The following is a 55668-nucleotide window of genomic DNA, read 5'->3' on the forward strand; positions in this document are numbered from 1 at the left end:
GCGCCTTATCGCGGGGCCTATTGCGCCTCGAAATTCGCCATCGAGGCGCTCGGCGATACGATGCGCATTGAGTTGGCCGGCACCGGAATTCACGTCTGCCTGATCGAGCCGGGGCCGATCGCCACGCGCTTCATCGAGCACGCGCTCGAGGCCTACCGGCGCAACGTGGATATCGAGAATACGCCGTACCGGGAAGTCTATCGGGCGCGGATGGCGCAAATGGAGAAGGGCGGGCAGCACACCCGCAAGCTCCCGCCGGAAGCCGTGGCCAAAAAGCTGGTCCACGCCTTGGAAGCGGCCCGGCCGAAGGCACATTATTACGTGACGTTTCCGACATATGCGGCGGCCTTTCTGCGGCGTATTCTGCCGGCGCGCGCGCTCGACGTGGTGGCGGCAAGGAACTAAAGTCTTGTCGCGCCTCCTAAATTGGCGCCAAGGAGATTTGAATTGGAAGACGTACTCCGTTGGGTACTGCCGTTCGCGCTGGCCGCGGTGGCCGTGGTGCTGGTGCTGGGCCTGCTGAACATGCTGCGCGGGGGAAATCCCAATCTCAGCCAAAAACTGATGCGCGCACGCGTGCTCCTTCAGCTCGTTGCGTTGCTGATCGTCATGGCAGTGGTCTATTTGGCCGGACAACGCTAGGCGCTGATAACGAAGGCTTGACCGGCCTCAAGGCCCCGCTACGCTAGATTAACGACCGGGTTTGCGTTCTGCGGGCCTGAGAGCAGGGCGGGTCCCATGGTTGTCCTCAATAAAATCTACACACGCACCGGCGACGACGGCACCACGGCGCTGGGCACCGGCGAGCGTGTGGCGAAATACGACCTGCGCGTGGAGGCCTATGGCACGATCGACGAGACCAATGCCGTCATCGGGCTGGCCCGGACGCAGACCCGCAACGCCGACCCCAAACTCGACGTCATGCTGGCACGCATCCAGAACGATCTGTTCGATCTGGGCGCGGATCTGTGTTTTCCCGAGGAGACGAAGGACGGCAAGCCGAGCTTACGCGTGAGCGATGCGCAGGTGGCGCGGTTGGAGGCGGAGATTGATGAGATGAACGCGTCTTTGGAGCCACTGCGGTCCTTTGTGCTGCCGGGTGGGACGGCGGCCGCCAGTTTCATGCATCTGGCCCGCACCGTGTCGCGCCGGGCGGAGCGGCTGGTGGTCGCGCTGGCCTCGCGCCCGGACGAGCCGGTGAGTGAGCAGGCCATCCGCTACGTCAATCGGCTTTCGGATTTCCTGTTCGTTGCCGCGCGCTACGCCAACGACAAAGGCGCCTCCGATGTAACTTGGGTGCCAGGCAAGAACCAGTGACGGATTGGCGGTGCAACCGTGTTCGTCCCTCTTCATGACACCAACCCACTCAAGAAGATCCGCTTCCAATATGTGACGGTGGGGCTGATCGCCCTCAACGTCGCCGTCTTCGCGATCTTCCAGACGGGGTGGTTCATTCCGCTCGCCGAGGAGGATGTCACCGCGTTTGCCGTGGTGCCCGCGCAGCTCTTGGCAAATGCTGGCGGTGAGACAGCCTTCTTCGCCACCGGCGCGGTGATGGTGCCGGAGCGCCTGACGCTCATCACCTACATGTTCCTGCATGGCGGATGGATCCACCTGATCGGTAACATGCTGTTCTTGTGGGTGTTCGGCGACAATATAGAAGACGCCATGGGGCATGTGCGCTTCATCATGTTCTATCTGATGTGCGGGATATTCGCCGCCTCCGCCCACATCCTCATGATGCCCCATTCGGACCTGCCGTTGATCGGCGCCTCCGGGGCCGTGGCCGGGGTCATCGCTGCCTATCTGATCCTGCATCCCAAGGTGAAGGTCTGGGTGCTGGCGCTTTGGCGCATTCCCATCAGGATTACCGCCGCCTGGGCGCTGGGAATCTGGATTTTGATCCAGTTCGCCAGCCTCTTGTTTCAGAGTGAGGATGCCGTCGCCTGGTGGGCCCATGTGGGCGGCTTGGTGGCCGGCGCGGTGCTGATCCTGTTCATGCGGCGGCGCGGCGTGATCCTGTTCGATCGCACGCGAGGCGGGGCCTGAGCCGCCTCTGGAAAACCCCTGGAACCATTGACTTCAACCGGTCCGGGCAGTACGGTCGCCGCCATTTCGCAGTTGCGAGATGGTGGCATTTTTGGGGGTTTTCCAACCCTTGCGGGGGACATTTAAAGCCGGATGAAAATTCTTGTACCCGTCAAACGGGTCATCGATTCCAATGTCAAGGTCCGCGTTAAATCCGATGGCAGCGGCGTCGACTTGGCCAATGTCAAAATGTCGATGAACCCATTCTGCGAGATCGCAGTCGAGGAAGCCGTTCGCATCAAGGAGCGGGGTGAGGCGAGCGAAGTCGTGGCCGTGTCTGTCGGCGGCGCCAAGGCGCAGGATACGTTGCGCACGGCGCTGGCCATGGGGGCGGACCGCGCCATCCTGGTCAAGACCGACGAGACCGTCGAGCCGCTCGCCGTGGCCAAGGTTCTGAAGGCGGTGGTCGGCAAAGAGACGCCAGATCTCGTTATTCTCGGTAAGCAAGCCATCGACGATGACTGCAATCAGACAGGGCAGATGCTGGCCGGGCTGCTTGGTGTGCCGCAGGGCACGTTCGCCTCGAAGGTCGAGTTTGACGGCGACAAGGTGAAGGTCACCCGCGAAGTCGACGGCGGCCTGGAGACTGTCGCGCTGTCCAAGCCGGCGGTCATCACCACGGATTTGCGCCTCAACGAACCGCGCTACGCCTCGCTACCCAACATCATGAAGGCGAAGAAGAAGCCGATCGACGAGACCTCGCCGGAAGAGCTTGGCGTTGACGTCGCGCCCCGGCTGAAGGTCATTTCCGTCGCCGAACCCAAGGCGCGCGAGGCCGGCATCACGGTCGATGACGTCGCCACGCTTGTCGACAAGCTCAAGAACGAAGCGGGGGCGCTCTAATGGCGGTGCTGCTTTTCGCCGAGCACGACAATGCGACGCTGGCGCCGGCCACGGCGAAGGCGCTGACCGCCGCCCGCGAGTTCGGCGGCGATGTCGATATTTTGGTTGCGGGCGAGGGCTGCAAGGCAGTCGCCGACGAGGCCGCCAAGCTCGAAGGCGTGCGGAAGGTGCTGCTGGCGGATTCGTCGCAGCTTGCCCATCGCCTGGCCGAGGAAACCGCGGCCACGATCCTGCCGCTGATGGAAAACTACACGGTGCTGCTCGCGCCGGCCTCGACCACGGGCAAGAACGTGCTGCCGCGCGTTGCTGCGCTTTTGGACGTTGGCCAAATTTCCGACATCATCGAAGTCAAGTCGCCGGACACATTTGTGCGGCCGATCTATGCGGGCAACGCTTTGGAGACGGTGCAGACCTCCGACAAGATTGTGGTCGGCACGGTGCGCACGACGGCGTTCTCTGCGACGGGCGAGGGCGGTTCGGCCGAGGTGGAGACGACTGCGGCTGCCGATGCCGACGATACATCGAGCTTTGTCGGCGCCGACATCACCGAGAGCGAGCGCCCGGAGCTTACATCGGCACGCGTGGTGATTTCAGGCGGCCGGGGCATGGCCTCGGGCGAGAATTTCGAAAAGCTCATCGCCCCGATCGCGGATCGCCTTGGCGCGGCCATAGGCGCCTCGCGCGCCGCCGTCGATTCCGGCTACATGCCCAACGACTATCAGGTGGGGCAAACCGGCAAGGTCGTGGCGCCGGAGCTTTACATCGCTGTTGGCATTTCAGGCGCCATTCAGCATCTGGCGGGCATGAAGGACTCCAAGGTGATCGTCGCCATCAACAAAGATGCCGAGGCGCCGATCTTCCAAGTGGCCGATTACGGGCTGGTCGGGGATCTATTCACCGTCTTGCCGGAGCTTGACGCGGAGCTGAAGAAGGCCGGGTATGGAGAGTAGCCGGCTTCAGGAAGAGCGCCATGGACGACATAGTGCAAGGTTCGGAGCTCTACCCCGAGCCGACCGCGAAGCAGGAGCCTAAAGTGGAGCCCATCAAGAAAGTCGGCATTGTTGGCGCAGGCCAGATGGGTCGTGGAATCGCTCACGTTGTGGCGCTAGGCGGCTACGACGTGGCGATCAACGATCTTGAGAAGGAGCGCTTCGACGCCGCGGTTGCGACCATCGAGAAGAACCTGTCGCGCCAAGTGGCTTCGGGAAAGATCACCGAGGCAGAACGCGATAAGGCGCTCGGCCGCATTACCTTCGCCGAGAAGTATGAGGGGCTTGCCGAGGCAGACTTGGTCGTCGAGGCCGCGACCGAAGACGAGACCGTAAAGCGCAAGATCTTCGTCGCGCTGTGTCCGTTCCTCAAACCGGACGCCGTACTCGCCACCAACACGTCGTCAATTTCGATCACGCGTCTCGCCGCGACCACGGATCGGCCTGAGCGCTTTATCGGCATGCACTTTATGAATCCGGTGCCGGTCATGGAGCTGGTGGAGATGATCCGCGGCATCGCCACGGACGACGTCACGTTCAGCCGGGCCAAGGACTTTGTGGAGACGCTGCATAAGACCACGGCCGTGTCGGAGGATTTCCCGGCGTTCATGGTCAACCGCATTTTGCTGCCGATGATCAACGAGGCGGTCTACACGCTTTACGAAGGCGTGGGCTCGGTCGATGCCATCGACACGGCGATGCGGCTTGGCGCGCATCATCCCATGGGTCCGCTGCAACTCGCCGACTTCATCGGGCTCGATACCTGCCTGTCGATTATGCAGGTGCTGTACGAAGGCCTGGCGGATTCCAAATACCGGCCGTGCCCGCTCCTGGTGAAGTATGTGGAAGCCGGGTGGCTTGGCCGGAAGAGCCAGCGGGGCTTCTATGACTATCGCGGCGAGGAGCCGATGCCCACGCGCTAGTGGGCACGTATTTTCTCACGACTTGTCAGGTTCGGCGGTTCGGCCGGCGGTGCGCAAAGCCGTCGCGTGGGGCCGGCTACGCCATATTTGGCTGTTTTTCATAGGTTTTCCGCTGAACGGCAGATGAATAGCGCCCTCAGCTTCGGTTCAGCGCGGATTTGAGAAAACAGCATCCTGACGAGCGGGGGGATCGCTTCCGCTCCTGATTGAACCCGGCGCCTTTGTGAGGAAGGCGCATCAGAGTTGGAGGATGATCCGATGCTGAAGACCACTCTTATCACCGCAGCGACTGTCGCAACGCTCGCCCTTGGCGCCGTTTCCGCCAATGCCGGGACCACGCTTTCGGGCGATGAACTCCGCAACGCCATCAGCGGCAAGACCGTGTTCCTGAAGATTTCCGGTTTCGAACTGCCGATCCAGTATTCCTCGCGCGGCACCATGAAAGGCTCCATGGGCCTGGTTGCCGCCGCGATCTCCCGCGGCGATGGCTCCACGGACCGCGGCAAGTGGTGGGTCGATGGCGATCAGCTCTGCCAGAAGTGGAACGTTTGGATGAATAGCGAGACCTATTGCTACAAGCTCAGCAACAGCGGCAGCAACGTGCGCTGGGTGCGCAATGACGGCCGCACCGGCACCGCCCGCATCGGCGGTTGACGTTTACGCTCGCGGCTTCTCCCTGCCGAAACGAGCCGGACGCCGCTTCTCTCCACGCGAGAGGGGCGGCGTTTGCTATCGCAACTGCGCGACAGCGACCTCACCATCCGTCACGTAGTGGTTGACCTTCTCGGCCGTCAGCCCATCGCCCGCCTCGAACACTGTCTCGTCGCGGATCGCTCCTGCATCGCGAAGGGAGGCAATAATAAAGTCCCGTTCGGCATTGGTGTCGGAATCCGTGGCGTGCGTCATCTGGAAGGTGAGACGGGTGAGCGAGAGCCCGGTGTCCTTGGTGCCGGCCCCGACCCATAGGGCGCGCTCGCCGTCCGCCGGCCGGTCGGCGCGGCGCCAGAACCCGGCATCCACCGTTTCGGCAGTACTGAGGCACTTGGCCCAGAAGCGCACATGGTGTCGCTTGCGCGGGCTATCGCCAATGGGGAGCTGGAAGCCGATGTCCTGGCCGCGTCCGAATAGAAAGAGCGTCGAGAACGGCGCGGTCGGGTAGGGGCGGTTGAGCACGAAGGATTGGACCATGAGCCACGAGCTCTTGAGGTTCAAAGGGTCCGCCTCCGGCCAGCCAATTTCTGCGAACGCGGCACGCAGCCCATCGAAGGTTCCGATCAACACGAGATTGACCGGATCGCCCGGCAGCCCGTCACCCGTGATGGTGTAGCGGGGCACGTGCTCGTGCCGGAGGACTTTCAGCCCCATGCGCACCGCGTAGGGCAGGATGACATAGGCCGCCAGACCATAGGTGAGGCTGAGCGCCAGGATGGAGGGCACGCCCCGGTCGACCCAGCCGAACACATAGATGATCAGCCAGACACTGAGCGCGCCGATGCCAAAAATCGCCAGGCGCTGGATTGTCAGAATGATAAATCTCACGTCAGTTTGGGCACCGCTGTCGTCACAGCCAAGGAATGACGTAGTTCATGTAGGACTCCATGCGGATCATGACTTTGCGGATGATGTGCGTCATGGCCGCGCTGTTAGTATAGATCGCTGCGGTGCCGACGGTGCCGGCCGGCAAGTTTGTATCGGGATCGTCCAGGTGAATGCGCACAAAGAACGGCTCCGCTTGGATGATTTCGGCAGCAGGGACCGTCCCGCCGGTTACCGCTTGGCTTTCGTGGGTGACCTGAAAGACGGCCTCGACCTTGCCGCTATAGATCCGGCCAGGCCGGGTCTTGAATGCTATTTCGACTTTCTGGCCTCGCTCAAGGTGGCGCTGGTAGATCTGCTGGATGTGCACGCCGACGATCTTGTTTGAGGTGTCGATAAAGGTCATTGCCGGCTGAAGCGGAAACGTCACCACGCGCTGCCCTGGGCGCAGCGCCACATACGTCACGTAGCCGTCAGCAGGCGCGCGCACCGTCGTCTCCTTGAGATTCCACTCCGCCCCCTCGAGCTCCGCGGTGAGTTGCTTGACCCGGGCGGCAGTCTCCTCGACCTGGAACTTTGTTCCGGCCGCCGTGCTGGCAAGCTGCTCGTATTGCTTCAGGCGCGTCTCTTGGAAATTGAGCTGGGCTTGCGCAGCCTCTACCGCGGCCTCGTAGGTTGTGGGATCTATGGTGAAAAGAACGTCGCCCTTACTTATGGGCCGGTTCGGTTCGACGGGCACCTCAAGGACAGGTCCGGCGACGTTGGGAATGATCTGCACCGTGTAAGTCATAATTCGCGCGGGTCCTGCTGGTGCGCCCCATTGCATCGGGATGAACAACACGATGAACAGAAGCACCATCCAGGCGAGGGTGGAGAGCCAAGTCCACAACGTGTTGGGTAAGACTTTGAGCCAGACGAGCACGGCCAGAAGGCCGAAATAACAGAGCGTCAGGAAGGCAATCATTTGCGGCCTCCCTGGCGTGCTTTCGCATCTCCGGCTGACGTGACGCGGATGGGTTTTGTAAAGGCCCAAACCAAGAAGATGGGCCAGAACACACCGCCCAGGATCGCGCCGAGCCAGCCGCCGATGTTGATTGCTTCAGCCTGCGGATGGTTGCGCTTGGCGGCAATCTTGCCGGGCAGCATCGCCAGCACGACCCAGATGGCGATCGCTGCAACAATCAAAATCAGCAAGACGATGATGGCAAAGATGTCCAAGCCAGACATTCGAACACCCTCTAGTCGAAGACCACAACGAAGCACAACTGATACGGGCCGCCAAGTTCGCGAGACTCGGACGGCGATGGTTGCTAGAGTATCAGAACAATCGGGATGACTTAGCAGTTTTGCTGCCACAGACGGCTGTGCCGCCCGAACCCGAACTGTCGCTGGGAGAAGCGCTGTCACGTCTCGGAGAAAAAGCGTGAAGATCAAGGGAGAACATGTCATGATGACGCAACGTATGCGCGTGGCACTTGCCGCAGCTTCGGTTCTACTGTTCGGTTCGTCGGCTACATTGGCGCAGGTGCCGCCGCCACCCGACGGCGAGGAGGTTCTCTACGGCGCTTATAAGGGCAAGACCTATTCGCCGTACGCGCAGCGCGGCTTCCCCTCGCGGCCTCTATGGGGCGACACGCATCTTCACACCGCAATGTCCATGGATGCAGGTTCGTTCGGCAACCGGCTGGGCGTACGTGAGGCCTATCAATTTGCCAGAGGTGATGAGATCAACTCGGCGACCGAACTACCGGTGAAGCTGTCACGGCCGCTCGATTTTCTCGTCGTGGCGGATCATTCCGACAATATGGGTTTTTTCCCGGACATGTTCGCCGGTGCGCCCCATATCCTCGCCGATCCCAAGGGTAAGGAGTGGTACGAGAAAGTTCAGGCGGGGCAGGGCGTTGATGTGGCGATGGAGCTGATTGGGCTCTTCTCGCAAGGCCAGTTCCCCGAAGCCCTACAGTATAAGCCCGATTCCAAGCCCTATAAGTCGGCTTGGAAGGAAACGGTCGATGCAGCCGAGGAGTACAATGACCCGGGCCGTTTCACCGCGTTTATCGGCTATGAGTGGACTTCGCTGGCCAAGGGCAACAATCTGCATCGCGTGGTCATCTACCGTGATGGCGCTGAGAAGGCGTTGCGCATGGTGCCCTACACGACGGTCGCGCCTTTTGGCAGCACCGATCCTCTAGAGCTCTACAAATGGCTTGAGAAGTTTGAGAACGACACGGGCGGTGACGTCTTGGCCATCTCCCATAACGGCAATCTGTCGAACGGGATCATGTTCCCAATCGATGAGCAGTATACGGGCCGCCCGCTCGACAAGCTCTATGTGGAGCAGCGCGATAAATGGGAGCCGCTCTACGAGGTAACGCAAATCAAGGGCGATGGCGAGACCCATCCCTTCCTGTCGCCGGAGGATGAGTTCGCCGATTACGAGACCTGGGACATCGGCAATCTCGATGCGTCCGAGGCCAAGACCGACGAGATGCTCGCCGGTGAGTATGCGCGCTCCGCGCTGAAGCGTGGGCTTCAACTTGAGAAGAAGCACGGCACCAATCCCTACAAGTTCGGCATGATCGGCTCGACCGACAGCCATACTTCCTTGGCGACGGCGCAAGAGGACAACTTCTTCGGTAAGCACTCCGGCGCAGAACCGAACCCGGAGCGCATGGCGCATCCGTTCATGAAGACCGATGCCGGCACGATCCATGGCTGGCAGCAGGTGAGCTCTGGCCTTGCGGCCGTCTGGGCGCCGGAGAATACGCGTGAGGCGATCTTCGACGCCATGGCGCGCAAGGAGACCTATGGCACGACGGGCAGCCGCATGGGCGTGCGCTTCTTCGGCGGCTGGAACTACACCGACAAGGACATCGCCAGCCGTACTCCAGCCTTCGCTGGTTACGAAAAGGGCGTGCCCATGGGTGCCAATCTGCCGGCGAAGCCTGACGACGCCAAGGCGCCCAACTTCATGGTCTACGCGCTGAAGGACCCGATCGGCGGCAACCTTGATCGTATCCAGATCATAAAGGGCTGGATGGATGCGGATGGGAAGACCCACGAGAAAGTCTACGACGTGGTGTGGAGCGACGACCGCAAGCCCGGCGCAGACGGCAAGCTGCCGCCGGTGGGCAACACAGTCGACAAAAAGTCCGCCACGTTCTCCAACACGATTGGCGAATCGGAGCTCGGCACGGTGTGGACGGACCCGGATTTCGATCCGGGCCAGAAAGCCTTCTACTACGCGCGCGTTCTGGAAATCCCGACACCGCGCTGGTCGACCTATGACGCCTTCCGCTTCGGGGTCGACATCCCCGAAGGGGCACCTGTCTCGCAACAAGAGCGGGCCTACACCTCGCCCATTTGGTACACGCCGAAAGGGTAAGCGCCGTCACGCGAGCAACCTTAAGCTTGGACTGGGGACCTCACGGGGAACCCCAGTTCCGTGGCGTGAGTTGAAAAACTGACCCATAGATTGTGGTATGCAACCTGAGGCAGCTGCGCCTATGGCAATGCCTCGGCTGTTCAAGGAGAAAACGATGAAGTTCCCCTCGGTTGCCTCGACGTTTTCCGCCGTGCTTCTCGCCACGGCACTCGTCTCACCCGTAGCGGCCGATCAGCTTCCGACCAAGGAAGGCACGGCGGATATCGCCAAGCCCCAGTTCTCGCCTTATGCGGGACGGAACTTCCCCACCAAAGTTTATTGGGGCGACACGCACCTGCACACGGACGTGTCCGTCGATGCCGGTACCATGAACCGGATCGGTCAAGAGGACGCCTATCGCTTCGCGCGCGGTGAAGAGGTCACCACCACACACGGGCTTCAAGCCAAGCTCTCCCGGCCGCTCGACTTTCTAGTGATTTCCGATCACGCCGAGATGTATGGCTTGATGCCGCAATTGTTGGGCGGCAACCAAGAGATTCTATCGACTGAGACCGGAAAGCGCTGGTACGACGCTTTGTCGGCCGGCGACAAGGATAAGACCTTCGACACGGCCATGGAGATTGTGCGCTCGCTGTCGGGCGACGAGCCGCCCATCAAAAGCGACAAGGCCGTGCGCGATGCTTGGCAAAACTACACGGCGCTCGCCGACAAATATAATGACCCTGGCAAGTTCACCGCGCTGATCGGCTATGAATGGACGGCCATTGGCGGCAACAATCTGCATCGCAATGTAATCTTCCGAGGCGATTCAAGCGTCGCCAACAGGACCGTTCCCTTCTCGCAATTCGACAGCAAGAACCCGGAAGATGTTTGGAAGCATCTCGCTGCGTTCGAGAAGGAAACAGGCGATGAGGTTCTCGCGATTCCACACAATGGCAATCTGAGCAATGGGCGCATGTTCAGGGTCGAGACGTTCGACGGGCAACCGCTGACCAAAGAGTTGGCCGCTATGCGGGCCCAATATGAACCGCTCGTCGAAGTCACCCAGATCAAGGGCGACGGTGAAGCACATCCCATGCTGTCACCAAATGACGAGTTCGCCGACTACGAGACTTGGGACAAGTCGAATCTCAACGGCACCGAAGCCAAGACCGATGACATGTTCCAATGGGAGTATGCCCGCGAGGCGCTGAAGACCGGTCTGAAGCTCGACAAGACGCTTGGCGTGAACCCCTACAAGTTTGGCATGATCGGTTCGACCGACGCACACACTTCGCTGGCTGCGGTCGAAGAGGAGAACTTCTTTGGCAAGCACTCGGGTGTCGAGCCGGAACCGCACCGTTGGGAGCATGTCGTCATCGAGGCGCCGGATCCGAAATTCACCATTAAAGGCTGGCAGCAGGCCGCAGGCGGTTATGCCGGCGTCTGGGCAACCGAGAACACGCGTGAAGCGATCTTCGACGCTATGAAGCGGAAAGAAACCTACGCGACGACGGGGCCGCGCATGACGGTTCGCTTCTTCGGCGGCTGGGACTTCGACGAGGATGACACCAACACGCGTCTTCCCGCGACGGCCGGCTACGCCAAGGGCGTGCCCATGGGTGGAGACCTCAGCGCCGCGCCTGACGGCAAGGCGCCGACCTTCTTGGTCGCGGCGGCGAAAGATCCCTATAGCGGCAATCTCGACCGCATCCAGATCGTCAAGGGCTGGATGAACGCCGACGGGGAGACCGAAGAGAAGGTCTATGACGTTGTGTGGAGCGACGACCGCAAGCCGGGAGCCGACGGCAAGCTGCCGCCGGTTGGCAATACCGTGGATGTCGGAAACGCCACGTGGAGCAACTCGATCGGCGATCCGGAGATGATCGCGGCATGGGAGGACCCGGACTTCGATCCGGACCAGCGCGCGTTCTACTACGCGCGGGTGATCGAGATCCCAACGCCCCGCTGGACTGCCTACGAGGCCAAGCGCTTCAATGTTGAGATGCCTGACGAGGTGCCAATGACCACCCAGGAGCGTGCGTACACCTCGCCCATTTGGTATTCGCCGAAGGGGTAAATGGCATTGAAGAATGAACCCAAATGAAAGCTGTCGCGCAGGTCGCCGGTTTCGCTATTTTGCTGACGGCGTTTGTTGTTGCTGATGATGCGAGGGGCGCCGCCGAACAGTCGCTGGCGGACCGCGAGGCAGCTGTTCCAGAGAACCCCCTAAAGGATGCCTATTTTGGCGAGCAGCATGTCCATACGTCGTATTCGCTCGATGCCTATATCGGCGGCGAGGCGCTGACGCCCGACGATGCCTATCGCTTTGCAAAAGGGAACGCGGTAACGGTTTACGGCAAGCCGCACAGCATTGGCCGTCCACTCGACTTCGTGGCAATTACCGATCACGCGGAATTTCTCGGTGAGATGTATGCCGCGCAAGTGGAGGGATCTCCCGGCTATGACAACCCGACGCTTGTCGAGCTGCGCGGTCTGGACAACTTCGATGATCAGGAAGCCTGGTTCTTGAAATACGTCGTATCAAGCAACCGTTCAGCAACGCCGCAGCACACGGACTTCTATCCGGGAGACGACGCCTTACATAACGGCTGGAAGGTCATGGTCGATGCGGCAGAACTGCACTACGTGCCGGGCACGTTCACAACCATCCCCGCGTTTGAATGGTCGGCCGCGCCCAAGGGCGGTAACATGCACCGCAATGTGTTCTTCCACGACACCAAGGTGCCTCGGCTACCGTTCAGTGCTGTCGACTCGAATAATGAGGAAGAGTTGTGGGACTGGCTGGCGGAGCAGGAGAGGGCCGGCTCCACGCTGCTCGCCATTCCCCATAACTCGAATGCGTCCAAGGGCTTCATGTTCGAGCCTGTCGACAACAAGGGCGAGCCCATTGATGCCGACTACGCGCGCACCCGCGCCAAATGGGAGCCGCTGATCGAGATGATGCAGATCAAGGCAAACTCCGAGGTGAATCGGAAGCTTTGGCCAGCTGACGAGTTTGCAGATTTCGAGAACGGCGACAGCATCCAGAACTACAGCGATCGCACATTCGAAAAGGAAAATTTTGTACGCTGGGCGGCTATCAAGGGGCTTCACTACGACAAGATGCTGGGTGTTAATCCCTACAAGTTCGGTTTCGTGGGCGGAACGGATAGCCACAACGGCACGCCAGGTGATGTCGCCGAGGCGAACTATGTCGGAAGCCACGGTGGCGCCGACGGTCCGGTGAAACGGCGGCGCGATGAAGATATTGCGGGCTGGATCATGGGCCGAGATTCGAACCCGGGCGCCCTGACTGGTGTTTGGGCGCCGAAGAATACGCGCGGCGCGATTTTTGACGCGATGAAGGCGCGCGAGACGTTCGCGACGTCCGGTCCCCGCATCAAGGTGCGTTTCTTCGGTGCTCCCGGACTCGCCACTTCGAGCGATCCCGTAGCGCTGGTCAAGGAGGGCTACAAACAAGGTGTCCCCATGGGCGGTACGCTCGAGGATTTGGGTGAGGCTCCCACCTTCACCGTGCACGCCATGAAGGACCCTGTTGGAGCCAACCTCGACCGCATCCAAATCATCAAAGGCTGGGTGGACGACGAAGGTGAGCCACAGGAAAAGATCGTGGACGTCGTCTGGTCCGGTTCGCGCAAACAAGACGCCGACGGCAAGCTGCCACCCGTGGGCAACACTGTCGATGTCAAGACGGCGCGCTACGAGAATTCGATCGGCAGTGCCGAACTGATCGGAAGCTGGACGGATACCGAGTTCGATCCCAAGCAGCACGCGCTATACTACACGCGTGTCCTGGAGATACCGACGCCACGTTGGTCCACTTACGATGCCGTGCGCAACGATTTGCCGTTGCTTTCGGACGTCCCGTCGTCAGTCCAGGAGAGAGCCTGGACGTCGCCGATCTGGTATTCGCCGAAGGGGTGAGCGAGTTATGGGACGGCAGATCATGCATTGCACCAGGCCTCTGGCGGCCGCCGCTTTGTTGATGGCCGCTATTGTCTTTGCCGGCCAGGCGGCGCTTGCGTGCGGCTATCATGACCCGCGCTCGATGGCGCGCGGGCTCATGAACCTGGTGTTTCCGAAGTCTCTTTATGTCAGTACGGCCGTTTGGCGCGCCCAGCGTAGCGGCGTCCTGCCGCCACGGCAGCGCAAAGCTGCGAAGGATTTATTCGCCTACCAGCGCGACGTTTCCAACTTGCAGAAACTGGGCGCTCGACTTGTCGCACCAAGTCGCGAAGAGGGATCCTTTGCGTTGGTGTTACTGGACTCCATGCTCTGGACTCGCTTCGTTTCCGGACCCGACGGCTATACCGTCGCCACGCATGTCAAAGGGCCCGAAAAAGGCGATGCGGTCCTCGTGACGGAATCCGCCGTGATAAAGGCGCTGCTCGACGGCTCGATCGATATGCCCGCCGTGGAAGCCAAAGGGCTGTTCCGCCTCTATGGTCCCGTTGAACGCCAAGCCGCGACCCGCAACGCCTTGCGCGGTCTTTCGACGAAGAGCCCGGCGGCGTCGCTTGAGAAGGCTGGCTAGCCCGGCATGACCGTGTTCACCCGACTGCTCCGCGAGCCGCTGGTTCATTTCGTCCTGATCGGGGCGGCCGTGTTCGGCCTCTATGCCTTGTTGAGCGATGGCGGCGAGGAGCGCGTTCGCGACCGTATTGTGGTATCCGAAGGCCGCGTAAAGCAGCTCGCGCAAATTTTTGCCAAGACTTGGCAGCGCCCGCCGACGCCACAGGAATTGCGCGGGCTGGTGGACGCTTTCGTCAAGGAAGAGGTTTACTACCGCGAGGCTGTGCAGCTTGGTCTCGACCGCGACGACACGCTGATCCGGCGCCGCATGCAGCAGAAGATGGAGTTCCTCACCGAACCGGGCGAGGAGGCGCTGACGGCGGACGAAGCGACGCTCCAGGCCTATCTCGATAAAAACATGGCGGCGTTCAAGGTCGCGCCCCAGATTGCTTTCGAGCAGGTCTACATCAAGCCAAAATCGGGTGAGACGGACGCAAAGTCCCGCGCGGCGGAAGCGCTGGAGGCCTTGAAGTCCGGCGAGACCCCGGCGTTGCTAGGCGATGCGACATTGCTGCCGCCCGCCATGAAACTGTCCTCGGTGACCAGCATCGAGCGTGATTTCGGTGACCCGTTCGCAAAAGAGCTGACGACGCTTCCGCTGAACACTTGGACCGGTCCGGTCTCCTCGCCCTACGGGCTTCATCTGGTGCGCGTGACGCAGCGCGTCGACGGTTACGACCCGAAGCTTGCCGAGGTTCGCGACGCGGTCGCACAAAAATGGCGGACCGAGAAGCGCGACACATTCCAGCGTGAGGCCTACGAGAAGCTGCGGTCCAAATACCAGGTCGTGTTACCGGCCGCGAAGGAGACGCCGGCGAAAGCGGAGGAGGCGGCGCCGTGATGCGCCTCGTTTGCGCCTTGGTGCTGGCCTTGCTGCTGCCCAGCGAGGGGGCGTCCCATGAGCTACGTCCCGGGTTTTTGGAGATCAAGCAGACGGGCGCGGAGGCTTACGATTTGCGCTTCAAGGTTCCGGCGCGCGGCGACATGCGCTTGGGACTCTATGTTCGTCTTCCGGCTGAGTGCGCCGAGACGGCGCCGCCGCGCACCGAGCGTGCCGGGAACGCGTTGCTGGAACGGCTTGCCGTCCGCTGCCCTGGCGGTTTGGCGGGCCAGTCCGTCTCCGTGGACGGCCTTTCGGGCACTTTCACCGATGTCGTTGTGCGCGTGGAGTCGGAAAATGGTACTGTACAGGCCGCACGGCTGACCCCCGACAAGCCTTCCTTCGTTGTCGCCGCCGCGCCGACCTGGGTCGATACGGCGTGGACATATTTTCTTCTTGGCGTCGAGCACATTTTGCTCGGCATCGATCATCTGCTTTTCGTGCTGGCGCTTCTGTTGCTCGTCCGCGACGTGCGGATGCTCATCAAGGTGATCACGGCGTTCACCGTGGCGCATAGCATCACGCTTGCCTTGGCCGCGCTCGGCTGGGCGCATATTCCGCCAGCGCCCGTCGAGGCAGTGATCGCGCTTAGCATCATGTTCATTGCAGCGGAGATCGCCCGTCAAAGCGGACCGGAGAACGACTTCACCAAGCGGGCACCATGGGTCGTCGCCTTCGCCTTCGGGCTTCTGCATGGGCTCGGCTTTGGCGGGGCACTGAAAGAGATCGGTCTGCCGCAATCGGACGTGCCGCTCGCGCTTCTGACGTTCAACCTCGGCGTCGAGGCGGGACAGCTTATGTTCGTCTTCGCCGTCCTGGCGCTGAAGGCGATCGTCGACCGCTTCGTTCCGATAAAGACGCCGTGGATCCGGACCGTGACGGGCTACGCCATCGGCTCACTTGCAGCGGTGTGGTTCGTGGAGCGCGTCGGCCTGATGCTCTGATTTGGTGGTGACCCCGGCAGGATTCGAACCTGCGACCCTCAGATTAGGAATCTGATGCTCTATCCAACTGAGCTACGGGGTCAGCGCCGCGATTGAGCCCTCTCCATGTCTGGGTGTAGAGGAGGCATTGGCCTCCCGCAAGCCACTATGGCGGCCGTCCTCAAACGTTTCGCGCCTTTCGTGCGATCGCCCGGACCAGAGCCGCCGGTTGCACAACAGCCGGAAAGAGCTACGTTACTGGGCAACGGGCGGTCCGCTGAGGGCTGCCTGCCGGAGGAGCGCATCGCATGTCGGCCTCGCGGAAACAGGCGGAGACACTCTCGGCCCGGATTGCCCAGATGCTTGGGGTCGATCTCGATCCGGCGGACTCTGAGTCGCTGACGCTGCTGCTCACGCACACATTAGATGAAGCCGTTCGCGCGCAGGAAAAGGGGGACTTCGAGCGCATTGCCGAGGTGCAGGCTTCAGCCCACGCCCATCTCGGACGGCTGCTCAACGCATCGCCCGCGGTGATCTATTGCCGGGCGGCGACCGGCGACTTTGAGCCCACCTTTGTGAGCGACGGTGTCGAGCGCATGTTCGGCTGTTCCCCGCGGGACTATCTCTCCGATCCGTATTTTTGGCGCAACCGGGTCCATCCCGACGATATCGACCGCATCAACGCTTGGGTCGAGCAGATGTTCGAGAGCGATCAGCGTTCCATCGAGTATCGCGTCGACCGGGGCGACGGCATCTTCATCTGGCTCAACGACCGGCAGCAGGTTGTTCGCGACACGAGTGGTGAGCCTGTCGAGATTGTCGGCTCGTGGACCGACGTCACCGAACGCAAGGAAGCGGAAGCCGCCAGACGCGCGGCGCGCAAGCGGCTCAACGTGCTGCTCGGCATCGCGCCCGTTGTGATCTACAGCTTCGAGGTCGGCGGCGCCTTCAAGCCAACGTTTGTGAGTCCGAATATCGAGCGGCTGCTCGGCTACAAGCCTGAGGAATATCTCGAAGGCGCCGACTTCTGGCGCGAGCACGTTCATCCCGAGGACTTGCCACGGGTCGAGGCGCAGCAGTCGCACGTTTTCGAGAAAGGCGCTCAACTCATCGAATACCGCTTCCAAGACAAGCACGGCTCCTATTGCTGGCTCAGCGACGAACAGCAACTCGTGCGCGACGATGCCGGAGAGCCCCTCGAGGTCGTAGGCTCGTGGAGCAATATCGATGAGCGAAAGGCCGCGGAGGGAGCGTTGCAAGCCTCACAAGCCGAACTGGCCAAGGCAACTGATGCGGCGGTCGAGGCCAGTGAGGCGAAAAGCATTTTCCTCGCCAATATGAGCCACGAGATCCGGACGCCGATGAACGCGGTTATCGGTCTGTCGCATCTTGCTCTGAAGACGGAACTCAGCCCGCGTCAACGAGACTACATCCTCAAGATCAAGAGCTCCGGGCAGCACCTGCTCGGGATCATCAACGACGTTCTCGATTTCTCGAAGATCGAGGCCGGAAAGCTGACAATCGAATCCATCGACTTCGATCTCGACAAAGTTCTGGAGAATGTCGGGAATCTCATGTCGGAGAAGGCTTCGGCGAAGGGCCTCGAGCTGATCTTCGAAGTGACGCCGCAGGTCTCGTCGCATCTCAAGGGCGATCCTTTGAGGCTCGGACAGATCCTTATCAATTTCTGTTCCAACGCCATCAAGTTCACTAACGAAGGCGAGATCTTTGTCCAAGTGCGCGTGCTCGAGGAGGATGAGGATTGCCAGCTCCTGGAGTTCTCCGTGACCGATACCGGAATTGGCATGACCGACGAGCAGGTCGCACGGTTGTTTCAGGCCTTCGAACAGGCGGATGCGTCCACCACGCGCCGCTATGGCGGCACGGGACTTGGGCTCGCCATCTCCAAGCAGCTGACGGAGCTCATGGACGGGTCGATCACCGTCGAGAGTGAGACCGGCAAGGGCAGCGCGTTTCGCTTTACGGCGCGGCTCGGCAGGGGGACGGTCACCTCCCGCCCCCGCTTGCTGCAGTCGGACTTACGGGGCCGGCGCGTCTTAGTGATCGACGACAACTCGCACGCGCGGGCTGTCCTGTCGAACATGCTCACGAGCATGACGTTCACCGCGGACGAAGCGGCCTCTGGTGAGGAGGCCTTGGAAATGATGCGCCATGCCGATACGCGCGGCGAATGTTATGAAATCGCCTTCATCGATTGGCAGATGCCCGGTCTCGACGGCATCGAGACCGGCAAGCGTATCCGGACCCTCGGCGACGGGGAAAGGCCGCATCTCGTGATGGTCACGGCCTATGGCCGTGAGGAGGTGCTGAAGCAGGCCGAGGAAAGCGGTTTCGAGAACGTGCTCATCAAACCGGTCACGTCCTCGATTTTGTTCGATACCGCGGTGGAGGCGCTTGGCGGCGATCATGAAGATACCGACACGACGCAAGCCGGGGACGCGTTCGACAGCGCGCAACTGCGTGGCGCGCGCGTGCTTCTCGTGGAAGATAACGACGTCAACCAAGAGGTAGCCGTGGGTCAGCTCGAGGATGCTGACGTTTTTGTCGATGTCGCCGAAAACGGAAAGGAGGCGATCCGTCTGATCGAGCGCAACAACTACGACGCTGTGCTCATGGACATGCAAATGCCCGTCATGGATGGTGTCACCGCAACGCGTACTTTGCGGGCAGACCGCCGCTATCAAGATTTGCCCATCATCGCCATGACCGCTAATGCGCTGGCGTCCGATCGGGAGCTGTGCCTCAACGTCGGAATGAACGATCACGTTGCCAAACCCATCGACCCGCACCAGTTGTTCGGCGTGCTGCTCCATTGGATCAAGCGGGATGCGCCCGGCGAGGCCTCTGTGGTCCCTGCGGCTCGGGCCTCTGGCAATGGTGGCGTTGACGGCCTGGAGGTCGAGGGCATCGATGTGCCGGCCGGTCTCCGGTTCACGGGCGGAAATCCGGCGCGATACCTCGCGTTGCTGACCAAGTTCGCCGATGGACAGGCCGACGTGGTGAATGCCATCCGGCAGGCGCTCTCAAACGGCGATGCGGCGACGGCGGAGCGTGCGGCTCACTCGCTGAAGGGCGCCTCCGCGACGCTTGGAGTTGCGGCGGTATCGGCGGCGGCGGCGGCGGCCGAAAGCGCCATCAAGACCGGGAAGGATGCCGAGCGGCAACTCAGCGCGCTGTCGCTGGCCTTGGCGCCGGTCGTCGACGGCATAAGAAGCGCGCTTCCTAAGGCCGTCCCGTCGAACGCGGCACCACGAGGCCGTCCGGCCGATGTGCTGGAACCGCTCGCGCGGCTTAAGATACTTCTGGAGAACGACGATGGGGAAGCGGCCGACTTCATCATCGACATGACCCCGCTTCTGTCGGGCGTGCTCACGGAAGAAGAAGTGAACGCGCTGTCCGATCACGTCTCCCAATTTGACTTCGAAGCGGCGCTTCGGGCCCTGTCGAGCGTTGCGGCACGACTCTCGCTCGATCTTGAAGGGGAAGGGCGCTGACCAGTGCCATGTTTTGGCAGGGTTCCATGATCCTAGATCTCGCCGTCCTTCGTACGGGAGTCCTGCTGAGCCTAATGTTCGGCATGCGCGCCGCTATTGCCTGCGATCTGCCCGCCGGCGAGGTCGCGACCGTGGCGGCCGTCGAAGATGGCGAGACGTTTCGGCTCCGCGACGGGCGCACGGTGCGGCTGGCGGGTGTGAAGGCGCCCGCGCCGCCGCTTGGCTGGAAGGGGGAGGAGCCATGGCCGTTCGTCACGGAGGCGAAAGACCGGCTGGCGCAGCGTCTCCCGAATGGCTCGAAGGTCGAGCTTCGGTTCGACGAGCGCGCGGAAGATCGGCACGGCCATCTCGTGGCGCAGGTCTATGTCGTGGAACACGAAGAGCGAGCGTAGCTGCAAGGCGCGCTCGTCGAGGACGGCTCGGTCCTGGCCTATGTCTTGCCAGGCATGCCCGCCTGCGCGGGCGATCTTCTCGCGCGGGAAGGTCAAGCCCGCGATGCGAGGCGGGGTCTCTGGCGGTCCTGGGCATATCGCGTGCAGGACGCAACTGATGTGACGCTCTTGGGCCGGCTCACCCAGACCTATCAATTAGTGGAAGGGATGGTGCATGCCGTGGGCGAGGGGAAAAAGAAGCTTTACGTGAACTTCGCGCCCGACTGGCGGAATGACTTCACCATCGTCGTCGACCGCAAAGCCCTTGCCCGCTTCGAGGCGGCGGGGCTCGCATTCGACAGACTTCCCGGTGCGCGGGTCCGCGTGCGGGGTTGGGTGGAATGGTGGAACGGCCCGATAATCGCGGCGAGCGATCCTGAGCAGATCGAGATCCTGAAGCCGGCGCCCGTGCTCTGACCCCGGACAATGAAATGGCCGGACGATGCGCCCGGCCACGACCACATCTCATAATCGGCGAAAGGGGGCTTAGGCCGCAGCCTTCCCGTTCGCTTCCGCCTCAGCGGCCGCTTTGGCGGTAAGGGCCGATTTGGCAAGCACGTCGCCGATCTTGGCGACGGCAGATGCCTCGTCCAGCTTCTCGACCGCCGCGAGCTCGCGCGCCATGCGATCCAGCGCGGCTTCGTAAAGCTGCCGCTCGGAGTAGGACTGCTCAGGCTGCGCCTCGGAGCGATAGAGGTCGCGGACCACCTCGGCGATCGAAATCAGGTCGCCGGAGTTGATCTTGGCCTCGTATTCCTGTGCGCGGCGCGACCACATGGTCCGCTTCACGCGCGCCTTGCCCTTCAGCGTCGTGAGGGCCTTCCTGACGATCTTCTCCTCGGAAAGCTTGCGCATGCCCACGCTCTCAAGCTTTGAGGTCGGGACACGCAGTTTCATCTTGTCCTTGTCGAAGTTGATCACAAACAATTCGAGCTTTGCGCCGGCAATTTCCTGCTCTTCGATGCTCGCAATCCGACCAACACCATGCGCCGGATAGACGATATACTCGTTTGTGCGGAAGCCGTGTCTTTGCTGGGGTCTCTTCTTTGCGGCCATTCGTGCCTCGCTGTTGAAATTACTTGTGGGCGCTGAAGCAAGCGTGACGTGAGCGTGCCCAATGATTCAAACCAGCGGTTTCTGCTGGCGGCCGCCTCCGGGCGGCGATTGGGCACAATATTAAGTGGTCGATCAGAAGCCCTGATCGCGCCAACTCCCCCAAGTCAGAAAAAAAGCGCGCCTAAACGGCGTCGCCTCCTCATGGTGCTTCGTGCGCCGACATTTCGCGCCATGTAAAAACACTATAACACAAATTTAGTGAATTCGGAAGGTGTCCCGCGCTGCAGCGCAGGCGTTTCTGCACTGCAATATGCGGCATTTTGCCCATACGGTTAACGGGCAAGTCATTGAAGACGTTAGTCCCCTTCGCCCGGCTCTTTGGAGAAGTATTTCTTGAATTTGTCGGGCTCGGCGGTGAAGTCGTCCGCATCAGGGGGCGCCGGCTTCTTGGTCGTGATGTTGGGCCAGGTCTCCGAATACTCCCGGTTTACTTCCAGCCACTGATCCAGTTCGGGCTCCGTATCGGGCTTGATAGCCTCCACCGGGCATTCCGGCTCGCAGACGCCGCAATCGATGCATTCATCGGGGTGAATTACGAGCATGTTGTCCCCTTCGTAGAAGCAGTCTACGGGGCAGACCTCCACGCAGTCGGTGTATTTGCACTTGATGCAGACTTCAGTGACGACGTAGGTCATCGATCCAACATGTTTTGGGGCTTTGCCCAGCCCGTTCTTCAAGACCCAAGCGGGGTCGGCATATTCGCCTGGAGAGCGCCCTGCCTATAGCAATCGTGGCACAAGCACAAGGCGGCGGAATACCTGACAAAGCACGATTTCTAGGACGTATTTGCCGCCCCCAGGGCCGGCTCTAGTTTGAATTTCCGAGCCGATACTAAGGCCCCGTCAATCAATTTGTGGCACGCCTTTCAGGGTCAGTTGCGCGCCAGGTGCGCTGCTAGGGATACGCGAGGCACCTCGAGGAGGGACGGCCGGCGGATGCAGGATTCGACTGAGGCGATCGACAAGCAACCGGCGCGGGTCGGCCTGGCCTGGCCTATTTCAGCCGGCCGGTCCGGGCTCGCGATGCGACCGCGCTTCTGCGGATGGGGAAAATCGAACCCAAGGCTGACTCTGAGGCTGCGGCGCCACAATCCCGCTTCACCCCGGCGGCGTAAACGCCTGCCAGCTCTTCGTCTCAGAACCCGCCATCACGAAATGCATCCAAGCGGCGGCGGTCGCGCTTCGTTGGACGCTTGCCGATGCGCATCTCAAGCGTCGGCCGGTCCGGGGCCGGCACGTCTTTAGGCGTCAGGTCATCATAGAGCGTCTGCGCGACGCTGGCGGGCCCGCGGCGTTCCGCGAAGCCGGCGACGCGCACCACGGAGAGCCGTCCCAGATAAGCCGCCGTTATCACGTCGCCCGCACGAACCAGCCGGCTCGGCTTCAGGGCCCTGTCGCCGTTGATGCGAACTTTGCCGGCGGCGATCGACCGTGCGGCGCCCGAACGCGTCTTGGTCAGCCTTGCGCACCATAGCCACTTGTCGAGGCGCTGCCCGGTCATCGGCGAAATGTGTCAGCTTTGCTCGGGCCGCTCGCGCGTGAGGCTATCGCGAAGGTCCTTCAGCGCGGCGAACGGCGAGTGTTCCGGCTTCATGGGCTCTCGCTTCGGCCGGTGATCTTGCCGCTGCCCCTGCCCTTTGCCCTTGCCGTGGTGGGGCTTGGCCGGGCCTCGGCCTTTGCCTTTTCTCTTGCCTTGAGGTTTGCCGGACTTCGCCTCTGACTGGTGTGGCGGCCTCTTGGCGTGGCCGGCGCCGTCCTTGCGCTCCTTCGATGCCCGTCCGCCTTGCCGGGCGCGATGGGGATCCTTGCGCTTGCCGGGCCGCCAGATCTCATCGAATTCGGGTTCGGCCGCCTTAGCAGGGCCGGCCGCAGGCTCGGTCGACGCGGCTTCTTCGCTTGCGCTTTCCGGGCTCGGGCTTTCGGCAGTTGCCGCAAGCACCGGCTCCGGGGTCTCTGTCTCGGCTGTCCCCGTCTTGGGGGTCTCCGTTTCGGCGGTCTCTGCCTTGGCGGTTTCAACCGGCTCTGCCGTACCGTTCGCGGTCTCCCTCTTTCGCCGCTCCAGGCGGAAGCCGAGTGAGCGCAAGATCGAGGCGAACTCCTCTCCGGCACAGCCCACCATCGACATCAAGTCAGGCACCGCACGGAAGCCGCCGTCGCCGGTGGCACCTGTGGGTGGTGCGTCTTCGGCGTTCTCGGTGGGGCGCCAGGTAATGCGCGCGCGGATCAGATCGGACAACCGCTCCAGCATGTCGATGCGCACGGCGCGACTGCCGGCAACGTGGAAGCCTGCGGCGCGCCAGTAAGGCTCGGGGATAGCATTGTCAGCGGCGACGGACGTGAGCCCCTGCTGCGGCCGCTCGGGCAGGCCGTCGACGTTGAGACCATGTGCGTCGCCATCGTGCAGCGCCCAGAGCAGAAGGAGAAGCTCGGCGGCGGCGGGCTTCAGCAGGGCCGGGAAATAGAGATTGAAGGCGCCAAAGCGCACGCCGTATTTGCGCAGCTGGCCCCGGTCGGCTTGGTCGAGTGACCTGATTTCCTCCGCGGCCGTATCGCGGCGGAGCACGCCAAGCGTCTCGGTCAGGCGGAAGGCAAGACCGCGGGCCAATCCTGTCAGGTCCTGCGCCTCGCTCAGCGCGATCAGCGGTTTCAGTTTGGCGTCGAGATGGGCGGCCAGCCAGGCATCGAGGCGGGCTGCGATACGTTCGCGGTCCGGCGGGCTCAGATGCTCGTCGACGAAGAGGTGTATGCGGGGCTTCAGCGCCGTTTCGCCGCGCTCCAGCCGCGCGATCCCGGAGCCTTGCCAGACGATCCGCCCGTGCGGGTCAAGCGCGATGGTCTCGTCGGGAGCCGCGACAAGCGCCGCGGTGCGGTTGGCAAGCTCCGTTCCGAGCACTTGCACCGCCGCATGGCGCGCGGCCTTCCCGTCAATGCCGTCGCTCGACGCATCGGGCGTAAAGCAAAAGCCGTCAAGGCGTCCGACATAGTGATTCTCGACAAGAATCTGACCGTCGTCGCTGATCTCGGCCATCATCTCCTCCTTATCGCGCAGGCGCCGCATGAGCACGCTGGTGCGCCGGTCCACGAAACGTTGTGCCAGGCGCTCATGAAGCGCGTCTGAAAGCGTATCCTCGATCGCCCTGGTGCGTCTTTGCCAATGCTCTGGATCATGGAGCCATTGAGGCCTGTGGGAGACAAAAGTCCAGGTCCTAATTTGTGCCAGGCGGTTCGACAGCGTGTCGATATCGCCGTCCGTGCGGTCAGACTGGGCCACCTGGTTGGCAAACCAATCTTCGGGGATCTTTCCTTCGTCGCTCATCACGAAGCGATAAAGGGTGGCAACCAAGTCTGCATGACTGTTCGGCGAAACCTTGCGGTAGTCCGGGATTTGGCACATTTCCCATAAGAGCCCGACCGCGGCGGGTGCCGCCGCCATGGCGCAGATGTCTGCCTCCTGGGTGACGTTCTCCAAGGCGATCACGTCGTCCACCATGCGCGAGCGGGTCAGCCGCGGATGGTTCGGCGCTTCACGCAAACTCTCTTTCAGTGCTTCGAGCGAGGCCATATCGAGGCTGCGGCTGCGCCATTGCAGGACGCCGACTTGATCGAAAGCGTGGTCCTCCAGCCGCTCGACCAGCTCCGACTCCAGCGGCTCCACCTTTCCGGTCACGCCGAACGTGCCGTCGTTCATGTGCCGTCCGGCGCGGCCGGCGATCTGGCCGACCTCCGAGGGCGTGAGATTGCGATGCGAATGGCCGTCGAACTTGCGAAGGCCGGCGAACGCGACATGATCGAGATCGAGGTTCAGGCCCATCCCAATCGCGTCGGTGGCCACCAGAAAGTCCACGTCGCCATTCTGATAGAGCGCCACTTGCGCGTTGCGCGTGCGGGGGCTGAGCGCGCCGAGTACCACGGCCGCGCCGCCGCGCTGCCGCCGCACCAATTCGGCGATGGCATAGACGTCGTTGGCCGAGAAGGCGACGATCGCCGAACGGCGGGGCAGGCGGGTGATCTTCTTGTCGCCGGCATAGGACAGCTTGGAGAGCCGCGGGCGCGACACCAGATTGGCGCCGGGGAGCAGCTCGCGGATGGCGTCGCGCATGGTCGCCGAGCCGAGCAGCAGCGTTTCGCTCAAGCCCCGCGCGTGGAACATGCGGTTGGTGAAGACATGGCCGCGCTCGCCGTCGGCCGCGAGCTGGATCTCATCGACGGCCACGAAGTCCGCTTCGAGCTCCCGTGGCATTGCTTCCACGGTGCACACATAGAAGCGTGCGGCTGGCGGCTTGATCTTCTCCTCGCCTGTGATGAGCGCCACTTGCTCGGCCCCCGCCCGGGCAACGACCTTGTCGTAGACCTCGCGGGCCAGGAGCCGCAAAGGCAAGCCGATCACGCCCACCTCGTGTGCGAGCATGCGCTCGATGGCCAGATGCGTCTTGCCGGTATTGGTGGGCCCGAGCACCGCGGTGACGCCGCGGCCCTTGGCCAGACTTGTGGATTGCGTGGATAAAGAGCTGGTCATGCTACGCAGGTCTTAACGCGACTCTCGCTTCAGGCGTGAACGGGGGAAGAACGAATCTCGTCCGAATCGCATACATCGCCCATTCGGATAATGTTCTGCTTCAAAACAACACAGTTTGGCCGGGTCTCCGGGGTCAGGGGGCGCCATCGGCGTTTCCTGGTGGTTGTACGCTACATCTGGGTTTCGGTCTCCCTTGATCACCCGTTCCATGGGATCGCAACGGGAACAGAACACGGACGAATCAGGGGATCGTAAATTTTCGAGCTCCGTTCCCTACGACATGTTGGGGTTTGGCCCTTTCGCGTTAACCCCGTGCGCTTCTTGGCTCGCCGGATCGCAACGGGAACAGAGCGCGGACGAATCAGGGGATCGTAAATTTTCGAGCTTCGTTCCCTACGACATGTTGGGGTTTGGCGTTTCCGCGTTAACGATCGTTGCGATGGAGGGCCTGCCTCCCGGTGCCTGTTCGTTAGTCGACGCTCGCGCGCCGTGCGCCTGAAACCTTGATCGAGGTGATGACCGCAGTCCCGTAGCCTACGGGTGTCGGCAGGACAATACGATAGGGCACATACATGTCCGTGCCTCTGACCGGCATCAGCCAGACCTCGATTTCGTTGGACTGCTTCATGTGCTGAATTCCCGCATCGTCCGGCCTATATCCGGAGATCGGAACGAACTTCACCCGGCACACCGCCGCCGGTCCCGAGTAGGAGGAACGCGACCGGTTCTGCACCATGACGCGCTTCTTCGGCTTGAGCACGAGATCGAAGCGCGACCTGCCGTCGAACACGGGCAGCATCTGATTGCAGACGCTGAGATCGCCGTTCGGGTTCGGCGAGCGCGCGGTGAGGAATGCGCCGCTCATCGGGTCGATGACGCCTACGAGCTGCTCGCGCCGCACCGGGATGAGGCCGGGGATTCTGCGCTTGGGAACGATCGAGACCTGCTGCACCGCGCCGTTGCCGAACGTTATGCGCAAGCGCTCGCTGTTCTTGCCGCCATCGGAATAGTTGAAGGCATAAGAAGAGGGCGCCGGGCCTTCGTCGGTGACGCGCCCGCGGCTTGACGTGATCCCTTGCCATTTGAAGATCAGGCCCTCCAGGACGCTGAAGGTGCCTTCGCCGCGCAGCTGATATCCGCCTTCCTGCACCGTGGTGGTGACGCGGAAATTGCCCAGATTGAACCTGCCGAGATTGACCTTGTAGACGGCGGAGATGCGGGCCGCCGACGTGCGCGGGGCCTCGGCGAGCGCGCGTTCGTCATCCAGGGTGGGCGCGAGCCCCAGAGTGAGGCCGGCCACCGCCAACAGGCTCAAGCAATGTCGTGCTGACCGCATGGCTCCCGACCTCTGGCTAGACGTCCCTTCATTCGACGCCCCAGACCCCTTCGAATGTCCAGGTATTTTGGGGATTCGTCAATTCGGCTGGCTTCGATCGAAATCGAGCCGGTGTCTTGACCGAACCGGGCGAGCCCCGTATACCTCGCCTCCCTGGTGCCTTTGTGCTTGTGAATGTCACAGGCCGCCTCAGGGTTCCACAAGATATTCGGAGAAGGACAAGGACCATGGCGCGTCGCTGCGAGCTATCCGGCAAAGCCGTGCTCACCGGCAACAATGTGAGCCATGCCAAGCGCCGCACAAGGCGCCGTTTTCTGCCGAATCTGTGCAATGTGACGCTGCAGAGCGACGTGCTCAAGAAGCGCGTCCGGATGACCGTCTCCGCCCATGCGCTGCGCTCGGTCGAGCATCGCGGGGGGCTTGATGCCTACCTGCTGAAGGCGGGCGATGACGAATTATCGCTGAAGGCGCGGCGCCTCAAGCGTGAGATCGCCAAAGCCAGCCAGGCGCCGGCCGCGGCGTCTTAGCGCCTGCCTTCGCTCACGGCAGAGCGAACTGCATGATCAGCGACCGCTGTAGCGGGTTGAAATTGTCATCAGACATCAATGTCAGGATGGTCTCGCCACCGCGCGAGCGATGGACCGCGACCGCCTCCATGTTGTCGATATTGAGCCTGTCCGTCGCCTCCAGCAGGATCTCTCCGGCGATCAATTTTCCAGGCCGCAAGTCCGCTGCCTTGATGCGGCGGATGCGCATCTGCACGCCTTCGCTGTAGCGGAAGCGGCGCTCCAGCAGGATCAAGCCTCCGTCCGGTAACCCTGCGGCATCGGTGATGTCGAACCCGCCGCGCCGGCGGACCGTAATGGTGCCCGGGCTCGGGCCGCCGATCAGCCAGCCCTTGAGGTTGCCGCGCGAATCCTTCAGCCGCTCGGAGAAGGCAACGATGGTGCCTGTCAGCCGTCCGGCCCGGATCAGCGCGACCGCCTCGAGGCCTTGATTGGTCTTCATTTGGCGCGCGGCCTTTGGCAGTTTCACAGTCCTGCTCGGCGGCCCGAAGCGTTTCGGGCTGAAGGGGTAGCGCGCGATACGGTGCACGCGCTCGAAGGAGACATAGGCCTCGCCGTTGCGCGTATCGCCGGAGGCCAGCGCCAGCCCCTCGGCGTCGCGGTCCTTGCCCTTGCGCAGCGGTTTTCCATTAGGGCCGAGGATGGGTCCGAGCGTCATGTCGTGCACGCCCTGCAGCAAGCGGCCGTTATAATCGAGCGAGGCACGCATCCAGGTGCCACCGTCGGAGACGGCGAGGATCGTGGTCCCCGACGCATCGATGGCCAGGCCTGAATAGCCGCCGAAGTGCCGCGAATTGGCGAACAGATTGAACCCACCCCGATAGGTCAGCTTGCCGAAGGTCTTTTGCTTGGGGTTGTCGCGGTCGAACGCGACGGCAATGGCGGTGACGCGCGGCTTGATCGGCCCTTCGAGGACAGTCGCGGGTTTGCTGGCAAGGTCTGCGCCCACGGCGAGCAGCACCGCGCCCGCGAGCACGATGGACGCGAGCGCCGGTGCGGGTCTTCGGATCATGGGGCCGAAACCTAGTGGAGCTTGCGGCGCTTTTGCCGCGTGGCCGTCGGGACGGCGCGATGCAGCTGCCGCCAGGCGAGGTCCTCGTCGAACAGCTCCGCCAGCTTCTCCGTCATGACACCGGCAAGTTCTTCGGCGTCGGTTACGGTGACGGCGCGCCGGTAATAGCGCGTCACGTCATGGCCGATGCCGATGGCGAGCAATTCGACGGGCGATCGGGTCTCGATCTCGTTGATCACCTGACGCAGATGCCGCTCCAGATAGGCGCCTGAGTTGACCGAGAGCGTGGAATCGTCGACGGGCGCGCCGTCGGAGATCATCATCAGAATGCGCCGCTGTTCGGGACGCGCCAATAGCCGCTGGTGTGCCCAGGCCAGCGCTTCGCCGTCGATGTTCTCTTTGAGCAGCCCCTCGCGCATCATGAGCCCGAGATTGCGGCGTGCCCGGCGCCACGGCGCATCCGCCGACTTGTAGACGATGTGGCGCAGGTCGTTGAGCCGTCCGGGAAGCGCCGGCTTCATGGCGTTGAGCCACGCCTCGCGTGCGTGCCCGCCCTTCCAGGCGCGCGTGGTGAAGCCGAGGATCTCGACCTTCACGCCACAACGCTCCAGGGTCCGCGCCAGGATATCGGCGCAGCAGGCGGCGACCATGATGGGGCGTCCGCGCATGGAGCCCGAATTGTCCAGGAGCAGCGTCACCACGGTATCGCGGAAGTCCGTGTCGCGTTCCTGCTTGAAGGTCAGCGGATGCATGGGGTCGATGATGACCCGCGGCAGACGGGCCGCATCGAGCACGCCCTCCTCAAGATCGAAGTCCCAGCCGCGGTTCTGCTGCGCCAGCAGCCGGCGCTGCAGCCGGTTGGCGAGGCGGGCCACGGCGCCGTGAAGCGCGACCAGTTGTTTGTCGAGGAATGCGCGCAGACGGTCGAGCTCGTCGATGTCGCACAGCTCTTCGGCGCCGATGATCTCGTCGAAGGCGCGGGTGAAGACCTTGTAGCCGAAGGCCTCCGGGTCATCGAGCACAGAGACGTTCGGTTGCCAAGGATCGGAGCGACGCGGCAGATCGGCGGCGTCGGCCTCGCGGTCGAGGTCGTCAGTGGGGCCGTCCTCTTGGTCCTCCAGCGTTTCCTCGGATGTGTCGTCCGGCTCGGCGTTGGCATCCTGCGCCAGCTCGGACTGGTCCTGTCCCTCGGCACTTTCGTCTTCTTCATCCGAGGCATTGGGATCGGACTCACCGTCCGTGGTCGACTCCTCGTCCTGCTCGCCCTGATCGAGCTGATCGGCGAGGTTCAGCGCTGCAAGCACGTCGCGGGCGAGGCGGCCAAAGGCCTCCTGGTCCTCCACCGTATCCGGCATGCGGTCGAGTAGGGTGTTGGCCCGCTCCTCGATCCAGGGACGCCAAAGATTGACGAGCGCACGGGCACGGTCCGGCGGGGCGATGCCCGTCAACCGCTCACGCACCAAAAGGGCAAGCGCGTCGGGCAGGGGCGCCTCGCTACGCTCGGTGTCCTCGGTGATGCGGCTTCTTGCGTAGCGCTGCTCCATGCGCGCGTTCAGATTGGCGGCAACGCCTTCCATGCGATGTGCGCCGATGGCTTCCACGCGGGCTTGTTCGATCGCCTCGAACACCGCGCGGGCATCGCCGCCGGAGGGCGCGAGCGCCTGGTGCAGTTTTTCGTCGTGACAGGCGACGGCGAGCGCCGCGGCGTCCGCATGGCCGCGGATGACGGCAATCTCGTTCATCGTCGGAACGCGCGACGGCTCCGGCAGGCGCGCGGTCTTGCCGGCAAGACCCGGCGGCTCCGTCGAGAACACCACCTCCACGCTGCCATCGGCGGCGATCGAGCGCGTGGTCTGTGTTACCGCGCGTTTGAACGGATCGAGGGGCGCCTCTTTCCGCTTGTTGAGGGTCATGGGATTAGCTCAAGGCTACGTTGGCCGTCGACTGCGGCAAGTCCTCGCCGAAACAGCGCTGATAGAACTCGGCGATCAGGCCGCGCTCCAGTTCGTCACATTTGTTGAGGAACGACAGCGCGAAGGCTTCGCCGACATCACCGAAAATCTCTGCGTTCTCCGCCCAGGTCAGAACCGTGCGCGGGCTCATCACCGTGGAGAGGTCACCATTCATAAAGGCGTTGCGCGTCAACTCGGCGACTCGAACCATGTTCGACACGGTCTTGCGGCCTTCCTCTGTGTTCCACGTCTTGGCTTTGGCCACGACTATGTCGACCTCGTCGTCGTGTGGCAGATAGTTGAGCGTTGCAACGATCGACCAGCGGTCCATTTGACCTTGGTTGATCTGTTGCGTGCCGTGATAGAGCCCGCTCGTATCGCCGAGACCGATCGTGTTGGTGGTGGCGAAGAGGCGGAAGGCCGGATGCGGCCGTATGACCTTCGACTGGTCGAGCAAGGTCAGTTTGCCGGAGACCTCCAGCACGCGCTGAATGACGAACATCACGTCAGGACGCCCGGCGTCGTATTCGTCGAAGCACAGCGCGGTGTTGGTCTGAAGCGCGTAAGGTAGGATACCCTCGCGGAACTCCGTGACCTGCTTGCCGTCCTTGATGACGATGGCGTCCTTGCCGACGAGATCAATGCGGCTCACGTGGCTGTCCAGATTGATGCGGAGGCACGGCCAATTCAGCCGCGCGGCGATCTGCTCGATATGGGTCGACTTGCCGGTGCCGTGATAGCCCTGAATCATCACGCGGCGGTTGTGTTTGAACCCCGCGAGGATGGCCAGCGTCACGTCCCTGTTGAACAGATAGTCGGGGTCCACGTCTGGGACGTGCTCGTCCGGCTGGGAATAGGCGGGAACCTCGAGATCGCTATCGATGCCGAAGACCTGGCGGACGGAAACGGTCATGTCCGGCAGACCGGCACCGTTCTGAGCAGCTTCAAGTGTCATTGTCTTAAGATGAGCCTGTGTGTCGCGTTTCAGTAGAGGCTCGCCAGAGGGCAGAGCCTGGATTTGCCGGGGGCTGGCCCAGCGACTTATGCGAGCCCCGCCTGCCTTAAATAATTATAGGCTTGGATCACTTCGCGCAACTTGTCCTCCGAGGAGCGGTCGCCGTCATTGTGGTCGGGGTGGAGGCGCTTAACCAATTCCTTGAAGCGGGTCTTGATCTCAGGCTTGGAGGCGTTGTCCTCCAGATTGAGCTGGCGGAGGGCCTTGCGTTCCAGGCGCTTCAGAGGGCGGCTCGGGGCCTCCCCGGGGGGCTTGCCGCCCGGCGCATTCTCGCCAAACAGGCGGAACGGGTCCTCGGCGTCGAACCGGTGGCTGTAGCCCCCGGGCTTGCCGCGTTTTGTGCGGTTACGGGAGGTGGAATTGACGCCGACGAACCAGGTCGGGCGGTTGCCGGTCGCGGCGTCCTTCTGGTGCTCGACGACGTCGTCGTCAGGCATTCCGGAAAAATAGTTGTAGCCCTTGTTGTACGCGCGGACGTGGTCGAGGCAGTAGCGGTGATACTGACCCTCGAGCCCACGGCCCTTCGGCGCCGGATAGAGGCCTGGCTCGCTACAGCCTTCCCAGTCGCATTTGGGGGTGGTGTCGCGCAGCCGACGGTCCTTGTCGGGCTTGACGCGCAGGCCGTCGAAAAATTTTGAGTTGAGCTTCATCGAATCGGCATTATGGGAACGAGCATTGGTTACAACAAGCATGGCTCCGTGATGACAAACGCGATAATCTGTATGGTTGAATGCCACGCACCGCCACATGCAGCCAAGGACCATCAAGCCAATGAGCATTGAGCAGTCGATCAGGGAAAAGTTGACCGAAGCCTTCCAGCCGGACGCGCTCGATGTCGTCAACGAGTCCCATCTCCACGCGGGCCATGCCGGCTCGCCGGGCACGGGCGAGAGCCATTTCGCCGTCAAGGTGGTGTCGGCCGCCTTCGCCGGCAAGTCCCGGCTGGAGCGTCACCGCATGGTCAATGACGTGCTGGCCGAGGAGATGTCAGGCAATATCCATGCGCTGGCGCTCGCAACGCTCGCCCCCGAGGAGGCTTAGAGCCTAGGCTTCACTGGTCTCGGCGTCGGCCGGGCGCGCATCGTCCAAAGGCGTCACGCGCAACGAAGTGATGCGGTTCCTATGCCGCCGCAAGATCTCGAAGCGGAAATCATGGAAGGTGAAGGCCTGACCCGGATTGGGAATGGTCTGCGCCTCATGAAGGACGAGGCCGGCCACGGTGGTCGCCTCTTCGTCCGGCAGGTCCCACTCCATTAGCCGGTTCACGTCGCGGATCGGCACGAGGCCGTCGACGATCAGCGACCCGTCGGCCTGCGGCTTGGCGAGGGAAGCGCCGATATCCGTCTCGTCGGTGATGTCGCCGACGATCTCCTCGATAATATCCTCCAGCGTCACCAGCCCCATCACCTCGCCGTACTCGTCCACGACGATGGCAAAGTGCGCCTTCTCCTTGAGGAAGGCGCTGAGCTGCGCTTTCAGCGTTGTCGTGTCGGGCACGAACCATGGCGAGGTTGCCAGCGACATGACGTCGATCTTCGAAACGTCGCCTTCTGAGTCCCGCAAGGCCTGCAACAGCGTGCGCGCGTGCAAAATGCCGACGATCTCCTCGCGTTCGCCGCGCCATAGCGGTAGCCGCGTGTGCGGGCTTTTGAGGGCCGCGTCGACGATCTCGCCCGGCGGCAGTTCGGCGTCGATCGCGTCCATGTTGGTCCGGTGCACCATAATGTCGGAGACGTCGAGCTCGCGCAGGTCGAGCACACCGCCCAGCATGTCGCGGTCGAGCTTCACCACGCCGCCTTCCTTGTGATGCAGCTCGATGGCGCCGCGAATCTCCTCATGGGCGGACAATACGTCGGCGTCATCGGCGATGGACGAGCCGAACAAGCGCAAGGTGTGCCGCACGAGAAATTGCAGCGCGGCGGTCACGGGTGCGAGTACGGCGACGAGCCATTTGAGGATCGGCGATACGGCCAGCGCCATGCGGTCGGCGTTGAGGATGGCGTAGGTCTTGGGCAGCACCTCGGCGAACACGACGACGAGAACCGTCATGACAATCGTGGCATAGACGACGCCCGCTTCGCCGAACACCGACAAGAACAAGCTGGTCGCCAACGCGGATGCTGCGATGTTGACGAGATTGTTGCCGAGGAGCAGTGCGCCGATTAGGCGCTCGCGCGAGGACAGAAGCCGGTTTACGAGCTTTGCGCGCGCATTGTCGTCCTCTTCGAGCGCGTGCATGCGGGCGCGGCTTGCCGCCGTCAATGCTGTCTCCGAACCGGAGAAGAAGGCGGAGACGACGAGGAGGCCAACGATGGCGCCGAGCGTGAGACCTAGCGCTAAGGTCATCGGCGCGCGCACTCCCGCTTCAAGAAGTCGGTCATCTGCTCCATGGAGACGTCGTGCTCGATGAAGGCCTGGCCGATACCCTTGACGAGTACCAGCACGAGCTTGCCGCCTGCGACTTTCTTATCTTGGGCCATCAGACGTAACAGTTCGCCCGGCGTCGGCTTGTCGCCGGGGATGGTCGCGATGTCGGTGGGAAGGCCAACGGCCTTGAAATGTGCTTCGGCGCGCGCGGCGTCGTCTGGCGTGCAGAGGTCCCGCTCCACCGAATAGGTGAAGGCGAGGCGCATGCCGATGGAAATGGCCTCCCCGTGCAGCAGCCGATCGGAATAGCCGGCGAAGGCCTCCAGCGCGTGACCAAAGGTGTGGCCGAGATTGAGCAGCGCCCGCGTGCCGCTTTCCTCGCGCTCGTCGGCCACGACGATGCCCACCTTGGCGCGCGCGCTGGTCTCCACGGCGTGGCGGCGCTTGCCGGTCTCGTCGGCGAACACGCCTTGCCAGTTTTGCTCCAGCCACACGAAGAAGGGCGCATCGCCCAACAGCCCGTATTTGGCCACTTCGGCATAGCCGGCACGAAACTCCCGCTCGCTCAATGTCGACAGCACATCCACGTCGGCGAGCACCAGGTTCGGTTGATGAAACGTGCCGATCAGGTTCTTGCCTTGCGAGGTGTCGATGCCGGTCTTGCCGCCGATTGCGGAATCCACTTGCGCCAGGAGCGATGTCGGTACCTGCACGACCCGCACGCCGCGCCTCAAAATCGAGGCAGCGAACCCTGCCAAGTCGCCGACCACGCCGCCGCCGAGCGCGATGACGCAATCGCCGCGTTCGACGCCAAGGTCCAGCAGCGTCTCGCACAGCTTGGCAAGAACCGGAAAGCTCTTGCTGGCCTCGCCAGGCGCAACGACCGCGGAGCCAAGAAACAGTCCGTACTGTTCGAGACTCTCCTTGAGTGGGCCCATATGAAGGGGCGCCACGTTGGAGTCGCTCACCACGGCGAAGCGTGCGCCGGGCAGAAGCGCCTTGAGCCGCCCGGCCGCGGACGCCAGCAAATCTTCGCCGATGACGACATGATAGCCGCGCTCGGCCAGCGCGACGTCGATGGTCGTCTCACCCAAATTGGTAGATGTCGCGGTGTCGTCCATTGCTTAAGCCTTCCGCCGCCGGCGTGCCCGCGGCTTGGCCTTGCACCCGAGTTCAGCACCCAGCGCATCGACCACGGCGCCGACGATCACTTCGTGGGGCACTTCGCGGCTCTCCACGATGATGTCCGCTTCGGCGTAAATGGGATCGCGTTCAGCCATCAATTTCTTCATCACGGTTTCGGGGTTGCCGTTAGCCAGCAACGGCCGGTGATCGCGGCGCCCGACGCGCTTCAACAAAACCCGCAAGTCCGCCCTGAGCCACACCGAGATACCGTTTGCCTTAACGGCGGCGCGCGTCTTGGGGTTCATATAGGCGCCGCCGCCCGTGGCAAGCACTTGCGGGCCATTCTCCAGGAGCCGGGTGATTACCTTCTGCTCTCCCTCGCGGAAATAGGCCTCACCGTGCGTGGCGAAGATCTCCTTGATGGTCTGGTCCGCCGCTGCCTCGATCTCGCTGTCGGCGTCGGTGAAGGGCAAATCGAGCCAATTGGCCAGGCGTCGGCCGACAGCCGTCTTCCCGGCGCCCATCAAGCCGATCAGGACGACCGAGCGCGCGCCCAGCAATTGGCGGATTTCAGCCAACTGCGCCGTGCGGTCGTCTTTATTATGTTCAGCCAAGCGTGGGGTCATATGTGCGAAGGGCGGCCCAATGTCCCATGCTGGCAGGGCCGTGTCGAATCGTCCATGATGCGATTGAAGGGTTAAGGCGCTCGGGCGTTTTGAGTCATAATACCGCCTGGTCGGAACCCACAGATAGTTAGGAATACGAGCGCCTCAATGCCAACCCTGTTTCGTTTCCTTGCAGTCTTAGGGACGATCGCCGGTGTCGTCGCTGGAAGCCTCTATGTGCTCGCCGAATACTTTCAGCCAGAGCCCAAGGAAATCTCCAAAGCGTTGCGCAACGTCAAGGCGACCCAGCGCGCGGCCGACGTATCGGGTGCCCCGACCAAGATCGAACCCTCAATCGTTCTTCCGCCCAGCCACCGCGCGCAATAGTCCGTTTTTCGGTGCCATTTGGGCGCCTGGAAGGGCCTAGAGCCATGGCCCCCGCAAAAGGGTCCTCCCGGCGTGCCGACAGCTCCGAGCTGGCGCTGTTCCTCGACATGCTCATGGCCGAGCGCGGCGCTGCGTCTCATACGATCGACGCCTATGCGCGAGACATTTCCGACTTCCTCGCTTTCCTGGCAGCGAAGAAGGTCGGCGCCAAAAAGGCATCTGCCGATCACGTGCGCGCCTATCTCGAAAGTCTTTCGGACAGAGGGCTCGCCTCCACCTCGCGCGCGCGCAAGCTTTCCGCGATCCGCCAGTTCTTCCGCTTTCTCCTAGGCGAAGGCCTGCGTGCCGACGATCCGACCTCGGCCGTCGATAGCCCGAAGCTCGGCCGCCCCTTGCCGAAGGTCCTGTCGCTCGCCGAGGTGGAGACGCTGATCGATACGGCCAAGCAGTCCTGCGCCATTTCTACGCAAGGTGCGCCGTGGACGCGCGCGTTGCGGCTCTATGCGCTCCTCGAGACGCTCTATGCCTCGGGCATGCGGGTGTCGGAGCTGATTGCGCTTCCCCGCAATGTGCTCGCCGCCGACGACAGGGTCCTGACGATCAAGGGCAAAGGCGGGCGGGAGCGGCTGGTGCCGCTCAACGAGGCGGCCCGGGAGGCACTCGCCGCGCACCGGGCGGCCTTGGGCGAGGCGGGGCTCGACGCATCGCTGTGGCTCTTTCCCACTGGCGATGGCGGTCAGCACATCACGCGTCAGCGCTTCGGCCAGGAGCTTAAGGCGCTGGCGCTCAAGGCCGGGCTCGATCCGGCGCGGGTCTCTCCCCATGTGCTGCGCCATGCCTTCGCCAGCCATCTTCTGGAGCGGGGCGCCGATCTGCGGACCGTCCAGCAGCTGCTCGGACACGCGGACATCTCCACGACGCAGATTTACACCCATGTGATCGAAGAGCGCCTGCGCCGGCTGGTGGAGCAGCATCACCCCCTCGCTCAGGCTCACTTAACCAAGCGCCGCTAGGCTCCAAAGACGGGCGCCGGTTGACAGGTCCCGCTCACAAGGCCACTTACATCCGGATTCCCGTGGCCTTCCGTTTTGTTATAAGAGTGCCCGCCGAGGAAAACTGCGGTTTCCGGCGGGGAATAGCCGAGGCGCATGCGTACCTATCTCGATTTTGAAAAGCCGATTGCGGAGCTCGAAAGCAAGGTTGCCGAGTTGAAGGCGCTTGTCGCCGACGATGAATCGGTCCCCATGACCGAGGAATTGGCGAGGCTGGAGAGCAAGGCTCACAAGGCGCTGGTGGAGACCTACGCCGAGCTGACGCCGTGGCAGAAGACGCAGGTGGCCCGCCACCCCGAGCGTCCGCATTTCAAGCACTATATCGAAGGGCTGGTGGCCGATTTCACGCCGCTGGCCGGCGACCGCTATTTTGCCGAGGACGAGGCCATCATTGGCGGGATCGGGCGCCTCTCGGGCCTCTCGGTCATGGTCATCGGCCATGAAAAGGGCTCCGATACGGAAGGGCGGCTCAAGCACAATTTCGGCATGGCGCGCCCGGAAGGTTACCGCAAGGCGGTGCGCCTGATGGAGATGGCCGATCGCTTCTCGATGCCCGTCGTGAGCCTGGTCGATACGGCCGGCGCCTATCCCGGCATTGGCGCGGAGGAGCGCGGGCAGGCGGAGGCGATCGCCCGCTGCACCGATTGCTGCCTGCGGCTGGGGGTGCCCATCGTTTCCCTCATCGTCGGTGAGGGCGGGTCTGGCGGCGCGGTGGCCATCGCCACGGCAAACCGCATCTACATGCTGGAGCACTCCATCTATACGGTCGCCTCGCCGGAAGCGGCCGCGTCGATCCTGTGGCGGGATTCGGCCCGTGCCCAGGACGCGGCGACAAACATGAAGATCACCGCCCAGGACCTGCTGCGGTTCGGCATTGTCGACGGCATCATTCCCGAGCCCGTGGGCGGCGCCCATCGCGATACGGAGGGTGTGATCAAGGCGGCCGGCGACGTCATCGTGAAGGCCATCACCGAATTCGACGGCCGCTCGGCGGACGAAATTCGCAAAGACCGGCGCGAGAAGTTTCTCGCCATGGGGCGGGCCGGCTAAGCGCCTCCGGCGCCCCAAAATACGCCTTTTTTTTGAGGCCAACTCGATATCGGCAAGCGTATAGTATGGCCAAAATCGAGGAAATCCGGGGCGTAGTGGGGGTGTAGGGTGCTCGCGCTAACGTTTCGTTAACCAACCTAACTTGATCTTGGTCGGGGTGCGCGAGGGGCCCTGCGATGCTTCGTTCGAAGTTTGTCACGGCCGTACTTCTTGGGGGCGTGGTCGCCGCGGTGGCCGCGCTCGGAGGCTGTGGCCAGTTCTCGCCGCCTTACATGAAGCCGCTCTCGGCGCGGACCGCCATGCTCCTTGGCACGAAGGGTATGACCGAGCAGCAGCCCATTCTCATCCGCATCTTCAAGGCCGAGTCAGAGCTGGAGATCTGGAAGCAAAAGGACGACGGGCACTACTACCACCTGAAGACCTATCCGATCTGTGCCTATTCGGGCGGGCTCGGGCCCAAGCTGAAGCAGGGCGACCGGCAGGCGCCTGAAGGGTTCTATCTGGTCGACAAGGACCTGATGAATCCGAAGAGCAAATACTACCTCGCCTTCAACATGGGCTACCCCAACGCCTACGACCGCTCGTTCGGCCGCACGGGGGCCAATCTGATGGTGCATGGCGATTGCACCTCCTCGGGCTGCTACGCCATGACCGACGCGGTGATGGAGGAGATCTATGTCCTCGCGCGCGAGGCGTTCGCCGGCGGGCAAGAGAAGTTCCAAGTGCACGCCTTTCCGTTCCGCATGACCAAGGCCAATTTGGCGGCGCAGAAAGAGCACGATTGGTACACGTTCTGGAAGAACCTGAAGGAAGGCTACGACTTCTTCGAAACCACGCGGCTGGCGCCGGCGCTCGCCGTATGCGGCAAGCGCTACGTGGTCAACGCTACCTTCGCTGACGGCAAGCATCCCCACCCGCGGCGCTCCTGCCCGCGTTATGAGAAGCTGCCGGTGGTGGCCTTCAAGCCCCCGAAAGAGGCGCCGAACATGTCGCACGCCTCGCTCTCCAAGCCGCTCGGCAGCGTCATGGGGCTGAGCTTCGGCTCGATCACGCCGACCTACCGGGCGATGACCTTGGGACCGGCAACGCCGACGCTTAGCAAGAAGAGCAAAAAGAAGACGCTTAGCAAGAAGAGCAAAAAGAAGAAGTAAGCGGCGCTATACTCCATCGTCTGGCCCATTTCCTCTGGCTCATGAACGACGATGTTGCGGCACCTCCTCGTCTGGCTTTTTTTCGCGGCGCTCGCGGGCGGCGCGTATTTCCTGTTCACCCCTGAGGGCCGGCAGTTTCTCGATCGCGCCTACATCAATCTGGATCGCGCGAAGTACAAGTCGCTGCATCGGGCCGGCAAGCCGCTGCCGGGGACGCCGGATCTCTCACGCTTTTCCTCGCGCCTTGCCGAGCAGGGGGTGAGCCTCGGCGATCCGGTTCACATCCGCATCTACAAGCTGGAATCGGAGATTGAGGTGTGGACGCAGAAGAACGGGCGCTTCCAACACTTTGCTACGTATCCGATTTGCATGTGGTCGGGGCGTTTGGGGCCGAAGCTGAAGGAAGGCGACCGGCAAGCGCCGGAGGGCTTCTACACGGTCGACAAGGACGCGCTCAATCCCAACAGCATCGAGCATCTATCGTTCAATCTCGGCTTTCCCAACGTGTATGACCGCGGGAGGGGCCGCACGGGTTCCTTCCTCATGGTGCATGGGGGCTGTGCATCCGTCGGCTGCTATGCGGTGACGCATAAGGTGGTGGACGAACTCTGGACATTTGTCACCACAGCGCTCGAAAACGGGCAGGCGCGCATCCCCGTGCACGCCTTTCCGTTCCGCATGACGGAGCGCAACATGCACTTGCGCCGGGGCGACAAGTGGAGTGGGTTCTGGGCCAACCTGAAAAAGGGCCACGACCTGTTCGAGAAAACGCTCGTACCGCCTGCCGTCAGCGTGTGCGAGGGGCGTTACGTGTTCGAGAAGGGCTCGCTTCAGACGTTCAACAGCCTGGTCGAGGAACGCTGCCCGCCTAAGACGGGCGGTAATTCGTAAGGTCAGACCGGCCAGAAATACAGAATGAGCGGCGTACCGGCCAGCAGCACAAGCACCGAGAGCGGTAAGCCCAGCCGCCAATAGTCGCCAAAGCGGTAACCGCCGGGGCCCAATACCAGCGTGTTGCACTGATGCCCAATGGGCGTGAGGAAGTCGCAGGCCGCGCCGATGGCCACGCCCATGAGAAACGGGTCGGGGCTATAGCCGAGATTGGCGGCGAACGTCGCGGCGATAGGCGCCATCACGAGAACGGTTGCGGCATTGTTGAGGAAGGGCGTCACCGCCATGGCGGCCGCCATCAGCAAGAGCAACGCGCCATAGACCGGCAGCGATGAGGCCGTTTCGGAGAGCCAGGCAGCGATGAGGTCGGTGCCGCCCGTTGTGCGCAAGGCATCACTCACCGGGATCAGCGCGCCGAGCATGACGAGGATCGGCCACTCGACCACGTCATAGGCCTCGCGCAGGCTCAAAGAGCGCGCGAGCAGCAGGATCACCGCCGCACCGAAAAACGCGGTGGCCACCGGCACCAGATGGAGGGCGACGAGGACCATTGCGGCGATGAGTACGGCGACGGGGATAAGGCTGCCCTGACGGCCGATGCGCAAGTCGCGCTCGGCGAGCGGCAGGAGATGCAACTCGCCAAGCGTCTCGGGCATGTCCGAAAGATCGCCCTGCAGCACCACGACGTCGCCGGCGCGGAGCTTCACGGTGCGCAAGCGATTGGCGATGCGGCGTCCGGTACGGCTGACCGCAAGCAGTGTGAGCCCATGACGTTCGGGGAGTTTGAGCTGGCCGACCGAAGACCCGATCAATTGCGAGTCGGGCGTGATCACCGCTTCCATGATGCCGATTGCGTCGGCCGGCGTGTCGGTCTCGCGATGCTCCTCGTCCTGGATCAGCGTCAGCTTCTCCAGCGCCACGATGCGCTCCAGGGCTTGCGGCTCGCCGCGCAAGATAACGACGTCGCTCGCCTTGATGACGGTGTTCCCTGCCGGATCGAAACGCCGCTTGGTGTCGCGCACCATGGCGATGACTTCGATTTCACCCTCGCCGAGATCCTCAAGCGCTTTGACGGTGATGTCCGCGGCAGGGGAGTCCTCCGGCACGGTCACTTCGGTGGTGTAGCCGGAGAGGTTGAAGGCGGCGTCCATGGAGACGGTGCCCTTGCGGTCTTTGGGCAGTAGCCGCCAGCCGAACAGCAAGAACACGAAGCCCAGCACGGCGAGGCTGGCGCCGACGGGCGCGAAGTCGAACATGTGGAACGGCTCGCCGACGATCTGCTCGCGCGAGCGCGACACGATGATGTTGGGCGAGGTGCCGATCAGCGTCACGGTGCCGCCGAGGAGTGCGCCGAACGACATGGGCATCAGCAGCGAGGAGGGCGAGGTACCCGTGCGCCGCGCGACCTGAAACGCGACGGGCATCAGCATGGCAAGTGCGCCGATGTTCTTGACGAAGCCGGAGAGCGCCGTCACGGCGCCGACCAGCGCGGCGATCTGACGGTACACGGTCGTGAGATAGGGCCCCAGCATGCGCACGACGCGTTCGATCACGCCGGAGCGTCCGACTGCGGCGCTGACGATCAGCGCGCTGGCCACGATGATGACGATGTCGTCGCTGAAGCCCGAGAACGCCTTGTCCGGCGGCACGATCCCTGTGGCGATCGCGGCCAGGAGGGACAGCAGCGCCACCACGTCGTAGCGCAGGCGCCCCCAGATGAAGAGCGCCATCATGCCGATGACGACGGCGAAGGCGAGCGCTTGATCGAGCGTCATGAGTGTCGAACGTCCCCCTCATGGCCCCCCGGACAGCGGTGCCGAGGGCGTTCAACTCTTAGTGCGGGCCGATGCGCCTAGCTATAGGTGCCGTGGCAGTGCTTGTACTTCTTGCCGGAGCCGCAAGGGCACGGCGCGTTACGCTGGACTTTGCCCCAGGTGGCGGGGTTGGCGGGATCCACGGCGGCCGCTGCGGGCTTCCGGGTGCGTGCAGGCTTGGCTGCCGCGCCGCCGGCAGGCCCCGCGCTGGCGCCTTCCAGCGCGAACTCGTCCTCGCCGGTGTTGGGATCGAGATGGTGAATTTCCATGGGCGGGAGTTCGGCACCTTCGAGCGGCGGAACTTCCTCGTCTTGGGTAAGCTCGACATGCATCAACTGTCCGGTCACCGCTTCGCGCAGGCGCCCCAGCAATTGCTCGAACAGGGTGAAGCTCTCGCCCTTGAACTCGTTGAGCGGATCGCGCTGGCCATAGCCACGTAGGCCGATGACTTGGCGCAGATGCTCGAGCGTCACCAGATGCTCGCGCCACAGCCCGTCGAGGGTTTGCAGCAATATCCCGCGCTCCAATTGGCGCATCATCTGCGGTCCGAATTCCGCTGCCTTTTTCGCCGCAGCCTCGTCGGTGGCCTTGATGATCCGCCCGTGGATCTCCCCTTCGCCGATGCCTTCCTCGGCCGCCCAATCGGCGACGGGCAAATCAAGATCGAAGATGTTGTGCACGGCCTCTTTGAGACCGTCGAGGTCCCATTGATCGACATAGGACTTCTCGGGAATGTGCCGCTCGACCATGTCGTCGACCACGGAGCGGCGCATCTCGGCGACCGTCTCGTTGAGATCGGCATCGCCCAATAGTTCGAGACGCTGTTCGAAGATCGCCTTGCGCTGATCGTTCATCACGTTGTCGAACTTGAGCAAGTTCTTGCGGATATCGAAGTTGCGCGCTTCGACCTTCGCTTGCGCCTTCTCCAGCGCCTTGTTGATCCAGGGATGGACGATGGCTTCGCCGTCCTTCAAGCCCAGCGCCTGAAGCATGCCATCCATGCGCTCGGAGCCGAAGATGCGCATCAAATCGTCCTCGAGCGACAAGAAAAATCGCGAGCGGCCCGGGTCGCCCTGACGGCCGGAGCGGCCGCGGAGCTGGTTATCGATGCGCCGGCTTTCGTGACGCTCGGTGCCGATCACGAAGAGGCCGCCGGCGTCCAGCGCCCGCTGCTTCTTCTCCTCGACACTCTCGGCGATCTCGGTGCGCTTCTTTTCAACGTCGGCGGGGCTCGGCTCTTTGCTCTTTTCCTTCTGCTCGGCCAGCCAGTCCTCGAGCAGCATCTCGGCGTTGCCGCCGAGCTGAATGTCCGTGCCGCGCCCGGCCATGTTGGTGGCGATGGTCACCGCGCCCGGCACGCCGGCCTGCGCAATGATATGCGCCTCCTGCTCGTGGTAGCGCGCGTTCAACACCTTGTGGACGACCTTGTCCTTCTTGAGGACCTCCGACAGCAGTTCGGATTTCTCGATGGACGTGGTGCCGACCAGCATGGGCTGCCCGCGCTTCTTGGCGTCCTTGATGAGCTCGACGATCGCCTGGTACTTCTCGTTCGCGGAGCGGTAGACCTCGTCGTCCTCGTCGTTGCGGATCATTTCCCGGTTGGTCGGCACTTCGACGACTTCGAGCCCGTAAATGTCCATGAACTCGTCGGCCTCGGTGGCGGCAGTGCCGGTCATGCCGGCAAGCTTGTCGTAGAGACGGAAGAAGTTCTGGAAGGTGATGGTCGCGAGCGTTTGATTTTCCGGCTGGATGGCCACGTTCTCCTTGGCCTCCAGCGCCTGATGCAGGCCTTCCGAATAACGCCGGCCCGCCATCATGCGGCCGGTGAACTCGTCGATGATGACGACCTCGTCGTTCTTCACGATGTAGTCGCGGTCGCGCAGGAACAGCTTGTGCGCGCGCAAGGCCTGCTGGACGTGATGCACGACGCTGACGTTCTCGACGTCGTAAAGGGAGTCGCCCTTCAACAGGCCCGCTTTTTGTAGAAGCTGCTCCACATGTTCGTTGCCGGCCTCGGTCAGCGTCACACTGCGGGTCTTCTCGTCGAGCTCGTAGTCCTCTTCGACAAGTTCCGGAATGAAGACGTCAATCGTGGTGTAGAAATCGGAACGGTCGTCGAGCGGGCCGGAAATGATCAGCGGCGTGCGCGCCTCGTCGATCAGGATGGAGTCGACCTCGTCGACGATGGCGAAGAAGTGGCCGCGCTGCACCATCTCGGTGTCCGCGTACTTCATGTTATCGCGCAGATAGTCGAAGCCGTATTCGTTGTTGGTGCCATAGGTGACGTCGCAGGCGTATTGCTCTTTGCGTTGGATGTCGTCGAGAGCGTGCTCGATGGTGCCGACCGTGAGGCCGAGGAACTCGTAGACATTGCCCATCCAGGCGGCGTCGCGGCTGGCGAGATAGTCGTTGACGGTAACGACATGCACGCCGCGTCCGGCGAGCGCGTTGAGATAGACGGGAAGCGTGGCGACGAGTGTCTTGCCTTCGCCGGTCTTCATCTCGGCGATGCGGCCTTCGTGCAGCACCATGCCGCCGACAAGCTGCACGTCGAAATGACGCTGACCCAGCGTACGCTTAGCGGCCTCGCGGACGGTGGCGAACGCCTCGGGCAGCAGGTCGTCGAGGGTCTCGCCGTCGGCCAGGCGCTTGCGGAACTCATCGGTACGCGCGCGCAGCTGTTCGTCGGTCAGCGCGGCGGTCTCGGGCTCCAGTGCGTTGATGGTCTCGACCGCGCTCGCATATTTCTTGAGCTTGCGCTCGTTGGAGGAGCCGAAGACTTTGGTGGCGAGAGTGCCGAAGGAAAGCATCGCGATCTTTAAGCCTCGTATGGGGTGAGCCAGGCCAAGTGGGGCTTAGGTAAAGCCCTTCAAGGTCCCTGGCTGCTTGAGTGCGGCAATCCCCGGTCGATGCTCGCCAAACCTCTTGGGAAATTGACGAAAAATGCCGGGGATCAACGCGTTTGAGACATAAGAGGCGCCCTTACCCTTGTCAACGCGACGCGGAGGGCAAGGCGGGTCTCTAGGCGGGCTCCTTGGCGGATTGCCCCGTCTTGCCGATCTGGTCGAGATGCTCCTGGAGCGCGAGCTTGCTGAGGCTATCGAGCGGCAGGCTCACCAGGATCGAGATGCGCTGGTGGAGCATGCGGTAGACGTCGTCGAAGGCCAGGCCGCGCTCGGCGTCGGTGCCCTTGGCCTTGGCTGGATCCGGCAGGCCCCAATGCGCCGTCATGGGCTGCCCCGGCCAGACCGGGCAGGCCTCATTGGCGGCGTCGTCGCAGACCGTGAATACGAAGTCGAACTCGGGCGCGTCGGGTCCGGCGAAGTCGTCCCAGGACTTCGAGCGCAGGCCCGAAACCTCATAATTCAACTTGCGCAAGAGCCCGAGTGCGATGGGGTTCACCTCGCCGGTCGGCATGCTGCCCGCGCTGTAGGCGCGAAATTTGCCTCGGCCCTCGCGGTTCAGGATGCACTCCGCCAGGATCGAGCGGGCCGAGTTGCCGGTGCATAGGAAGAGCACGTTGAGCGGCTCATTTTTGTTGGGGGCGGTCATGAGGCATTTCCTCCTTGGCTTGCACAGCAACCAGCCAGGGCGGACTCAATCAGCGGCGAGCAAACGGATGGCTCTCCCTGACAACAATCCTCCACCAAGAAACACAGCAGGGCTCGCGTGCCTTGCAGGTCGACCGTGTAAATCATCGAGCGGCCATCTTTTCGGAATTGGATCAGCTGAGCGCGCGACAGGATAGCGAGCTGGGATGACAGTGTGTTGTGGGGGACCTGAAGCGTGCGGGCGATGTCGCCGGCCGCCATTCCCTCGGTTCCGGCGCGGACGAGAAGGCGGAAGACCTTCAGCCTGCCCTCCTGAGCCAGGGCGCCGAGAGCAGTTAGAGCGATTGGTGTGTCCATATGTCCAGAAATATAGAATAAATGGGGTGCGGTCAATTCCCCCGCTTGGCAATGGGCGGGCCCAAGGCTAAACATGGCGCGGGGAAAGCACCCAACCGGCCCGCCGGCGCGACACGGACGGGCAGAATACGAGGAATTCATCCTGTGAAAATTTGGTCAGCCATGCTGCTTCTGGCAGCGTCCGTCTCTCTCGTTCCGTTCGCCGCCGCTGCCGAAGACGCGGTCATTGCCCGGGTGAACGGTGTCGAAATCAAGCAATCGGATCTCGACTTCGCCGCTTCGGAGGTGGGACCGCGGCTCGGCAGTTTCCGCCCGGACGATCGCCAGCGCGTGCTGCTGCAATTTGTCATCGAGAACGAGCTGATGGCCGCCGCCGGCGAGAAGGACAAGCTCAACAAGGCCGACAATTTCGATGCGCGGGTCAAATATCACACGCGGCGCGCGCTGCGCGATGCGTATTTCGACTCGAGCATCACGGGCGCGGTGAAGGACGCCGACGCCAAGAAGATCTACGACGAGAAGCTCGCTGGCATGAAACCGGCGCAGGAAGTGCATGCCCGGCATGTTCTGGTTGCCACCAAGGAAGAAGCGGAGGCCGTCAAGAAGCGCCTGGAGAAAGGCGACGACTTCGCGAAGGTGGCCGAGGAGCTATCCAAGGACACGAACGCCAAGGGTGGCGATCTCGGGTATTTCAGCCGCGGTCAGATGCTGAAGCCGTTCGAGGAAGCGGCCTTTTCGCTCGACGTGGGCAAGATTTCCGATCCCGTAGAGACCCAGTTCGGCTGGCACGTCATCAAGGTCGAGGACAAGCGCGACCAGAAGCCGCCGAACTTCGATGACGTCAAGCAGGCCATCCTGACCCAGCTCGTGACGCAGAAGGCGCAGGCGGTCGTCTCCGGCTTGCGCAATTCGGCCAAGATCGAGATTGTCGATCCTAAGATCAAGCGGTCCATGGACGATGCCGCCTTGCGCGGCGAGGCGCCTCCGCTGCCTGACGAAGAGTTCAAAGAAGACCACTAAGCTCCAAGCGGTGAGCCTTGGCCAAGATCTCGCCTTTTGCGCCAGAACGCCTAGCGGAATTGCCGCCGATTGACGGTGTGCGCATGGCTTCGTGCGCCGCCGGAATCCGCTATGCGGGACGCACCGACTTGTTGTTGGCGCTGTTCGAGCCGGCGACCACGGTGGCGGGCGTTCTTACGCAATCGAAGACCGCCTCTGCCGCCGTTGAATGGTGCCGCGAGCATTTGCGCCATGGCATGGCGCGCGCGCTCGTCGTCAATTCCGGCAATGCCAATGCGTTCACCGGCATGCGTGGGTCCGTGGCGGTGAAGGAGACGGCGCACGCCGCCGCAGACGTCGCCGACTGCCTGGACGCCGACGTCTACATCGCCTCGACGGGGGTGATCGGCGAGCCGTTGGAGCCGTCCAAGTTCGTGGCCCGTCTCGCCGAGCTTGCGCGGAGCGCGACGCCGGATGGCTATGAGGCGGCGGCGCAGGCGATCATGACCACGGACACCTTCCCCAAACTTGCGACCCGCACATGCAAGATCGATGGCGTAGACATCACGCTGAACGGCATCGCCAAAGGCGCAGGCATGATTGCGCCCGACATGGCGACCATGCTGTCCTTTATATTCACTGATGCCGCAATTGAGCCCGGCGCGCTGCACGCGATTCTAGCGCCGCTCGTCGAGGACAGTTTCAACGCCATCACCATCGACAGCGACACTTCGACCAGCGACACGGTGCTCCTGTTCGCGACGGGCACTGCTACGAAGCGTGGCTGCCCGCGTATTGCGAACGGCGATGATCCGCGCCTCGACGATTTCCGCGCGGCCTTGGCCGCGCTCATGCGCGATCTTTCGCACCAGATCGTCAAGGACGGCGAGGGGCTAACCAAGTTCGTCAAGGTGACTGTCACGGGTGCGGAAACCAAGGCGGCCGCGCGCGTCATCGCGAAGGCGATCGCGAACTCGCCTTTGGTCAAGACGGCGATCGCCGGCGAGGACCCCAATTGGGGACGCATCGTCATGGCCGTTGGCAAAGCTGGCGAGGCGGCGGACCGCGACAAGCTTGCGATCCGCTTCGGCGACATCGAGGTCGCGAAGGATGGCGAAGCCGCACCGGACTATGTGGAATCGGACGCTGCCGCCTATATGCGGGGGCCGGAGATCGAGATCACCGTCGATGTCGGTGTCGGCGCCGCGCAGGATACGATGTGGACCTGCGATCTCACCAAGGAGTACATCGCCATCAACGCCGATTACCGGTCGTAAACCAAGATGGCAGATGGGACGACAAAGCCTGTCGTGCTTGTCGTGGCCTGCGCGCTGATTGACGTGGAGGGGCGTCTCCTTCTCACGAAACGTCCGGAAGGCAAGGCTCTCACGGGTCTCTGGGAGTTCCCAGGCGGGAAGGTCGAGCCCGGTGAAACGCCGGAACATGCAATCATCCGCGAGCTGGAAGAAGAACTCGGCATCACGATGTCGGTTGCAGGACTCACTCCTTTAACTTTTGCGAGTTATCCCTATACGGAGTTTCATCTGCTTATGCCGGTATTTGGCTGCCGGCGCTGGCAGGGAACCGTGGTCCCGCGTGAGGGGCAAGCAGTTGCCTGGGTAGGGCCGAATGCGTTGTCCGGATATGCCATGCCCCCGGCGGACGAACCGCTGAAAGAGACGTTGCCGCGTCTTTTGAAACTGTGGCGAGAAGAGCGATGACGGCAGAGACGACAAAGGTCGCAGACTTCAAGACACGGTTTGTCGCCGAGGCTCGCCGCTTTGCGTCTGAGCCGTCGGGCGCAACGGCCATCGAGTATGCCATCATTGCAGCCATGCTCAGTATCGTGATCATCGGAGCTGTCGCTGCTCTGGGCGAGGGTGTCACGGGCCTGTTCCAGCGCGTCGCCAACGCCTTTTCCAGCTAGCCCTTCCCTTTCGCATCGGCCGATGTGCCGAACGACGCCTTGTCGCCGGCCGGGCGTTCCTCGGTGTGGAGCGCATCCGCGAGCCGTGCTTGTGCGCTGCCGGGCTTCAGCGGTTTCTGCTGGCTTTCATGCGGCGCCCAGCCACTCATGAACACGAACTCGAAGGTCGCGGTGACCTTTCCGTCGGGCGTTCCGTATCGCGCGCGATAGAGCTCCTCCGCGCGCCCCAACGTGCGGCGCGACAGGGGTGCCTTACTGCGCGCCGTCAGCACATTGCCGCCGCCGAGCGCACGCACCTCGCGCATCAACGCACGCGGCGAAGGATAGGTGACGGTCAGCATTTCTGAATCCGCCACCGGCAGGGCAAAGCCTGCGCGTTGCAGAAGCGCGCCATAGGCGCTCACGTCGCCAAAGGGCGAGACGCGCGGGGAGGCGCCGCCCGTTATCTCGCCTTCCGCTTCGATCAGCACTTCGCGTAGTTCGATCAGCGCGCGCGCGCCTAAGGCCGCAGCCATGAACAGACCGTCTGGCGCCAGCGCGCGTCGGATCTGGATCAGACTGCCGGGAAGATCGTTGACGCGGTGAAGGGCCAGCCCCGAAACGATCAGGTTGAGGCTCGCGTCCTTGAACGGCAGGAGGTCCTCGTCGCACACCAGCGCTGGACGCGGACACTGCTCTGCATAAGCGAACGTGCTCTCCGCATAGACAACCTCGCCGACGGAGGGCAGCGCGGCGATCGCTTGGCCGAGCAAGCCGTGATAGGCGCCGAGATCGAGCACTAAGGGAAACTCCCGCAGCATCAGACTCACGCGCTCGGCGATCTCCCGCGCCACATGGGCAATCAGGGCCTCGCGCTCGGTGATCTCATGGGCGAAGCGGGCCCGGCGCCGGCGGAGCAAAGTGCGGTCGAAGAGGGCCTGGTCATTCATTGTCATAGGCTTGCGTGTTTCCCGTGCTCACCGTCACGCTGTATCATAGGTCCGATGTCGATGAGCGAAGCCCAGTTCCGGCGGAGCCATTCCTGGCGCGCGGCGTTCGGTGTCGGCCTGGACCTCTTGCTGCGGCCGGTCTGCATCGCCTGCCGTGCGCGCGTCAGCAGGCACGGGCTAGTCTGCGGGGCGTGTTTCGCGGGGATCGATTTCATAGCGCCTCCGATCTGCGACCGCCTCGGTGTGCCGCTGCCTTTCGATACAGTGGGCCTTCCGATACCGGCGGGCCTTTGCTGTCGGCGGCGGCAATCGCCTCGCCGCCGGCCTACGACCGCGCGCGGGCCGTGGCGCGCTACTCTGGGACCATGCGCGATCTGATCCAAAGCTTCAAATATCGCGACCGCCAGGAGGGGCTTGGCCTGTTCGGCTGGTGGCTTGCGCGCGGCGGGCCCAACTCCTGGAAGACGCCGATTTGATCGTGCCCGTGCCGCCCTACCACTCGCGGCTGTGGTGGCGCCGGTTCAATCAGTCAGCGCTTCTTTCCCAAGAGCTGTCGAAACACACGAGCACTCCCGTCGACTGCTTCGCCTTGAAACGCGTGCGGCAGACGGCAAGCCAAGTTGGGTTCACGGCCGAGCAGCGCAAGAAGAACATGGCGGGTGCCTTCAAAGTCGATGGTGCGCGTGAGCTCACACTCAGTGGCAAGCGCATCGTCTTGGTGGACGATGTCATCACCACGGGCGCCACGGCGGAGGCTTGCGCGCGGGTGTTGAGACGGGCCAAGGCCGCGCGCGTGGACGTCGTGGTGCTTGCCCGGGCCGTCGAGCCGGCTTTGTGATCTAGGTGTGGGCGTAGGGTTTGGCCTTGCGCCAGGCCGGTTATCGGGCCAGTTACGATGACCTGAGACGCTTCAGCCTCGGACGATGAGATACCAATGAGCATTCCCTCAGACCGGCGGTTCCGCGCCGCCCTTGTGCAGTTGCGGGCGGGCCGGACCATCGCGCCCAATCTGGAAGCGGCCGAAGCATTGATCCGCGAGGCCGCGCGCGGGGGCGCCCAATATGTGCAGACGCCGGAGAACACCGCGCTCATGGAGCTTGAGCCGGCGCTTGTGCTGGCGCAGGCGAGTCCCGAAGCATCGAGTGAGCCCTTGCAGGTCTTCTGCGCGCTTGCGGCCGAACTCGGGATTTGGCTGCATGTGGGCTCGCTCGGTATCCAGGCCGACGACACCCGCGTCGCCAACCGCTCCTTTCTCATCGACCCCAAAGGCGCGATCGCCGCGCGCTACGACAAGCTGCATATGTTCGATGTCGACCTAGCAGGTGGCGAGAGCTATCGTGAGTCGCAATACTATGCGCCCGGTTCCAAGGCGGTCGTTGCCGATCTGCCATGGGGGCGACTCGGCATGACCGTTTGCTATGACCTGCGGTTCCCCGCGCTCTATCGTGCGCTCGCCACGGCCGGCGCCAACCTCATCGCCATTCCTGCTGCCTTCACCAAGCAGACCGGTCAGGCACATTGGCATGTGCTGTTACGGGCACGGGCGATCGAGACGGGATCGTTCGTGTTGGCCGCCACCCAAGGCGGTCTGCACGAGAATGGCCGGGAAACATACGGACACAGCATGATCGTGTCGCCCTGGGGCGACATCCTGGCCGAGGCGGGCGGGGACCCTTGCGTGATCTTCGCCGAGATCGACTTGGCACGGTCCGACGAGGCGCGGGCGGCCATCCCCGCACTCAAACATGGGCGCCCGTTCGAGATCGAGCCGGCTGGGGACGAGCCCGACTTTGTACGAAAGGAACTATCGTGATCCGCTTTGCGCTCTCTTGCGATGAAGGCCATAGCTTCGAGGCTTGGTTCTCGTCCGGCGCGTCCTATGACGAGCAGATCGAGGCCGAGGTCATCCGCTGCCCGGCCTGCGGAAGTGCGGCGGTGCGGAAGGCGCCCATGGCGCCGGCGGTCGTGCGGGGCCGCGGAAAGAACCAAGACCAGACGGCCGCCGAGGCGCCCGAATTGCCTGCAAATCCGGAGCAGAAGCAGAGCTTTGCCATCCTGAGAGGCCTGCGCGAGCATCTGAAGGCCAATGCAGACGATGTCGGGGAAAAGTTCCCCGATGAGGCCCGCAAGATCCACTACGGGGAAGCGGAGGCACGGGACATCTACGGTGAAGCGACGTCGGATGAGGCTACGTCATTGAACAAAGAGGGAATTCCCGTTCTGCCGTTGCCCAAGCTGCCGGAGGAGCACGACTGACCGACGGGCATTCGGGGTAACCTGTTGTTTGGGCCCTTGGCCTATAAGGAGAATCACTTCTCGCCAGGCGCCCTGGTAAAGCCTTGTTGGCCCCCTATATTGAGGCTGTCGGGCGGTGGTTTGCGTGTAAAGCAGGGAACGAACGATGCGCCTCTCAAATCTTTTCCGACTTCGAAATCTGTCTTTTGAGCTGATCGCCGGAGGGCTGTTCGCAGTTCTGCTCGCAAGCCCGCTTCATGCAGAGCCGACGCACGCTCTAGATCTCGACGTCGATGCTGACACGCTTGCCGGCCCACAGGATGACAGTGTCACCGCGCAGCCGGAGCCGGTCTATCCGAACGGCGAGCCCGGGATCGAGACCGTCGAAGGCGACGACGCGAACGAAGTCGTCAACGCGAAGCCCCAGGTCGTAGCCAGCATCGACAAGGGCACGCAGTCGATGACCGTCTTCGTCGATGGCGTCGAGCAGCATACCTGGAAGGTCTCGACGGGCATTGGCGGCTATTCCACGCCGTCGGGCAACTTTACCGCCAGCTCGATGAACAAGATTTGGTATAGCCGGCAGTGGGACAATGCGCCGATGCCGCATGCGGTGTTCTTCACCAAGAAGGGACACGCGATCCACGCCACCAATGAAACGAAGAAACTCGGCAAGCCGGCTTCGCATGGTTGCGTGCGTCTATCGCCCAAGAACGCCGAGACGTTCTTCAACTTGGTCAAGGAAGCGGGCCTCAAGAACACCCAAGTGGAATTGGTCGGCGTGACGCCAGGCGGCGAATACAAGGTCTCGCAGCCGCCGCGCGACCGCTATCCCGAATACGGGCGCCGCTATCGTGATCGCTATGGCTCTTACGAGGAGCGGCAGCCGCCCGTCTACCGGAAGCGCCGCCGTCTGTTCAGGCCTTATTACGACTCGCCACCGCGCCAGCAACGGCAACCGCGGCAACGGCGCCGCTGGTTCCGCCGCAACAACGGCTTCTAGGCGAGAAGGCTCAAGCGGCGCGGGTCGCCGCGGCGAAATAGTTCACGTCCGTGTCGGTCGACAGGCTCCATTCATCCGCGAGCGGGTCGTAGACCATGCCCGTGGTGTTGGCGAGTTCGAGACCTGCACCACACAGCGCTGTCTGCAACTCGTCGGGCCGCACGAAGCGATCCCATTGATGGGTGCCGGCGGGCAGCCACCGAAGGACATACTCCGCACAGACAATGGCGAGCGCATAGGCTTTGAGCGTACGGTTCAGCGTGGAGAGGATCATCATTCCGCCTGGCGCGACGAGCGGGGCGATCCGCTTCAGGAACGCCGGCACGTCGGGCACATGCTCCACCACCTCCAGCAGAAGAACCGCATCGAAGCTCTGTCCCGCATCCGCCAGGGCTTCCGCGGTTGTGGCCTCGTAGGTGATCGAGAGCCTCGCGCCCCGCGCGTGGGTCTTGGCGGCCTCGATGGTCTCGGCCGCCGGGTCAATGCCTGTGACGGTCGCGCCCAGCCGGGTCAAAGGCTCGGCGACCAGGCCGCCGCCGCAGCCGATATCGAGCACCGAAAGGCCGGTGAGGCTCGGAACCGCCTTCGGATCGCGCTGAAAATGCGCGCAGAGCCGGTCGCGGATAAAGGTGAGGCGGGTGGGATTGATCCGATGCAGCGGGCGAAAGGGGCCGGTCTCATCCCACCATTCGCCAGCGAGCTTGGCAAAGCGGGCAACCTCGTCGCCGTCGAGCATGGCGGCATTGTCGGGGGCGGCTGTCATGGCTCGCATTGGCCGGCCCAAGCGCCAGCCTGTCAAGACAGCCATGTTGCGGCGTTGCGCCCTAAACAGTATGAAAGAGCCGGATTTTCCTGGCCGGGCCAAAAAGGGCGCCGGCCCTCTTGTTGTGAGCAGTCATGTCCTTGCTGGTCCTGAAATTCGGCGGCACGTCGGTAGCCGATCTGGAGCGTATCCGCAACGCCGCCACGCACATCAAGCGCGAGGCGGACGCCGGAAACGCTTGCGCGGTGGTGGTTTCGGCCATGGCCGGGCAGACTAACCAGCTTGTCTCTCTCGTCGAGGAGGCCTGGGGCTATGAGGAGCGCAGCCAGAATGGCGGCGAGGCCTCTGCTCATTATGACATGCGTGAGTACGACGCTGTGGTGTCCTCCGGCGAGCAGGTGACGTCGGGCCTTTTGGCGCTGGTGCTCCAGGCCATGGGCGTCAAGGCCCGGTCCTGGCAGGGCTGGCAGATTCCGCTCCACACGGACACCGCCCATCGTGCCGCGCGCATCACCGGCATCGATGTCGGCGCGCTCAAAGCCTCTATCCAGAAGGGTGAGGTCGCCGTGGTCGCGGGCTTCCAAGGGATTGCGCCTGGCAACCGCATCGCCACGCTCGGCCGGGGCGGTTCGGACACGAGCGCGGTCGCGCTCGCCGCGGCGCTTCAAGCGGATCGCTGCGACATCTACACCGACGTGGACGGGGTCTATTCGACCGATCCCCGCGTGGTGCCGAAGGCGCACCGCATGGACCGCATTTCATATGAGGAGATGCTAGAAATGGCCTCGCAAGGGGCCAAGGTGCTGCAGACGCGCTCCGTCGAGCTCGCCATGCAAAAGGGCGTGCGCGTGCTGGTGCGTTCGAGCTTCGATGCGCCCGATATCGTCGCCAAGGGCGATGCCGAGACGGGCGAGGGGATTGGAACACTTGTTTGCCATGAGGATGAGATCGTGGAGCAGAACGTCGTCAGTGGAATTGCTTATGCGCGGGACGAAGCCAAGGTGACGCTGCTCAAGGTGGCCGACAAGCCGGGCGTCGCCGCCCGGGTGTTCGGTCCTTTGGCCGACGCACATATCAATGTCGACATGATCGTGCAGAACGTCTCCGAGGACGGCCGCTCGACCGATCTCACGTTCACGGTGCAGTCCGCCGATCTCGATCGCGCTCTGGAGGTCCTGAAGAAGGCCAAGGACACGATCGGCTATCTGGATCTGCGCGGATCGACGGACATCGCCAAGGTGTCGGCCATTGGTGTCGGTATGCGAAGCCATGCCGGCGTCGCCGCCCAGATGTTCAGCGCACTTGCCGAAAAAGGTATCAATATTGAAGCGATTTCCACTTCGGAGATCAAAATCAGCGTATTGATCGATGCGGCTTATGCCGAACTTGCGGTGCGAACCTTGCATTCTCTATTCGGGCTAGACAGCTAGTAGACGCCAAAAAAGGCTAATCTGGTCTGTGAAGATCGGGAAGGCTCGGGTCCGCCGGGAAAAGGCGGGCAGCGAGGACTGAAGACTATGGCTCCGTCAGTTGGTGCTCCAAGACAGATGCTCCGGCGCCTCCGTGAGGTGATGGCCGAGCACGTGAGCGCCCAGGCTCGCCTCGACAAGGTCGTGATGCTGATCGCGTCCAACATCGTGGCGGAGGTGTGCTCGCTCTATTTGCGGCGGCGCGACGGCTCGCTCGAACTCGTGGCCACCGAGGGCCTGAACATCGAAGCGGTCCACAGCACGCACCTCAAGCCCGGCGAGGGACTGGTCGGCCTAGTCGCCGAACAGGCCGAGCCGAAGCAGTTTGCCGATGCTCAGCATCATCCGGCCTTCTCCTACCGGCCGGAGACGGGCGAGGAGATCTATCACTCC

Annotated in this window: 56 protein-coding genes, 1 tRNA gene and 1 pseudogene (1 of these 58 only partly in view); 36 read left to right on the top strand and 22 right to left on the bottom strand. The window is 62.8% G+C overall.

Annotated elements, in window-relative coordinates; genetic code table 11:
- From ABY454_RS03260 to ABY454_RS03295, 8 genes are all read left to right on the top strand, one after another.
- Positions 1–405 (top strand): SDR family NAD(P)-dependent oxidoreductase (locus tag ABY454_RS03260; RefSeq protein WP_372928743.1); only part of this gene is annotated, 405 nt, incomplete at its 5' end.
- 42 nt (positions 406–447) lie between these two features.
- The gene (locus ABY454_RS03265; protein WP_372928744.1) at positions 448–642 is read left to right on the top strand and encodes a twin transmembrane helix small protein; all 195 of its coding nucleotides are present in this window, start codon (positions 448–450) and stop codon (positions 640–642) included.
- A 96-nt stretch (positions 643–738) separates the two neighbouring features.
- Complete coding sequence (locus ABY454_RS03270) at positions 739–1317, top strand: cob(I)yrinic acid a,c-diamide adenosyltransferase (protein ID WP_372928745.1); 579 nt, start codon at positions 739–741, stop codon at positions 1315–1317.
- An 18-nt stretch (positions 1318–1335) separates the two neighbouring features.
- Positions 1336–2049, top strand: coding sequence for a rhomboid family intramembrane serine protease (locus ABY454_RS03275; RefSeq protein ID WP_372928746.1), 714 nt, complete (start codon positions 1336–1338; stop codon positions 2047–2049).
- A gap of 132 nt (positions 2050–2181) precedes the next feature.
- Positions 2182–2931 (top strand): electron transfer flavoprotein subunit beta/FixA family protein, encoded by a 750-nt coding sequence (locus ABY454_RS03280; protein WP_372928747.1) that lies wholly within the window; start codon positions 2182–2184, stop codon positions 2929–2931.
- Entirely contained in the window at positions 2931–3881 is a 951-nt protein-coding gene (locus ABY454_RS03285; protein WP_372928748.1) for an electron transfer flavoprotein subunit alpha/FixB family protein, read from the top strand. The genes ABY454_RS03280 and ABY454_RS03285 overlap by 1 nt, the downstream gene beginning before the upstream one ends.
- A gap of 20 nt (positions 3882–3901) precedes the next feature.
- Positions 3902–4843, top strand: coding sequence for a 3-hydroxybutyryl-CoA dehydrogenase (locus tag ABY454_RS03290; protein ID WP_372928749.1), 942 nt, complete (start codon positions 3902–3904; stop codon positions 4841–4843).
- Positions 4844–5101: 258 nt separating this feature from the next.
- Complete coding sequence (locus ABY454_RS03295; RefSeq protein WP_372928750.1) at positions 5102–5497, top strand: hypothetical protein; 396 nt, start codon at positions 5102–5104, stop codon at positions 5495–5497.
- Between the two features lie 75 nt (positions 5498–5572).
- On the opposite strand, the gene ABY454_RS03300 is transcribed toward ABY454_RS03295, so the two are convergent.
- From ABY454_RS03300 to ABY454_RS03310, 3 genes are read right to left on the bottom strand one after another with little or no spacing between them, the layout of a single operon-like run.
- Positions 5573–6382 (bottom strand): LssY C-terminal domain-containing protein, encoded by an 810-nt coding sequence (locus tag ABY454_RS03300; protein WP_372928751.1) that lies wholly within the window; start codon positions 6380–6382, stop codon positions 5573–5575.
- 22 nt (positions 6383–6404) lie between these two features.
- Positions 6405–7343, bottom strand: a complete 939-nt coding sequence (locus tag ABY454_RS03305) for an HlyD family secretion protein (protein ID WP_372928752.1) — start codon at positions 7341–7343, stop codon at positions 6405–6407.
- A complete protein-coding gene (locus ABY454_RS03310) occupies positions 7340–7606 on the bottom strand; it encodes a DUF3302 domain-containing protein (protein WP_372928753.1) in 267 nt (88 codons plus the stop codon). Before ABY454_RS03310 ends, ABY454_RS03305 begins: the two co-directional genes overlap by 4 nt.
- Positions 7607–7829: 223 nt before the next feature.
- Here ABY454_RS03310 and ABY454_RS03315 point away from each other — a divergent pair, with 223 nt between their 5' ends.
- From ABY454_RS03315 to ABY454_RS03340, 6 genes are all read left to right on the top strand, one after another.
- Positions 7830–9764: a DUF3604 domain-containing protein gene (locus ABY454_RS03315; RefSeq protein ID WP_372928805.1), complete on the top strand. Its 1935-nt coding sequence runs from the start codon at positions 7830–7832 to the stop codon at positions 9762–9764.
- Positions 9765–9918: 154 nt separating this feature from the next.
- The gene (locus ABY454_RS03320; RefSeq protein ID WP_372928754.1) at positions 9919–11823 is read left to right on the top strand and encodes a DUF3604 domain-containing protein; all 1905 of its coding nucleotides are present in this window, start codon (positions 9919–9921) and stop codon (positions 11821–11823) included.
- A 23-nt stretch (positions 11824–11846) separates the two neighbouring features.
- Complete coding sequence (locus ABY454_RS03325) at positions 11847–13691, top strand: DUF3604 domain-containing protein (RefSeq protein WP_372928755.1); 1845 nt, start codon at positions 11847–11849, stop codon at positions 13689–13691.
- Positions 13692–13713: 22 nt separating this feature from the next.
- Positions 13714–14301: a hypothetical protein gene (locus ABY454_RS03330; protein ID WP_372928756.1), complete on the top strand. Its 588-nt coding sequence runs from the start codon at positions 13714–13716 to the stop codon at positions 14299–14301.
- A gap of 6 nt (positions 14302–14307) precedes the next feature.
- Positions 14308–15180 carry a peptidyl-prolyl cis-trans isomerase gene (locus ABY454_RS03335; RefSeq protein ID WP_372928757.1) on the top strand — a complete coding sequence of 291 codons (873 nt, stop codon included), beginning with the start codon at positions 14308–14310 and terminating at the stop codon, positions 15178–15180.
- On the top strand, positions 15180–16163 hold the full coding sequence (locus ABY454_RS03340; RefSeq protein WP_372928806.1) for a HupE/UreJ family protein: 984 nt from the start codon (positions 15180–15182) through the stop codon (positions 16161–16163). Before ABY454_RS03335 ends, ABY454_RS03340 begins: the two co-directional genes overlap by 1 nt.
- A 5-nt stretch (positions 16164–16168) precedes the next feature.
- Here ABY454_RS03340 and ABY454_RS03345 read toward each other — a convergent pair.
- Positions 16169–16245: transfer RNA gene (locus ABY454_RS03345), tRNA-Arg, on the bottom strand.
- Positions 16246–16450: 205 nt separating this feature from the next.
- Here ABY454_RS03345 and ABY454_RS03350 point away from each other — a divergent pair.
- The 3 genes from ABY454_RS03350 to ABY454_RS03360 all read left to right on the top strand — a co-directional run bounded on the left by ABY454_RS03350 (position 16451) and on the right by ABY454_RS03360 (position 20505).
- The gene (locus ABY454_RS03350) at positions 16451–19657 is read left to right on the top strand and encodes a response regulator (protein ID WP_372928758.1); all 3207 of its coding nucleotides are present in this window, start codon (positions 16451–16453) and stop codon (positions 19655–19657) included.
- A gap of 8 nt (positions 19658–19665) precedes the next feature.
- A complete protein-coding gene (locus ABY454_RS03355; protein ID WP_372928759.1) occupies positions 19666–20049 on the top strand; it encodes a thermonuclease family protein in 384 nt (127 codons plus the stop codon).
- A gap of 141 nt (positions 20050–20190) precedes the next feature.
- Positions 20191–20505 carry a hypothetical protein gene (locus tag ABY454_RS03360; protein WP_372928760.1) on the top strand — a complete coding sequence of 105 codons (315 nt, stop codon included), beginning with the start codon at positions 20191–20193 and terminating at the stop codon, positions 20503–20505.
- A gap of 75 nt (positions 20506–20580) precedes the next feature.
- Here the strand turns inward: ABY454_RS03360 and ABY454_RS03365 are convergent.
- The 5 genes and pseudogenes from ABY454_RS03365 to ABY454_RS03385 all read right to left on the bottom strand — a co-directional run.
- A pseudogene (locus ABY454_RS03365) lies at positions 20581–21144 on the bottom strand (CarD family transcriptional regulator); the annotation flags it as partial.
- A 356-nt stretch (positions 21145–21500) separates the two neighbouring features.
- Positions 21501–21839: a ferredoxin FdxA gene (fdxA, locus tag ABY454_RS03370; RefSeq protein ID WP_372928761.1), complete on the bottom strand. Its 339-nt coding sequence runs from the start codon at positions 21837–21839 to the stop codon at positions 21501–21503.
- A 499-nt stretch (positions 21840–22338) separates the two neighbouring features.
- On the bottom strand, positions 22339–22704 hold the full coding sequence (locus ABY454_RS03375; RefSeq protein WP_372928762.1) for an RNA-binding S4 domain-containing protein: 366 nt from the start codon (positions 22702–22704) through the stop codon (positions 22339–22341).
- A 12-nt stretch (positions 22705–22716) separates the two neighbouring features.
- Complete coding sequence (locus ABY454_RS03380) at positions 22717–25719, bottom strand: helicase-related protein (protein WP_372928763.1); 3003 nt, start codon at positions 25717–25719, stop codon at positions 22717–22719.
- Positions 25720–26188: 469 nt separating this feature from the next.
- A complete protein-coding gene (locus ABY454_RS03385; RefSeq protein ID WP_372928764.1) occupies positions 26189–27055 on the bottom strand; it encodes a DUF3108 domain-containing protein in 867 nt (288 codons plus the stop codon).
- Positions 27056–27282: 227 nt separating this feature from the next.
- On the opposite strand from ABY454_RS03385, the gene rpmB reads away from it, so the two are divergent.
- On the top strand, positions 27283–27582 hold the full coding sequence (gene rpmB, locus ABY454_RS03390) for a 50S ribosomal protein L28 (RefSeq protein WP_372928765.1): 300 nt from the start codon (positions 27283–27285) through the stop codon (positions 27580–27582).
- A 13-nt stretch (positions 27583–27595) separates the two neighbouring features.
- On the opposite strand, the gene ABY454_RS03395 is transcribed toward rpmB, so the two are convergent.
- The 4 genes from ABY454_RS03395 to ABY454_RS03410 form a co-directional block, all read right to left on the bottom strand.
- Positions 27596–28633, bottom strand: a complete 1038-nt coding sequence (locus ABY454_RS03395; protein WP_372928766.1) for an esterase-like activity of phytase family protein — start codon at positions 28631–28633, stop codon at positions 27596–27598.
- Positions 28634–28644: 11 nt separating this feature from the next.
- Entirely contained in the window at positions 28645–30546 is a 1902-nt protein-coding gene (cobT, locus tag ABY454_RS03400; RefSeq protein ID WP_372928767.1) for a cobaltochelatase subunit CobT, read from the bottom strand.
- Positions 30547–30550: 4 nt separating this feature from the next.
- Complete coding sequence (gene cobS, locus ABY454_RS03405) at positions 30551–31540, bottom strand: cobaltochelatase subunit CobS (protein WP_372928768.1); 990 nt, start codon at positions 31538–31540, stop codon at positions 30551–30553.
- An 86-nt stretch (positions 31541–31626) separates the two neighbouring features.
- Complete coding sequence (locus ABY454_RS03410; protein WP_372928769.1) at positions 31627–32250, bottom strand: J domain-containing protein; 624 nt, start codon at positions 32248–32250, stop codon at positions 31627–31629.
- A gap of 121 nt (positions 32251–32371) precedes the next feature.
- Here ABY454_RS03410 and ABY454_RS03415 point away from each other — a divergent pair, with 121 nt between their 5' ends.
- The gene (locus tag ABY454_RS03415; protein WP_372928770.1) at positions 32372–32641 is read left to right on the top strand and encodes a BolA family protein; all 270 of its coding nucleotides are present in this window, start codon (positions 32372–32374) and stop codon (positions 32639–32641) included.
- A 3-nt stretch (positions 32642–32644) separates the two neighbouring features.
- Here the strand turns inward: ABY454_RS03415 and ABY454_RS03420 are convergent, their stop codons facing one another.
- The 3 genes from ABY454_RS03420 to ABY454_RS03430 are packed head-to-tail and all read right to left on the bottom strand — an operon-like array spanning position 32645 to position 35706.
- Positions 32645–33946 (bottom strand): HlyC/CorC family transporter, encoded by a 1302-nt coding sequence (locus ABY454_RS03420; protein ID WP_372928771.1) that lies wholly within the window; start codon positions 33944–33946, stop codon positions 32645–32647.
- A complete protein-coding gene (gene aroB / locus ABY454_RS03425) occupies positions 33943–35088 on the bottom strand; it encodes a 3-dehydroquinate synthase (protein ID WP_372928772.1) in 1146 nt (381 codons plus the stop codon). Before aroB ends, ABY454_RS03420 begins: the two co-directional genes overlap by 4 nt.
- A gap of 3 nt (positions 35089–35091) precedes the next feature.
- Positions 35092–35706 carry a shikimate kinase gene (locus tag ABY454_RS03430; RefSeq protein WP_372928773.1) on the bottom strand — a complete coding sequence of 205 codons (615 nt, stop codon included), beginning with the start codon at positions 35704–35706 and terminating at the stop codon, positions 35092–35094.
- A 159-nt stretch (positions 35707–35865) separates the two neighbouring features.
- Between ABY454_RS03430 and ABY454_RS03435 the strand changes: the two genes are divergently transcribed.
- The 5 genes from ABY454_RS03435 to ABY454_RS03455 all read left to right on the top strand — a co-directional run bounded on the left by ABY454_RS03435 (position 35866) and on the right by ABY454_RS03455 (position 40228).
- Positions 35866–36084, top strand: coding sequence for a hypothetical protein (locus ABY454_RS03435; RefSeq protein ID WP_372928774.1), 219 nt, complete (start codon positions 35866–35868; stop codon positions 36082–36084).
- Between the two features lie 44 nt (positions 36085–36128).
- Positions 36129–37097 carry a site-specific tyrosine recombinase XerD gene (locus tag ABY454_RS03440; protein WP_372928775.1) on the top strand — a complete coding sequence of 323 codons (969 nt, stop codon included), beginning with the start codon at positions 36129–36131 and terminating at the stop codon, positions 37095–37097.
- A gap of 135 nt (positions 37098–37232) precedes the next feature.
- The gene (locus ABY454_RS03445; RefSeq protein ID WP_372928776.1) at positions 37233–38186 is read left to right on the top strand and encodes an acetyl-CoA carboxylase carboxyltransferase subunit alpha; all 954 of its coding nucleotides are present in this window, start codon (positions 37233–37235) and stop codon (positions 38184–38186) included.
- Between the two features lie 176 nt (positions 38187–38362).
- Positions 38363–39337 (top strand): hypothetical protein, encoded by a 975-nt coding sequence (locus tag ABY454_RS03450; protein ID WP_372928777.1) that lies wholly within the window; start codon positions 38363–38365, stop codon positions 39335–39337.
- 51 nt (positions 39338–39388) lie between these two features.
- On the top strand, positions 39389–40228 hold the full coding sequence (locus tag ABY454_RS03455; RefSeq protein WP_372928778.1) for a hypothetical protein: 840 nt from the start codon (positions 39389–39391) through the stop codon (positions 40226–40228).
- A gap of 2 nt (positions 40229–40230) precedes the next feature.
- Here ABY454_RS03455 and ABY454_RS03460 read toward each other — a convergent pair whose 3' ends face one another.
- The 4 genes from ABY454_RS03460 to ABY454_RS03475 form a co-directional block, all read right to left on the bottom strand.
- Positions 40231–42003, bottom strand: coding sequence for an SLC13 family permease (locus ABY454_RS03460; protein WP_372928779.1), 1773 nt, complete (start codon positions 42001–42003; stop codon positions 40231–40233).
- 77 nt (positions 42004–42080) lie between these two features.
- Positions 42081–44852 carry a preprotein translocase subunit SecA gene (gene secA, locus ABY454_RS03465; RefSeq protein ID WP_372928780.1) on the bottom strand — a complete coding sequence of 924 codons (2772 nt, stop codon included), beginning with the start codon at positions 44850–44852 and terminating at the stop codon, positions 42081–42083.
- A 211-nt stretch (positions 44853–45063) separates the two neighbouring features.
- Positions 45064–45594 carry an arsenate reductase ArsC gene (locus ABY454_RS03470; protein ID WP_372928781.1) on the bottom strand — a complete coding sequence of 177 codons (531 nt, stop codon included), beginning with the start codon at positions 45592–45594 and terminating at the stop codon, positions 45064–45066.
- Complete coding sequence (locus ABY454_RS03475; RefSeq protein ID WP_372928782.1) at positions 45591–45950, bottom strand: ArsR/SmtB family transcription factor; 360 nt, start codon at positions 45948–45950, stop codon at positions 45591–45593. The genes ABY454_RS03470 and ABY454_RS03475 overlap by 4 nt, the downstream gene beginning before the upstream one ends.
- 144 nt (positions 45951–46094) lie before the next feature.
- On the opposite strand from ABY454_RS03475, the gene ABY454_RS03480 reads away from it, so the two are divergent.
- The 4 genes from ABY454_RS03480 to ABY454_RS03495 are packed head-to-tail and all read left to right on the top strand — an operon-like array spanning position 46095 to position 48876.
- Positions 46095–46970: a peptidylprolyl isomerase gene (locus tag ABY454_RS03480; RefSeq protein WP_372928783.1), complete on the top strand. Its 876-nt coding sequence runs from the start codon at positions 46095–46097 to the stop codon at positions 46968–46970.
- 17 nt (positions 46971–46987) lie between these two features.
- Positions 46988–48226, top strand: coding sequence for a bifunctional glutamate N-acetyltransferase/amino-acid acetyltransferase ArgJ (gene argJ / locus ABY454_RS03485; RefSeq protein WP_372928784.1), 1239 nt, complete (start codon positions 46988–46990; stop codon positions 48224–48226).
- A 6-nt stretch (positions 48227–48232) separates the two neighbouring features.
- The gene (locus ABY454_RS03490) at positions 48233–48670 is read left to right on the top strand and encodes a (deoxy)nucleoside triphosphate pyrophosphohydrolase (RefSeq protein ID WP_372928785.1); all 438 of its coding nucleotides are present in this window, start codon (positions 48233–48235) and stop codon (positions 48668–48670) included.
- Positions 48667–48876: a Flp family type IVb pilin gene (locus ABY454_RS03495; RefSeq protein ID WP_372928786.1), complete on the top strand. Its 210-nt coding sequence runs from the start codon at positions 48667–48669 to the stop codon at positions 48874–48876. Before ABY454_RS03490 ends, ABY454_RS03495 begins: the two co-directional genes overlap by 4 nt.
- Here ABY454_RS03495 and ABY454_RS03500 read toward each other — a convergent pair.
- A complete protein-coding gene (locus ABY454_RS03500) occupies positions 48873–49805 on the bottom strand; it encodes a class I SAM-dependent methyltransferase (protein WP_372928787.1) in 933 nt (310 codons plus the stop codon). The two genes, ABY454_RS03495 and ABY454_RS03500, sit on opposite strands and share 4 nt — an antisense overlap.
- 60 nt (positions 49806–49865) lie before the next feature.
- On the opposite strand from ABY454_RS03500, the gene ABY454_RS03505 reads away from it, so the two are divergent.
- The 6 genes from ABY454_RS03505 (at position 49866) to ABY454_RS03530 (ending at position 53043) form a co-directional block, all read left to right on the top strand.
- Positions 49866–50183, top strand: a complete 318-nt coding sequence (locus ABY454_RS03505) for a double zinc ribbon domain-containing protein (RefSeq protein ID WP_372928807.1) — start codon at positions 49866–49868, stop codon at positions 50181–50183.
- The gene (locus ABY454_RS03510) at positions 50096–50281 is read left to right on the top strand and encodes a hypothetical protein (protein WP_372928808.1); all 186 of its coding nucleotides are present in this window, start codon (positions 50096–50098) and stop codon (positions 50279–50281) included. Before ABY454_RS03505 ends, ABY454_RS03510 begins: the two co-directional genes overlap by 88 nt.
- A 2-nt stretch (positions 50282–50283) precedes the next feature.
- On the top strand, positions 50284–50643 hold the full coding sequence (locus tag ABY454_RS03515) for a ComF family protein (protein ID WP_372928788.1): 360 nt from the start codon (positions 50284–50286) through the stop codon (positions 50641–50643).
- Between the two features lie 96 nt (positions 50644–50739).
- Complete coding sequence (locus ABY454_RS03520) at positions 50740–51618, top strand: carbon-nitrogen hydrolase family protein (protein WP_372928789.1); 879 nt, start codon at positions 50740–50742, stop codon at positions 51616–51618.
- A complete protein-coding gene (locus ABY454_RS03525) occupies positions 51615–52061 on the top strand; it encodes a DUF1178 family protein (RefSeq protein WP_372928790.1) in 447 nt (148 codons plus the stop codon). The genes ABY454_RS03520 and ABY454_RS03525 overlap by 4 nt, the downstream gene beginning before the upstream one ends.
- A 145-nt stretch (positions 52062–52206) precedes the next feature.
- Complete coding sequence (locus ABY454_RS03530; RefSeq protein WP_372928791.1) at positions 52207–53043, top strand: L,D-transpeptidase; 837 nt, start codon at positions 52207–52209, stop codon at positions 53041–53043.
- A 10-nt stretch (positions 53044–53053) separates the two neighbouring features.
- On the opposite strand, the gene ubiG is transcribed toward ABY454_RS03530, so the two are convergent.
- Complete coding sequence (gene ubiG / locus ABY454_RS03535; RefSeq protein ID WP_372928792.1) at positions 53054–53806, bottom strand: bifunctional 2-polyprenyl-6-hydroxyphenol methylase/3-demethylubiquinol 3-O-methyltransferase UbiG; 753 nt, start codon at positions 53804–53806, stop codon at positions 53054–53056.
- Positions 53807–53940: 134 nt separating this feature from the next.
- On the opposite strand from ubiG, the gene ABY454_RS03540 reads away from it, so the two are divergent.
- Positions 53941–55236, top strand: coding sequence for an aspartate kinase (locus tag ABY454_RS03540; RefSeq protein WP_372928793.1), 1296 nt, complete (start codon positions 53941–53943; stop codon positions 55234–55236).
- 87 nt (positions 55237–55323) lie between these two features.
- A protein-coding gene (gene ptsP, locus ABY454_RS03545; RefSeq protein WP_372928794.1) for a phosphoenolpyruvate--protein phosphotransferase crosses the window boundary here: on the top strand, positions 55324–55668 show its beginning. Its footprint extends 1914 nt past the window's final position; only the first 345 of its 2259 coding nucleotides appear in the window; the start codon lies at positions 55324–55326; its stop codon lies beyond the right edge, outside the window.

The organism is Methyloceanibacter sp. (genome assembly GCF_041573655.1).
Classification (GTDB): Bacteria; Pseudomonadota; Alphaproteobacteria; order Rhizobiales; family Methyloligellaceae; genus Methyloceanibacter.

Bases quoted from the DNA above. Each gene is read 5' to 3' on its own strand.
- ABY454_RS03310 (WP_372928753.1), bottom strand. From the start codon at position 7,606: ATGTCTGGCTTGGACATCTTTGCCATCATCGTCTTGCTGATTTTGATT.
- ABY454_RS03540 (WP_372928793.1), top strand. From the start codon at position 53,941: ATGTCCTTGCTGGTCCTGAAATTCGGCGGCACGTCGGTAGCCGATCTG.
- ABY454_RS03385 (WP_372928764.1), bottom strand. From the start codon at position 27,055: ATGCGGTCAGCACGACATTGCTTGAGCCTGTTGGCGGTGGCCGGCCTC.
- ABY454_RS03290 (WP_372928749.1), top strand. From the start codon at position 3,902: ATGGACGACATAGTGCAAGGTTCGGAGCTCTACCCCGAGCCGACCGCG.
- cobT (WP_372928767.1), bottom strand. From the start codon at position 30,546: ATGACCCTCAACAAGCGGAAAGAGGCGCCCCTCGATCCGTTCAAACGC.
- ABY454_RS03305 (WP_372928752.1), bottom strand. From the start codon at position 7,343: ATGATTGCCTTCCTGACGCTCTGTTATTTCGGCCTTCTGGCCGTGCTC.
- ABY454_RS03450 (WP_372928777.1), top strand. From the start codon at position 38,363: ATGCTTCGTTCGAAGTTTGTCACGGCCGTACTTCTTGGGGGCGTGGTC.
- ABY454_RS03270 (WP_372928745.1), top strand. From the start codon at position 739: ATGGTTGTCCTCAATAAAATCTACACACGCACCGGCGACGACGGCACC.
- ABY454_RS03420 (WP_372928771.1), bottom strand. From the start codon at position 33,946: ATGACCTTAGCGCTAGGTCTCACGCTCGGCGCCATCGTTGGCCTCCTC.
- ABY454_RS03315 (WP_372928805.1), top strand. From the start codon at position 7,830: ATGACGCAACGTATGCGCGTGGCACTTGCCGCAGCTTCGGTTCTACTG.
- ABY454_RS03435 (WP_372928774.1), top strand. From the start codon at position 35,866: ATGCCAACCCTGTTTCGTTTCCTTGCAGTCTTAGGGACGATCGCCGGT.
- cobS (WP_372928768.1), bottom strand. From the start codon at position 31,540: ATGACACTTGAAGCTGCTCAGAACGGTGCCGGTCTGCCGGACATGACC.
- ABY454_RS03490 (WP_372928785.1), top strand. From the start codon at position 48,233: ATGGCAGATGGGACGACAAAGCCTGTCGTGCTTGTCGTGGCCTGCGCG.
- ubiG (WP_372928792.1), bottom strand. From the start codon at position 53,806: ATGACAGCCGCCCCCGACAATGCCGCCATGCTCGACGGCGACGAGGTT.
- ABY454_RS03460 (WP_372928779.1), bottom strand. From the start codon at position 42,003: ATGACGCTCGATCAAGCGCTCGCCTTCGCCGTCGTCATCGGCATGATG.
- ABY454_RS03285 (WP_372928748.1), top strand. From the start codon at position 2,931: ATGGCGGTGCTGCTTTTCGCCGAGCACGACAATGCGACGCTGGCGCCG.
- ABY454_RS03415 (WP_372928770.1), top strand. From the start codon at position 32,372: ATGAGCATTGAGCAGTCGATCAGGGAAAAGTTGACCGAAGCCTTCCAG.
- ABY454_RS03505 (WP_372928807.1), top strand. From the start codon at position 49,866: ATGAGCGAAGCCCAGTTCCGGCGGAGCCATTCCTGGCGCGCGGCGTTC.
- ABY454_RS03320 (WP_372928754.1), top strand. From the start codon at position 9,919: ATGAAGTTCCCCTCGGTTGCCTCGACGTTTTCCGCCGTGCTTCTCGCC.
- ABY454_RS03395 (WP_372928766.1), bottom strand. From the start codon at position 28,633: ATGATCCGAAGACCCGCACCGGCGCTCGCGTCCATCGTGCTCGCGGGC.
- ABY454_RS03350 (WP_372928758.1), top strand. From the start codon at position 16,451: ATGTCGGCCTCGCGGAAACAGGCGGAGACACTCTCGGCCCGGATTGCC.
- ABY454_RS03335 (WP_372928757.1), top strand. From the start codon at position 14,308: ATGACCGTGTTCACCCGACTGCTCCGCGAGCCGCTGGTTCATTTCGTC.
- ABY454_RS03330 (WP_372928756.1), top strand. From the start codon at position 13,714: ATGCATTGCACCAGGCCTCTGGCGGCCGCCGCTTTGTTGATGGCCGCT.
- ABY454_RS03295 (WP_372928750.1), top strand. From the start codon at position 5,102: ATGCTGAAGACCACTCTTATCACCGCAGCGACTGTCGCAACGCTCGCC.
- ABY454_RS03520 (WP_372928789.1), top strand. From the start codon at position 50,740: ATGAGCATTCCCTCAGACCGGCGGTTCCGCGCCGCCCTTGTGCAGTTG.
- ABY454_RS03410 (WP_372928769.1), bottom strand. From the start codon at position 32,250: ATGAAGCTCAACTCAAAATTTTTCGACGGCCTGCGCGTCAAGCCCGAC.
- ABY454_RS03475 (WP_372928782.1), bottom strand. From the start codon at position 45,950: ATGGACACACCAATCGCTCTAACTGCTCTCGGCGCCCTGGCTCAGGAG.
- ABY454_RS03530 (WP_372928791.1), top strand. From the start codon at position 52,207: ATGCGCCTCTCAAATCTTTTCCGACTTCGAAATCTGTCTTTTGAGCTG.
- ABY454_RS03470 (WP_372928781.1), bottom strand. From the start codon at position 45,594: ATGACCGCCCCCAACAAAAATGAGCCGCTCAACGTGCTCTTCCTATGC.
- ABY454_RS03495 (WP_372928786.1), top strand. From the start codon at position 48,667: ATGACGGCAGAGACGACAAAGGTCGCAGACTTCAAGACACGGTTTGTC.
- ABY454_RS03445 (WP_372928776.1), top strand. From the start codon at position 37,233: ATGCGTACCTATCTCGATTTTGAAAAGCCGATTGCGGAGCTCGAAAGC.
- secA (WP_372928780.1), bottom strand. From the start codon at position 44,852: ATGCTTTCCTTCGGCACTCTCGCCACCAAAGTCTTCGGCTCCTCCAAC.
- aroB (WP_372928772.1), bottom strand. From the start codon at position 35,088: ATGGACGACACCGCGACATCTACCAATTTGGGTGAGACGACCATCGAC.
- ABY454_RS03375 (WP_372928762.1), bottom strand. From the start codon at position 22,704: ATGACCGGGCAGCGCCTCGACAAGTGGCTATGGTGCGCAAGGCTGACC.
- ABY454_RS03440 (WP_372928775.1), top strand. From the start codon at position 36,129: ATGGCCCCCGCAAAAGGGTCCTCCCGGCGTGCCGACAGCTCCGAGCTG.
- ABY454_RS03340 (WP_372928806.1), top strand. From the start codon at position 15,180: ATGCGCCTCGTTTGCGCCTTGGTGCTGGCCTTGCTGCTGCCCAGCGAG.
- ABY454_RS03355 (WP_372928759.1), top strand. From the start codon at position 19,666: ATGTTTTGGCAGGGTTCCATGATCCTAGATCTCGCCGTCCTTCGTACG.
- ABY454_RS03380 (WP_372928763.1), bottom strand. From the start codon at position 25,719: ATGACCAGCTCTTTATCCACGCAATCCACAAGTCTGGCCAAGGGCCGC.
- fdxA (WP_372928761.1), bottom strand. From the start codon at position 21,839: ATGACCTACGTCGTCACTGAAGTCTGCATCAAGTGCAAATACACCGAC.
- rpmB (WP_372928765.1), top strand. From the start codon at position 27,283: ATGGCGCGTCGCTGCGAGCTATCCGGCAAAGCCGTGCTCACCGGCAAC.
- ABY454_RS03280 (WP_372928747.1), top strand. From the start codon at position 2,182: ATGAAAATTCTTGTACCCGTCAAACGGGTCATCGATTCCAATGTCAAG.
- ABY454_RS03500 (WP_372928787.1), bottom strand. From the start codon at position 49,805: ATGAATGACCAGGCCCTCTTCGACCGCACTTTGCTCCGCCGGCGCCGG.
- ABY454_RS03325 (WP_372928755.1), top strand. From the start codon at position 11,847: ATGAAAGCTGTCGCGCAGGTCGCCGGTTTCGCTATTTTGCTGACGGCG.
- ABY454_RS03455 (WP_372928778.1), top strand. From the start codon at position 39,389: ATGTTGCGGCACCTCCTCGTCTGGCTTTTTTTCGCGGCGCTCGCGGGC.